Below are 57,501 nucleotides of genomic sequence, written 5' to 3'. Positions count from 1 at the left end.
ACTATGTGAACCTGTTGTCCAAGACCGCCCTGATGCAGGGCTTCAACGCGCTGGATCAGTGGGGCCGCTTCGACGAGGCGTTCGCCGCGCTGCGTGGCTGGGAGGCCGCGGGCCGACTTCACCACCGGCAGACCATTTTTGAGGGCATCGAGTCGTGTGTCGATGCCCTCAACGGCCTGTTCACCGGCGTCAACGTCGGCAAGACGCTGGTCAAAATCAGCGAACCCGGCGCGCGCTGAGGCAGAAGGATGCGGCGCACCCCCACCGCGTGGTTTTATAACACCGTTTGCGAGAGTTGCCTGGGGAGATCGCGCCGGGCTTGACGAGCCGGCTTTCAACGATGGGTGGTTTGTAGATGGATCGTCGCAGCATGATGTTGATGTCGGGGCTCGGCATGCTGGGGGCTGCGATGCGCTTGCCGGGCGCCTGGGCCACCCCGTCGGCGCCGCAGGCGCCACCGTCGGCCGGCGGCGGGCCCTACATCTTCGCCGACGAGTTCGACGGGCCCGCGGGCTCGGCGCCCGATCCGGGCAAGTGGACGGTCCAGACCTGGCAGGACGACGTGTTCCCGCCGGTGGAGGGGATCTACCGCGACGACCGCCGAAACGTGTTCCAGGATGGCAATTCCAACCTCGTCCTGTGCGCCACCCAGGAGATGGGCACCTACTACAGCGGCAAGCTGCGCGGCAACTTCCGCAGCATGATCAACCAGACCTGGGAGGCGCGGATCAAGCTGGACTGCTTGACCCCCGGCCTGTGGCCCTCGTTCTGGGGCGTCAACGAGGACCCACTGCCCGACGGCGAGGTCGACATCTTCGAGTGGTACGGCAACGGCAACTGGGCCCCCGGGACCACGGTGCACGCGGCGTCCAACGGGAAGACCTGGGAGGGCAGGTCGATTCCCGGCCTGGTCGACGGCAACTGGCACACCTGGCGAATGCACTGGGGCGAAGAGGGATTCGAGTTCTTCCGGGACGGGGCGCAGTACTACAAGGTGCCCAACAAGCCCATCCACGTCGCCGGCGGCGCCCCCGACGACTTCCGGTGGCCGTTCAACAACCCCGGCTACTGGATGACCCCGATGTTCACGCTCGCCGTCGGCGGGGTGGGCGCCGGCGACCCCGCCGCGGGTGTCTTCCCGGCGTCCATGCTCATCGACTACCTCCGCATCTGGTAGCCGTCACGTCAATTGTTCGAAGTGGCTTTGAGCACCTGAACCAGGTTGAACTGCCACCGCTCGACCAGCCGGAAGCCCAGGTCGTGCGGCACCGCGAACGCCGGGGTCGCCCCGTACCGCGGGCCCGGCGGCAGCGCCGCGCCCCGCTCGTGCGCCGGCTGCGACGGGTCGGCCTGGGTGATGATCCAGACGACGCCGCAGTGGCTCAACGGTTTGGCGACGACCTCGGGGATGAGGTTGGTGTCGAAGACGTCGCTGCGGTCGGTCGCGCGTTGCCACAGCGTCAGGTCGACCAGCGTGCGATAGGCATCCGGGCGCGCCGCCAGCAACGGACGCATGGGTGCCGGCATGAACGTCACCGTGTCGTTCACCAGCAGGCAATCACCCGGCGCCGCCTGCGCGGTGATCAGGTCGGCCACCTGACTGTAGTCCATGCCGTATTTGGCATACGGGTTGCGCTGCACCCGAACATAATTCGGCGCGGCAGCCACGGCGAAAAGACCGACGAGCGCCGCGGTCACCCACGGCCTGGCGGCCACCGCGCCCGCGCAGGCGCCCAGGACCAGCGCCATCGCCGGAGCGGTGAAGGACAGGTAGCGGGGCGTGTAGATCGGGTGAACCAGCGCCGAATAGGTCACGATCGCGGCGGTCGGGATGACCAGCCATCCCGCCGCGAGAACCAACAGCTCCCGTTCTGATTGCGCCAACCGCGCGGATCGGCTGAGCCACAACACGATCGCCGCGCACATCAGCAGCGCCGATAGTATGGCGAACGGCGGGCTTCGTTCGAAATACTGCTGGATCAGCACGTCTTCGATGGTGCGGTGACCGATCGGGGCGACCCAGCTGATCTGGTGTGCCTGCCCGGCGACCGTGAGCAGGAACGGCAGCACGGCTCCGACCGCCACGCCCGAGGCAATAACGAAGCCCGCCAACACCGTTCGGCTCCGGTGGAAGACGCCGACGAAAACGCCGTACGCCGCCAGCAGCAGCGCGAGGTATGCGTCGAGCACAATCGATAAGGCAAGCGCGACACCGTAAGTCAGCCACAGCCACCGGGTGTCGCGTCGCGCGGCATAGACGAGCAGGACGGTCAGCCACACGGCGGCCGTCATCGACATGGCATAGGGGCGGGCTTCGATGCCCGCCCAGGTGGTCCGCGGCAAGATCGCGCAGAACACGCCGGAGGCCACCGCGACGGTCCGTGACGAGAACTGCTTGCCCAACACGACGATGCCGGCGGCCGCGCCCCCCGCCGCCAGGCCACTGGGCGCGCGGGACCAGAACTCGGTGGGCGGAAAGATCTGAAACCACCCGTGCATGAGCAGGTAGTACAGGCCGTGGACGGCATCGACATTGCCCAGCATGTGGAACATCTGGGCCAGCGAACGGCTGTAGGAGGCCGAGATGGTCGCGGCCTCGTCGTACCAGAAGGAGGGCCGGGCGGCCCCGGCCATGCTCACCGCGACGGCCAGCACCGCGACGATCAACGGGTCCAGTGCGGCCACTGCGGCCGGTCGGCGGCCGCCAAGCACGCCGGGGCTGAACACACCGCTATGTTGCCAGAAGCGAACCGGGGCGATCGGCGGACTCAGTCCCTTTATTCGAACGTATGATCGATCAATGGGACCGCTCGCGTCGATCGGGTACAACGGGCAGCCGGTCCGTAGCCCGTTTCGGGTGCTCCGGCCGCCGCTCGCCGTGCTTGTCGACCTGACGGTGCTTTTCCCGCGTGAGCCGCACCGCTCGGGGCGCTATCAGCCCAACGGCCTGCAGCTGCACAAGGTCGTCGAGGGGTGGCTGAGCTGCTGGGCCCTGTGCGAGCAGGGCGATTGGTGGGGCCTGGTGACCTATCCCGTCGCCTACGGATCCCAGCGCCGGACCGTGACGCACTGGGTGCCGGCCTGGACGTTGCGCCGCAAAGGCTGACTGCGCGGGCGGCCCGCCAATGCGATGATTGCTGCCCGTGGAAGCAAGTTGGGCGTCGGTCCTGAGCAAGCTCATCGCGTTGGCGGCGGTCATTGCGCTGTCACCGATCACGGTCATCCCCGCGGTGCTGGTGCTGCACGCGCCCCGGCCGCGCCCGGCCAGCCTCGCCTTTCTCGGCGGCTGGCTGCTGGGGCTGGTCGGTTTCACCGCCGCGTTCGTCGCCGGCTCGGAACTGCTCAGTGGCTTTCATGCGACCCCGCCGAAATGGGCGTCGTGGGTGCGCCTGGTCTTCGGGGTGGCGCTCCTGGCGCTGGCGGCGTTTCATTGGTTCACCCGGCACCGCAATCGCAGCATGCCGCGCTGGATGCGTTCGTTTTCCACGCTCTCTCCGGTGCGCGCCGGTGTGGTGGGAGCGGCCCTGGTGCCGCTGCGGCCCGAGGTTCTCATCCTGTGCGCGGCGGCCGGTTTGGCCGTCGGCAACAGCAGCCTGAGCGCCGGCGCCGAGTTGGTCGCGGCCGCGATCTTCGTCGTCGTCGCCGCGTCGACGGTGGCCTTCCCGATCCTGGCCTACGTGGGCGCCGGTGACCGCCTCGAGGGAACCCTGGAACGTCTCAAAGCCTGGATGGAAGCCAACCACGACGCGATGCTGGCCGTGATCCTGTTCCTGATCGGGTTGATCGTGCTCTACAACGGGATTCGCGCGCTGGCCTGACCCGGGTTCGGCCGACTACGGCGCGTTTCGGCGTCACTTCGGCGCGGCGATGGGAGGATGCCGCCCATGGCAGGAAGCTGGGGCACCGTGTTGACCGGGCTGGTTCCGCTCGGTCTGGTCATCTCGCTGTCGCCGCTCACGGTCATCCCGGCGGTGCTGGTGCTTCAGGCGCCGCGGCCGCGGCCGAGCAGCCTTGCGTTTCTGGGCGGCTGGCTGCTCAGCCTGGCCGCGCTGACGGCACTGTCGGTCACGGCCTCCGGCCTGCTCGGCGGCTTGGACAAGGCGCCGCCGCGGTGGTCGTCGTGGCTGCGGGTGGTGCTGGGGGCGGCGCTGATCGTGTTCGGTGTTGTCCGGTGGCTCAAGCGGAACGGCCAGGCTGGGTCACCGGCGTGGATGCGATCGTTCGCCAACATCACCCCGGCCCGTGCCGGGACCACCGGGGCGGTGCTGGTCGTGGTGCGACCGGATGTGGCGCTCATCTGCATCCCGGCCGGATTGGGCATCGGCACCAGCGGGCTCGGCGCCGCCGGCGACTGGGTGGCCGCCGCGTTCTTCGTTGCCATCGCGGCGTCGAGCGTCGCGATCCCGATCCTGGCGTACGCGGTCGCCGGCAGCCGCCTCGACGACACGCTGGCACGCCTCAAGGAGTGGATGGACCGCAACAACGCCGCCCTGCTCGCCGCGGTCCTGGTGGTGATCGGCGCGATGGTGCTCTACCACGGGATTCACGCCCTGTAGCCACCGTCGGCCAGACCAGCGTCCTCTTCGAGCCTGTTGGTCGCGCCAAAGGCCAACTCGCGGAACAGTTCCCGACCGTAGCCGGCGAGCATGCCCAGATAGCCCCGAGCCGCCCATTGCGCGGCGTGCCGCTCTTCGTGGTGCAACACCCGGTCCAGCTCCAGGCGGCTGCAGCCCGGCGCGCCGTGCCCGTCGAGGCACCAGGCGTGCCCGGAGCGCACGATTCGGCGCAGTTGTTCTGCCGGGTCGGCAAGCCTGCCCAGGTTCACCAGGAAGATGTCACCCCAGGTGGTGCCGCCGCGCTGGGTATACAGCCGCTGGATCCAGTTGCCGCCCAGCCCCATCAGCATGCCGTTGGGCGTGGTGACCAGACGCCCGCCGTTGCGGTGCACGAACGGGACGTCGCGGGTGTAGCTCCAGCTGTTTGCCTGCTGCCGCAGGCGGATTCGCGTCACCTCGGTGGCGCAGTACGGGGTGGCCGGAAAGTCGGTCGGCCGCTTGCCCGCCGCGCCGTAGTCGGTGCCCGCGTTCAGGATGTAGGTCATCAGCGCCGCCGCGCGGGCGTCGTCCCCGCGGGTGCCCGGCGGCAGCAGGAAGAAGGATTGGCCGGCCGGGTCCTCGATCTCCACCATCCTCGTGAGGACCGCGAAGCTGGTGCGGGTGATGTCGTGTCGGCGGGTGATCTCGGCGACCGCGCGCGGGGGCACGCCGCGGCGTTCGGCGTTTTCCCGCCATCTCGTGGAATAGCCCTGTGCGTCCATATCTTTCCGGTCCATTGTTATCCATGGTTAGGGTGGAGCGAATGAAGAGGCGGCCCTGGCGACGCGCGCGCGGCATCAGACAGATCACCCGAGGACTGGGCACGCTGGATCGAGAACTGTTCGACGCGATCGCCGAGACGGACACTCCGCTGCTGGACGCGGTCATGCCGCCGCTGACGCGGGCGGCCGACCATTCCAAGCTGTGGTTGGCCATCGGCGCCGCCCTGCTCGCCACCGGCAGGCAAAGCGCGCAGCGCGGCGCCACCCGCGGGGTGGTGACGCTGGCCGCCACCAGCTTGGTCACCAACCAGTTCGCCAAGCGCATCCGGCGGCGCCCGCGCCCCGGCTACGACTTGGTGCCCTTGATCAGGCAGGTTCGCCGCCGGCCGACGTCGAATTCCCTGCCGTCGGGACACTCCGCCAGCGCCGCCGCGTTCGCCGTCGGGGTGGGTTTGGAGAACCCGCCGCTGGGCTTCGGGCTGGCGCTGCTGGCCGGGCTGGTGGGTCTGTCGCGGGTGGCGACCGGCGCGCACTACCCGGGCGACGTCATCGCCGGGTTCGGGATCGGCTCCGGCCTGGCGGTGCTGGGCGGCCGGCTGGTCCCGCCGATCGTCGAAACGGCCCTTCCGCGAACTGAACCGCTGCGCGTCGCGGCACCGCAGCGGCCCGACGGCGCCGGGGTGGTCCTGGTCATCAACCCGGAGTCGGGCAGCGGCACCGGAGCTCGCGTCGTCGACGAGGTGCGCGCCGAGCTGCCGAGGGTCGACATCCGCGAACTGGGTCCCGACGACGACCCGGTGGAGGTCTTGCGCGGCGCGGCCGCCGGCGCCGAGGTGCTGGCGGTGGGCGGCGGCGACGGCACCGTGGCGGCCGCCGCGGGGGTGGCCATCGACGCCGGGCTCCCGTTGGCGGTCTTTCCCGCCGGCACGTTCAACCACTTCGCCAAGGACATCGGCTGCGACACCGTGGCCAAGACGGTCGACGCGATCCGGAGCGGCAGCGTGGCGTACGTGGACCTGGTGTGCCTCAACGACGCTCAGATGGTCCTCAACACCGCCAGCATCGGCGCCTACCCGGCCTTCGTGCGGCGGCGCGAAAAACTCGAGAAACGCGTCGGCAAGCCCCTGGCCGGCCTCTACGCGATGCTGCGCACGCTGCGCAAAGAAGAGCCGGTGCGCATCCGCTACGACAACAAGACCCTGCTGACTTCGCTGTTCTTCCTTGGTAATTCGCTGTACCTGCCCACCGGCTTCGCGCCGTCGCGGCGGATCCGCATGGATGACGGGCTCATCGACGTCCGGATCCTGGAAGCGGGCCGGCCGTGGGCCAGGACCCGGATTCTGACCGCGCTGGCGCTGGGCCGGCTCGAACGCAGCCCGCTCTACCACGAGTTGCAGGTGCCCGAATTCAGCTTCAACGCCGTCGACGGCCCCACGGCCGTTGCCCGCGACGGCGAGGTCGGCAACCGCTACGACGACGCCAGCTTCATTACGAAATACCGGATTCTTCCGGTGTTTCGTCCGCTTGCCGGTGTGGGGCCCCCTCGGTGAGGTCGCGCACCTGCGCGTAGCGCGCCGCCACCTCGGGTGAGGGGGCGGCGGTGTATTCGTCCACCGGTGGCGGATTCCACGCGGGTGGTTGCGGCGAGCCGCTCAGCGCCCACGCCGCCTGCCGCGCCGCGCCCGCCGCGACGTACTGCGCCGGGGCGGGCGCCAGCACCGGCATGCCGAACACCGCGGGCGCTATCTCGCGCAGCGCCCTGGATTGCGCGCCGCCGCCGACCAGCAGGATGCGGCGCGCGACGACGCCGTGTGCGGCCAGATGTGCGACGCCGTCGGCGAGCGAGCACAGCAGTCCCTCCACCGCGGCCCTGGCCAGGTTGGCCGAGGTCGCGTTGGAGACCCGCAGGCCGTGCAAGGCTCCAGTTGCATTGGGCCGGTTAGGGCTTCGCTCGCCCTCGAGGTAAGGGACCATGACCAGTCCGTCGCTGCCCGGCGGTGCCGACAGCGCGAGCCGGGACAGCTCGTCGTGGCCGACTCGCAGCATGGCGGCGGCCGCGTCGAGTACCCGCGCGCCGTTGAGGGTGCACACCAGCGGCAGGTAGCGCCCGGTGCCGTCGGCGAATCCGGCGACGAACCCGGCGTCGTCGCGGACCGGATCGGCGGTGACGGCGGCCACCACCCCCGATGTGCCGATCGAGACGATCACGTCGCCCTCTTCGGCCCCCAGGCCCAGCGCCGCGGCGGCGTTGTCCCCGAGGCCCGCACCGAACGTCGTTGCGCCACTGGCGATGCCGCCCGACGGGCTCAGGACGGTAGGGAGGTGCGGGTGGCGTCCGCGCAGGGCCAGCTCCAGCAGATCGACGCGGTAGTCGCCTGCCGCGGCGTCGTAGTAGCCGGTGCCGCTGGCGTCGCTGCGATCGGTGGTCAACGCCGCGATGTCGGCGTCGCCGCGTAGCCGCCACGTCAGCCAGTCGTGGGGAAGGCAGACCGCCGCGGTGCGGTCCGCGTGGCGTGGCTCGTGGTCGGCGAGCCAGCGCAACTTCGCCACGGTGATCGCGGCCAGCGGCACCACGCCCACGGCGTGGGCCCACGCCCGCGCTCCACCCAGCTCGCGCACGAGTGCCTGCGCGGCGTCGGCCGAGCGCACGTCGTTCCACAGCAGCGCCGGGCGCACCACCCGACCGGTCCGGTCCAGGCACACCATGCCGTGCTGCTGCGCGCCGACGGCCAGAGCGTCGACGCCGTCCAGCCCACCCGCGGCCGCGATGGCGTCGTGTGTGGCAGATTCCCATGCGGTTGGGGAGATTTCGGTACCGGTCGGGTGGACGGCCTGGCCCTCGCGGACCACCTCTCCGGTGGCGGCGTCACACACCAGCACCTTGCAGGATTGGGTCGAGGAGTCGATCCCGGCGACCAACGTCATGGTTCGTCGGCTCCGATCAGCGCCCGCAAGGTGGCCTGCGCGCCGCGCCGGTGCAGGCAGTCCAGCGCCCACAGGTAGGCCTCGCGGAAGCGCGGCGCGTCGACGAGGTCACCGAATAGCGAACGGTTGGCCAGAAACGCGTCCGGCTTGTCGGATTGGGAGCGGGCGATGGGAACCAGCGTGTCCGCCAGCCGGTCCACCACCTCGATCGGTCGGCCCTGTTCGTCGACACCCTCGGCGTACCGGGCCCAGCTCGCGACGATCGCCGCGGACAGCCGCACCGGACCGCCGGTGCGCAGATTGTCATGCACGACGGGCAGCAGCCATTTCGGGATGCGGTCCGAGGAGTCGGCGCACAGCCGGGCGACTGTGTCGCGCACGTAGGCGTTGGCGAAGCGGGGGAGGAGTTCGCTGCGGAACTCGGCCAGGCCCGGGATGCGTATCAGTGTCGGCATGGCCTCCGAATCCAGGTAGCGGGCAAGGAATTCGGCGATCACCGGATCCTGGGCGGCCTGGTGCACCAGCCGATACCCGGCCAAATGCGCGAAATAGCACAGGCCCTGATGGCCGGCATTGAGCAGGCGCAGCTTCATCGCCTCGTACGGCGCGACGTCGTCGACGAGCTGGACGCCGGCCCGGTCCAGGGGTGGCCGCCCGGCGGCGAAGTCGTCCTCGATCGCCCACATGGCGAACGGTTCGGCCACCACGGGCCGGTCGTCGCGCACGCCGTATTCGGAGTCCAGCCGCTCCACCACGTCGGGTGTGGTCACCGGCGTGATCCGGTCCACCATCGAGTTGGGGAAGCTCGTCTTCTCGCGCATCCAGTGCGCGAGTTCGGGATTGATCTGCTCCGCGTAGGACGTAAAGGCGCGCCGCGCCACGTCTCCGTTCCCGATGATGTTGTCGCACGACACGATGGTCGGGGAGGCCAGGCCGCGCGCCCGGCGCCGGTCGCACGCCTGCGCCACCAGTCCGAACACGGCGCTCATGGGCGGCTGGTAACCGCCCTCGGTGATGGTGAGCGAGATGATCCGGGTGGCCGGATCGGCGAGCAGCTCGATGACCGATTCGGGATCCTCAGGCGCATAACGGAAGTCGACGATGGATCCGATGATTCGGGGTTCTCGGGTGCCGTCGGGGTGTTCGAGGATCAGCGTGTACAGGTGATCCTGGCCGCGCATCGCGTCGCGCATCTGCTGGTCACCCGGCAGCACGCCGACACCGCAGATACCCCAGTCCTGGGCGAGCCCGGCGTTGAGCAGGCGATCGATGTACATGGCCTGGTGGGCGCGGTGAAATCCACCCACACCGAAATGCGCTATGCCGATGCCGATTTGGCTGCGGTCATAGGTCGGGACGGGAATGTCGAGACCGCTCAGGTTCCGTGCGTTCAGCTTCACTCGAGTGTCACCTTAGCGCGGAGTCCGCCGCGGCTAGCTCAGCGCTAGGCGTTTGGACACAGATCGCGCAACGCGAAGATCACCACGTCGGCGGCCTGTCGACCGTTGATCCCGCCGGTGCCCTGGTCGGCGTCGGAGCGTTGCAGCGCCAGCGCCTCCAGCTGCTGGGGAGAAGCCCCCCAGGAAAGCTGCTGGCATACTTCCGCGCCCATCTGCAACAGCGCGTCGTCGCCGCCATCGACGGCGTGAATGCCGGCGTTGTGCAGGTCGTCGAGAAAGGCCGCCTCGTCGGCTCGCGCCGGTCCGGCCCAGATGACCCCGGCGAACAGAAGTGGACCAACCGTCAGCGCCGCGCCCATGAACCGGGCGTCCAGCCCGCGTGCCTCCATCCAACCTTCTCCCCGTGTCTGCCCCCGATGCAGATGATGCACCTTTACACACAAGCGCATCATCGGCCGTGCAGAAAATTCGGAGGATGGACGGTCGGCAAAGACTAGCCGACGCCGCCGCGCGGCGCGCGGGAACTCAGATCAGCGTGACTAGCTCGGGCACAGGTCACGGACGGCGTAGACGACGATGTCGCCGGCCTGTTGCGGACTGAGCCCACCATTGCCCTGCCGTTCGCTAGAACGCTGCAGCGCCAAGCCCTCGAGCTGCGCGGGCGGGGCACCCCACGATATTTGCTGGCAGATGTTCAGGCCCGCCTCCAACAGCGCCGCGTCGCCGCCGGTTACGGCGTGGATCCCATCCTTGTGCATGTCATTGAGAAAGCTGGCCGCGTCGGCCTGCGCGGGGCTGGCCCAGACGAGGCCGGCGAGAAGCGGGGCACCGAACAGCGCCGAGGCGATGAAACCGGCAGCTAGACGACGTCGTGACATAAGCCCTTCCCCTTCGTCTGTCATCGGTTGCTCTCACGGTGTTCACCTCTATGTAACCTCCTGGACAAGATTTGTGCACCCAATTTTCGCTGTGAATGACCTGCGGAAAAATAAAGTCCGCGGGATTTGAAGTCGGGCGCTGGCGCGACGGGGGACGCCGACGGGGCCGCCGACCCGGAGCCCGCTATCGCCCGGACGGCGTGCCGGCACGACCCGCCGCGCGGGGCGCTGCGCCCAGGACTATTGGCGCAGCTCAGGAATGTCTTCTGGCAAACTTCCGATCCGTGACACCGTTGTGACGTCACCATTTGGAAACGGCGCGGTGCGGCGTGGCTTGTGTCGCGTGTCGGCTGCTGACAATTGGCCCGGTCGTGAAAAGACGGCCTCGGTACGGCTAGGCGGGCCTGCTGCACTGATTGACTGCGGAAATAGCTGAGCGTGAATAAAGGAGAGTTGAAGCTGATGGCGATCGTCGATCGGTTCAACATGAAGGTAGTTGCCGGCGCTGGGTTGTGCGGAGCAGCTATAGCGTTGAGCCCCGGCGCGGCGGCCGCCCCGCTGATTACGGGCGGCCACGCGTGCATCCAGGGGCAAGCGGGCGATGCGGCGCCGGCCGCCGGAGGCCCCGTGGCCGCGGGCGCACCGGCGGACATGTGCGCGGCGCCGCTCACTGACATGTCCGGTGTGCCCATGGCCGTGCCCGGGCCGGTGCCGCTCGGTGCCCCGGTGCCCATCGTGCCTCCGCTGCCCCTTGCGCCGCCCGTGCCGATAGTGCCTCCGGTGCCGGTGGTGCCCGCTGGGGCGCCCCTGATTGCCCTGGGCGGGCCGGTGGCGGCTGGAGCTCCGCTGGAGGCCGCCGCCCCGATCATCGACATGTCTGGGGTGAAGGACGCGCCGACCGGTCCGGCGCCCGCCGGCGGGCCGGTCCCCGGTGAGCCGGTTCGGCCCGGACCGTCGAGCTGACGTCAACGCTCTTTCCGTGTCGGGCGGGCCCGCTGGTTTTCCTACCAGCGGGCCCATTCCGTTGCGCGAGTGGGCGAGCTCAAACGGCAGCGCGATGAAAAGCGTGTGCCCCAACACAATCGAAGCTCCGCACCCGTCCTGCATGTGGGTGCGGAGCTTCGAGCTTCGTGAAGATTGGCCGCTGCTAGTCCTGCACGATCACCGGGTCGCCGACGTTGACGTGGTTGTAGTACCACTCGGCGTCATCGGGGCTCAGGCTGATGCAGCCATGGCTGACGTTCTCGAGTCCCAGTGAGGGGACGGCCCAGGGGGCCGAATGCACGAACAGGCCGCGGCTGGTGATGCGGACGGCGTGATTGACCGTGAGCAGGTAGCCGTTGGGATCGTCGACGGGGATGCCGACGCTGCTCGAATCCATGGTCACCGCGGGCTCTTTGGAGAGCACGGTGTACGAGCCGACCGGTGTCGCGTATTCCGGCCTGCCCAGCGAAGCCGGCATCACGCCCTGCTCCCCGAAGTGCGGCCGATGGTGCGGCGCCGGGAGTTGAGTCGGCGGTCCCGCCTCGACTCCGTCGATGCTCACGGTGAACGTGTGCTGCGAGACGCTGGCCACCCCGATGACCGCGGGACCCGTTGTGATCTCCGAGGTCGCCTGGCCCACCGTCAGCGCAATGGTGCTGTGCGCCGGCCAGTATCGATCGGGCACCCACTGCACAACCTTGTTGTCGAGCCATTCGAACTTGCCGGTCATCGCGGGGGTCGACTTGACCTTGACGGCACGCTCGGCCGCGCGCCGGTCGGCTGAGGTGGTTACGGGCGCGCCGAACGTCACCACCACGGGGTGCGCCACACCCACCACCTCGCCGCGCGTCGGCGAAACCGACGCGATGGCAGGCCCCTGCGACAGGTGGGCCGACGCCAGGCTCACACCGGCCGGCGCCACGACCACACCGGCAGTAACCCCGACGACCGCAACAACACACCGAACACCTGTCCGCATGGCCTCAATTCCCTTTTAACTGACATCGTTGCAATAGGGATGATAAATGGCTGCTGACCTGCGGAAGCGCAACGGCACGTGGATATTTGGGCACGCCTCGGTCACGTTTTGGCTACGGCGGGTTTCGTTCAATGCTGATCGCCGCACCGTGTCTGCGAAGTTCTCCATGGTGGGCAACCAGCTAACGACCGTTCGCGGGGGCGGCGGCCTCGACAACCGTGCAAACCCATTGGACCAATCCAGGTTTGGTGCTCTCACAACCTCGCGATTCCGCGGAGGATCTTCATGAAGGGCAATGCGCTGGACAGCCCGCGGCTGAGTTTGGGCTGGATGGTGCTCATGTTGAGCAGTGTGGGATACCGGACACCATGATCGCGGTAGGTGGCGAGCTGATCGAGGACCTCGTCGGGTGTTCCGCTGAGTAGGCATCGGCGCATCAAAGCCCGCGGTACCGCATCGATGTGGGCGAGCGTCGTCGCCTCGTCGAGTAGCTGCGGCAGGATGTCCTGATAGCCGGTGCATCCCTCTCCCATCGGATGACGGGCGCCATGCTCGGCCCATTCCACATCCGGGAGAAGGAGGGCATACGTGCGGGCGGGCACTGACTCCAAGGCGTCGTCGACCTCGGCCGTACTGCGCCCGGTCACGACGAACTGCGTGATCGCGGCGACGATGGAGTACGGATCCCGGTTGGCGTCGTCGGCGGCCGCCCGAACCTGTTCCAACCCGATTGCGTACCGTTCGGGGTTAACGATCGCCACTGGGAACCACCCGTCGGCGTAGCGACCCGTCGCCCGCAACATCCGCGGTCCGTGCGAGGCCACCCAGATCTGCGGCCGTTTGCCTTTCACGGGAGGCAAGGTGAAAATCGCGTTGCGCAGGGGGAACCATTCCGAATCTCGATTCACCAACTGCCCGTTGGAGTTCCACAGCGCACGGATCGTCGCCAGCCCCTCCTCGAATCTGGCCACCGGCTTGGACCAGTCCACCCCGTATGGCTCGTTGCCTTCGCGTTCCCCGGTTCCGATCCCGAGGACCGCGCGGCCCCGGGTCATCAGGTGCAGCGTCGCCGCGGCCTGCGCCGTCACGGCCGGATTCCGGCGGCCGGTGTCGGTCACGCAGGTGCCCAGTCGCATCCGGTTGAAACGATGCCGGCCGGCGAGGTGCCCGAGCGTCGTCCACGGCTCCAGGAATGCGTCCGCATCGGGCGCCAGTCGGGCTATCCCGCTGTACTTCGGCGTCATCACCGCTCGCGGCAAAAAGGCATTGAGATGGTCGGGCAGCCAGTACGAATCAGCACCGGTCAGCTTCGCAGTCCGATAACCCATTTCGGCCGCCGCCGTCGGCCCGAACCGGCTATGCAGTGGCGCTTCGACGACACCGAACTTCACTGCCTCACCCCCCGGTTAACGCGACGGAAGACCGCATGGTTGCCAGCGTTGAGACTTAACAGCGGTCGTGGCCCTAGCGCCGGCATGGGCAGCCGCGCCGTGGGTGCCGTATCACGCCGCCAACGCTATGTAGGGCCGAGCAAACGGGACTAGCCATCGCGCGCGGTTCTGTGGCCAGACTGCGCATGACACGCCAATCGCCGTGGCGTCGCCTCGAGCAAGGAAGAGATTCGGTGCCCGGGCCGCGCTGCCCAGCATGTGGAAAGCGTTGCCGGTGGTGAGACGTGGAGCCGATGACGGGAATCGAACCCGCGTATTCAGCTTGGGAAGCTGATGTTCTGCCATTGAACTACATCGGCACGGTCGCCTCAGCAGGCTAGCATCCAGCGGCAGGCGCGCTCACCCGCGCGGGGGCCTGACCTCTGCCTACCTCCCGATTAAGAGCGCGCACGCGAAATCTAAGACGCCTATCTAACTATTCTCATAACGCTGATATTTATTATTTCGTTATCGCAACGTAATGTGCTCCGGGTGGGTCGGCACGAATTAGCCAGGAAGCGGCGTAAGCCATCAGTGGCCCTGGCAGCGGTGCTCGCCCCCGCGGCGGTGTTCTTCGCGGTCTCCGGAGACGTTCATCCATTGGCTGCCCAGCCGGCGCCAAAACCCGTTATCAGCGACGTCGCCCCCTGTTGCGTGCAAATCGTGACAGCCGCGGCGAAGCGGCCCGCTAAAGGACTCGATGACGGCCAGCCCACCGCCGCATCGCGCTACCACAGACAATCGCGTTTCTTGCCGGTCGGCCTTGCGGCGGAGCAGGGGCTACAGGTCCGGACGATCTTGGTCGAGCGCAGCATCAGCGCGGAGTTCCCCCAGATCCACGAGATCGGTGGGGTGCGGCCGGATCCGCTGCCCTGGCATCCCCGGGGGTTGGCGCTTGATGTCATGATTCCCGACCCCGGCAGCGCCGAGGGCATCGCTCTGGGCAACGCGATCGTCGCCTACGTGATGCAGAACGCCGCGCGGTTCGGGATCCAGGATGCGATCTGGCGGGGCGTCTACTACACGCCGGGCGGATCGCAAGCCAGCCGGCTCGGCCATTACGACCATGTCCACGTCACGACACTCGGGGGCGGATATCCGACCGGCGGGGAGGTCTATCTCCGCTGAGCCCGTTCAGCAGCAGATAGGCTCGTCGCGTGTTGCTCTCCGATCGCGACCTCAGGGCTGAAATCACCGCCGGCCGGTTGGGCATCGACCCGTTCGACGACGCCCTGGTGCAGCCGTCCAGCATCGACGTTCGCCTTGACTGCATGTTCCGGGTGTTCAACAACACCCGCTACACCCACATCGACCCGGCGAAGCAACAGGACGAGCTGACCACCTTGGTCGAACCCGCCGAGGGGGAGCCGTTCGTGCTGCATCCCGGCGAGTTCGTGCTGGGCTCGACGCTGGAGCTCATCACCTTGCCCGAGGACCTCGCGGGACGGCTGGAGGGCAAGTCGTCGCTGGGCCGCCTCGGCCTGCTGACGCACTCGACCGCCGGGTTCATCGATCCCGGGTTCAGCGGTCACATCACCCTCGAGCTGTCCAACGTCGCGAACCTGCCGATCACGCTGTGGCCGGGCATGAAGATCGGTCAGCTGTGTATCCTGCGGCTGACCAGCCCGGCCGAACATCCTTACGGCAGTTCGCGAGTGGGGTCGAAGTACCAGGGCCAGCGAGGGCCCACACCCTCGCGCTCCTATCAGAACTTCATATCGTCTACATAGGTTCTGTGGGGCCCGCTCGCCCCCGTTCTGCGCGATACTTAGGTAGCCGTAGTTTTTACCTCCGCCTGGCCGTGGTTTAGCGTGCAATGCCTTTGGAGGGGTTGTATTGGATATCGTGCTCGGGGTGTCGATGGCACCGTCGTCGATCCAAATGGTTGTCGTGCAAGGCGAATACGCCGACGGCGCCACGGTGGAAGAGGACGCGATCGACGTCACCGCCGCCGATGGCGCAGCGACCGCGAGCGCGCCCGACCGCGTGATCTCGGCGATTTTGGGCACCCGCGAGGGCGCGGCCGATGCCGGCCTCGAGTTGTCATCCATCGGGGTGACGTGGACCGATCAACTCGAAGCGGCCGCCTTGCGCGACGCGCTGACCGCTCACCGGCTCGACAATGTGATGCTGGTCTCGGCGTTTCTTGCGGCGGCGGCGCTGGCGCAAAACGTCGGCGGCGCAATGGGGTACGAACGCACCGCCGTGCTGTTGGTGGAGCCCGACACCGCGACGTTGGCCGTCGTCGAGACCTCCGACGGTTCCATCCCGGATGTTTACAAGCAGCAGATCCGCGCCGAATCCTACGGCGCCGCCGCCGAGCAACTCGGCGCGATGGTCGCCGGGCTGCAGAAGCTGGAATCACTACCGGGCGGGCTGTTCGTCGTCGGCTCGGGCATCGATGTCGCGCCGTTGACGTCGGTCTTGCAGTCGACGACATGCCTCGACGTGAGTGTGGCCGAGGAGCCGGACATGGCGCTGGCCCGCGGGGCCGCACTGGCGTCGGCGAACGCCCCGCTGTTTGCCTCCTCAACCGCTGCGCTGGCCTATGCGCAAGACCCCGGTACCGGCGCGGTCGACCAGCACTCCCTGCCCGAATACCTCTATGTTCCCTTCGGTCCGCAGGCCGCCGGTGACGACGAGCTCGCCTACAGCGCGGTGGGGGATGAGGATGCCGACTCGCCGACCGTTGTCATCGAACGGCTGTTCCTTCCCGAAGCGAGTCAGCCGCAGCGGCGGCCGGCCTTGCTGGTCGGTAGCGGGTTGGCGGTAGCCGGCATCAGCGCGGTGCTGGCGCTCGAGATCGCGTTGGCGATCGGCATCCGCACGACGGGAACCGTCGCTTTGCAGCCGACCCCGAACCAACACCTGATCGTTCCCACCGAGCAGGCCCCGGTACCGGTGCAGGCGTCCGTACCGGAGCCGAAGATCAGCCTGCCGGCCCCGGTGGCCGCGCCGAAACCGTTGAACCCCCCGGTCGCCGCGCCGCTGCCGGCGGTTCCGCCGCCGGCGGCCCCTCCCCTTCCCGCGGCCCCGCCGGTGATTCCGGTTCCCGTTGTCGTTCCCCCGGTTCCGGTTCCGGTGCCGGTCCGCATCCCGATCCCGAATCCCGTTGTGAGGCCGCCGCTGTTCGAGGCCCCGCCGCGAGTTCCGGTCCCTCAACCGGTGCTGCCCCAACCGCCGGCACACATTCCTCAGCCGCCGACGCCCCCGAAGGTGGGCGGCACGGTTCCGCAGTCGCCGCCGCACCAAACGTCTCCCGGTGAAGGCACCCCGCCCAAGCCGAGCGCTCCGGGCAACTCCGGCGGCGGCCACGTTCCCACTCCCGGTTCCGGTGGCACGGGTGGCTCAGGTGGTGGGCATGTTCCGACGCCTGGCTCGGGTGGCTCTGGTGGTGGGCATGTTCCGACGCCTGGCTCGGGTGGCTCTGGTGGTGGCCACGTTCCGACTCCCGGTTCTGGTGGCTCTGGTGGTGGCCACGTGCCCACGCCGGGTTCCGGTGGCTCGGGTGGTGGCCACGTGCCCACGCCGGGTTCCGGTGGCTCGGGTGGCGGCCACGTTCCGACGCCGGGTTCGGGTGGTGGGCACGTTCCGACACCGGGTTCGGGTGGCGGTCATGTACCGAAGCCTGGTGGGGGCGGTCCGGGCGGACTTGGCGGCGGGCACGCTTCTGCCCCCGGCGGCGGGCTTGGCGGTGGCCACGCTCCTGCTCCCGGAGGCGGCTTCGGCGGCGGTCATAGTGGCGGCGGATTTGGCGGCGGCCACGCTCCGGCACCTAGCGGCGGCGGAGGCTTCGGCGGCGGGCACAGCGGCGGTGGCTTGGGCGGCTTTGGCGGCGGCCACAGCGGTGGTGGCTTTGGCGGCGGCCACACCGGCGGAGGCTTCGGCGGCGGCCACGGCGGCGGCGGCTTTGGCGGCGGCCACGGCGGCGGCGGCGGCCACAAATAGTCTCGATTTGCCGAACCTCCCTGCAGCAAGCGGCCACGGGCACCGGCAACGCAGCACGCTAGGGTGGCGTCGCGAAGCCCCCATGCGGTGCCAGCGCAGCTGTCCTGGCACAGCACGGCAACCACGCGTTGGACATTTGGAGGAGCGGTGGAAGTCGTACTCGGCGTGTCGATGGCACCTGAGACAGTCCGCATGGTGCTGGTCGAAGGTGCGGCCGCCGGCGGGGTGACCGTCGATCAGGACGGCTTCGACGTCGTCGGCAACCCGACCCCGGCTGCCGCCGCCAATCACATCGTCGCGGCCATTCTCGGCACCCGCGACAGCGCGGCACAGGGCGGCTACCAGCTCAAGTCGAGCGGGGTGAGCTGGACCGACCCAGCCAAGGCGGCGGCCCTGCGAGATGTGTTGGCGGCCCGCAGAATTGAGAACGTGATGCTGGTCTCGGCGGTGATGGCCGCCGCGGCGCTGGCGCAGGCGATGGGCAGCGCGACCAATTGGGCCCGCACCGCGTTGCTGCTCGTCGAGCCCACCAGCGCGACCCTGGCGATCGTCGACACGTCCGACGGGACGGTCACCGACGTGCATCGGCACCCACTGCCCGGCCGCGACGACGTCGCGCTGGCGAAGCTGACCGCGATGGTCTCGGGCGCCGAATCGATGAGGGCGCAACCCGAGGGAGTGGTCCTGGTCGGCCCGGACGTGGACATCCCGTTGATCATGCCAACGCTCGAGGCTGCGACGTCGCTCTCGGTGACCACTCCCGAGGAACCCGAGATGGCGCTGGCCCGAGGCGCCTCGCTGGCCGCGGCGAACGCGCGGTTGGGTGCGCCGCGGACGATCACGATGCCTTCCGCGCGGATTTCCTCGACCGCGGCGGCCGGGTACGCCCACGACCCCGAAGCGCGCAGCACCCCGTCGCGCGACCGGCACAGCCGAAAGTCGGTGGCCACGGTCGTCGGCGTGATGGCCATTTTTGTCACCGGCTTCGTGGCGTTGTCGCTGGCACTGGTCTTCGGCAGCCGCCCGCACGTGGACCAGCCACCGGACGTCAGCACCAACGTCGTCGCTCCGGAGAATCCGCCGCCCCCGAACGCCGGCCCGCCGGGGCCGCCGCCGCCCTCGGCCTCCGCGGCGGAGACGCCCGCAGCACCGCCGTCGCCTGCTGCGCCGTCACCGCAATCCGGCGACCACGAACACTGGGACGACTGGCTGCAACGCCACTTGGACCCCGGAATCCCGGCCCCTTAGCCCGGTCCCGGCCCACCCCCCGACCGCCGATCACGCGTAAAATCGGGGCACTAGGGGAATAACGGTGGGGACTCAGCGATGTCGCACGCCATCATTTCTAGCGACGACGACGCCCTCACCGTGAATGGCTAGCAACCGACTATTGGAGGAGCTTTGGACACCGTACTTGGTGTGTCGATGGCCCCGACCGCAGTCCGGATGGTGCTGGTCGAGGGGGAAAACGGCGACGGTGCCACTGTCGATGAAGACAATTTCGACGTCACGACGGCCGCTGATGCAGCAACTGTCACCGCCTCCGACCAGGTAGTCTCTGCCATCTTGGGGACGCGTCAGGGCGCAGCAGAGGGCGGCTACCAACTGGCGTCGACCGGAGTCACGTTCACCGACCCGGTCGAGGCGGCCGCGCTGCGCGACAAGCTCGCCGCCCACAAGGTCGAAAATGTGATGCTGGTCTCGGCCTTCCTGGCCGCGGCCGCGCTGGCCCAGGCCGTCGGCCACCGGACCAACTACGCGCAGACCGCGCTGCTGTACATCGAGCCCGACACCGCGACGCTCGCGATCGTCGACAGCGCCGACGGATCCATCGCCGACGTCCGGCGCCAAGTCCTCCCCGACGATGACGAGGCGGCGGTGGCCGAGCTGACTCGGATGGTCTCCGGCGCGGAGAATATGGAAAGCCGGCCGGACGCGGTGTTCGTCGTCGGCTCCGGCATCGACGTCCCGCTGATCAAGCCCGCGCTGGAGGCGGCGACGACCCTTCCGTTGACGGCGGCCGAGGAGCCGGAGACGGCGCTGGCCCGCGGCGCGGCCCTGGCGTCGGCGCATGCCCCGCTGTTCGCGTCGTCCACCGCCGCGCTGGCGTACGCGCAGGACCCGGGCACCGGGGCGATCAACCCGCTCGCCGTGGCACCCGGCTACTTCGATGCTCCCGAGGACGCCGGCGCGGATGCCCTGGCGTACAGCGCCGTGCCCGACGACCCCGACGAGTTCTATACGGGAACGCAGACCGCCGCCACCGAGCTCGTCGGCGCGGACTATCGCGGCCGCAGCTCGTTCAAGTTGGTGGGCAGCGCGGTGGCGGCCGTCTTCGTCATCGGCGTGGTGGCGCTGGTCGTGTCACTGGCCATCGCCATCCGTCCGACGGCCAACGTGCGGCCCAGTCCGAACGAGAACGTCGTCGTCGCGCCCACCCGGCCCGCTCCGGCGCCCGCGGCTCCGGCTCCCGTGCAGGCCCCCGCGGCTCCCGCGCCCGCGCCGAAGGCACCGGCCCCGGCGCCCGCTCCAGAGGCTCCCGCCCCAGCGGCCCCGGCGCCGGCGCCGATCCCGGTTCCGGCGGCCCCGCCACCCGCACCGCCGCAGGTGGCACCCGTCCCGGTGCCGATCCCGCTGCCGATACCCGGCATCGGTGGACCGCCCGGCATCGGTGGACCGCCCGGCGGCGGCTGGGGACCCGGCCGCGGTGGAGGCCACGGGGACCACGACGGCGGCGGCTTCCCCGGCGGGCCGCGCGGCGGCTTCGGCGGCGGCCATGGCCGCGGCGGATTCGGCGGCGGTGGCCCGCACATCAACATTCCGGGCATCCCCGGGATTTAATACGCGGGGGCAGCGGCGGCCACCCGTCATCTGCCGTTTGCCTCCCGCTTAGCCCGGCGATGCAGTCAGCTCATCGGGGCCGCTTACACCAGTGGTATGCGATGCACCGTGTTCGGCACGGGATACCTCGGCGCCACCCACGCGGTGGGGATGGCGGCACTGGGACACGACGTCCTCGGGATCGACATCGACCCGGGCAAGGTGGCCAAGCTCGCCGGGGGTGACATCCCTTTTTACGAGCCTGGCCTGCGAAAGCTGTTGAACGAGAACCTGTCTGGGGGGCGCCTGCGGTTCACCACCGACTACGACGCGGCCGCTGACTTCGCCGACCTGCACTTCCTGGGCGTGGGCACACCGCAGAAGAAGGGCGAATACGGCGCCGATCTACGCCACGTCTACGCCGTCATCGACGAGTTGGTGCCGCGGCTGACGACGTCGGCGGTGCTGGTCGGCAAATCGACGGTTCCGGTGGGCACCGCGGCCGAGTTGACCCAGCGCGCCGCCGCGCTGGCGCCGCGGGGCGTCGACGTCGAAATCGCCTGGAATCCGGAGTTTCTGCGTGAAGGCTACGCCGTGCAGGACACACTGTGTCCGGACCGCATTGTGCTTGGGGTCCAGCAGGATTCGGTGCGCGCCGAGGCCGCGGTGCGTGAGCTGTACGGGCCGCTGCTGGACGCGCGGGTGCCGTTCCTCGTGACAGATCTGCAAACCGCGGAGCTGGTCAAGGTTTCCGCCAATGCCTTTCTGGCGACCAAGATTTCGTTCATCAACGCCATTTCCGAGGTATGCGAGGCCGCCGGGGCCGACGTCAGCCTGCTGGCCGATGCGCTCGGATACGATTCCCGGATCGGGCGCCAATTCCTCAACGCCGGCTTGGGTTTCGGCGGCGGCTGCCTGCCCAAGGACATCCGCGCGTTCATGGCGCGCGCCGGGGAGCTGGGAGCCGACCAAGCGCTGACGTTCCTGCGCGAGGTGGACAGCATCAACATGCGCCGCCGCACCAGGATGGTGGAACTGGCCAGCGCGGCATGCGGCGGTTCACTGCTGGGCGCCAACGTCGCGGTGCTCGGCGCGGCGTTCAAACCCGAATCCGACGATGTCCGCGACTCACCCGCGCTCAACGTCGCGGGGCAGCTACAGCTCAACGGCGCCGCGGTCAACGTCTATGACCCCAAGGCCCTGGACAACGCGCAGCGGCTGTTCCCGACGCTGAACTATGCGGTCTCGGTCGAAGAGGCCTGCGAGCGCGCCGATGCCGTGCTGGTGCTCACCGAGTGGCGGCAATTCGTCGAGCTCGACCCCGACGATCTGGCCGGCGGGGTGCGGGCCCGCGTCATCGTCGACGGCCGCAACTGCCTGGACGTCGCCCGCTGGCAGCGGGCCGGCTGGCGGGTGTATCGGCTCGGCGCGCCGCGACCGTAGTGACGGCGGGCGGGCCCAAAACCCCGGCGAGTAGCCTGACCGGCGTGGACTATGCCGGCGCATTCCTCGACGAGAACCGGGCTTTCGCGGAGCTGTTCGACGGGGTCGACGAGTCCACGCCGGTGCCCACCTGCCCGGAGTGGACGCTGCGGCAACTGTTCCGCCACGTCGGCCGGGGGGACCGCTGGGCGGCCCAGATCGTGCGCGATCGGCTCGAGGACTACGTCGACCCCCGCACGGTGGACGGCGGCAAGCCGCCGCCCGATCCCGCCGACGCGATCTCCTGGCTCCAGGGCGGCGCTCGGCGGCTGGTCGACGCCGTGGAGCTCACCGGGGTCGAGACGCCGGTCTGGACGTTCCTCGGGCCGCGCCCGGCGAACTGGTGGATCCGGCGCCGGCTGCACGAGGTGACCGTGCATCGGGCCGACGCCGCGATCGCGCTGGGCGTCGATTTCACCCTCGAACCCGACGTCGCGGCCGACGGCATCAGCGAATGGCTGGAGTGGATCGCGATCCAGGCGGGCAGCCGGGATGCGCCGCTGCCGCTCGAGGACGGCACCACCCTGCACCTGCACGCCACCGATCCCGGCCTCGGCGACGCCGGCGAGTGGACGGCCGCCGTCGACCAGAGGCGGATCACCTGGTCGCACGAGCACGGCAAGGGCAGCGCCGCGTTGCGGGGTGGCGCCACGGAGCTGCTGCTGGCAATGCTGCGCAGGCGGCCGCTCGCCGACACGGGCGTCGCACTGTTCGGCGACGAAGCCGTGTGGGAACGCTGGTTGGACCGTACGCCCCTCTAGCCGCGGGGCCGCACGGTAATTTGCACACCATGACCACATCGGAGATCGCCACCGTTCTGGCATGGCACGACGCCCTCAACGCCGCGGACATCGATACCTTGGCGTCCTTGTCCAGCGACGACATCGAGATGGGTGACGCGCACGGAGCAGCGCAGGGCCACGAGGCGCTGCGCACCTGGGCCGCCTCGCACCGGTCGGCCACCGAGCTCGGCCGAATGTATGTGCACGACGGCGTCGTGGCCGTCGAACAAAAGCCCAGCGGCTCCGGCGATCCGGCGGCCGCCACCAACCCCGCGCTGACGTTCCGGGTGGTCCACGACCACGTCACCTCCGTATTCCGGCACGACAGCCTGGCGTCGGCGCTGGCGGCCACCGAGCTCACCGAATCCGACGCCGTCGACTAGGACCCAGGCAGTAGGAGCTATTCATGCGCGGAATCATCTTGGCCGGCGGGTCGGGCACCCGCCTGCATCCGATCACCACGGGCATCAGCAAGCAGTTGTTGCCGGTCTACGACAAGCCGATGGTCTACTACCCGCTGTCCACCCTGATGATGGCCGGAATTCGCGACATCCTGGTGATCACCACCCCCCATGACGCGCCCGGATTTCAGCGACTCCTGGGCGACGGCTCGCAGTTCGGCGTCAACATCACCTACGTGACGCAGGACCGGCCCGACGGTCTGGCCCAGGCGTTCGTCCTCGGTGCCGACCACATCGGCAACGAGTCGGTGGCTCTGGTGTTGGGAGACAACATCTTCTACGGCCCCGGGCTGGGCACCAGCTTGAGCCGATTCCAAACCATCACCGGGGGAGCGGTTTTCGCCTACTGGGTGGCCAACCCGTCGGCGTACGGTGTGGTCGAATTCAGCGACGACGGCCGGGCGCTGTCCCTGGAAGAGAAACCCCAGACACCGAAATCCAACTACGCGGTTCCGGGACTGTACTTCTATGACAACGACGTGATCGAAATCGCCAAGGGCCTCAAGAAATCGGCGCGCGGCGAATACGAGATCACCGAGGTCAACCAGATCTATCTCAACCGGGGCCGGCTCTCGGTGGAGGTGATGGCCCGCGGAACGGCCTGGCTGGACACCGGCACCTTCGACTCGCTGCTGGACGCCAGCGACTTCGTCCGCACGCTGGAACGGCGGCAAGGCCTCAAGGTCAGCGTGCCCGAGGAGGTGGCGTGGCAGCGGGGCTGGATCACCGACCAGCAGCTGGCTGACCGGGCGCACAGCCTGCTCAAGTCCGGGTATGGCTCCTATTTGCTGAATCTGTTGGAGCGGAGCCGGTTTCACTAGGCTTGGCCAGCGCCGCCGCGATCGCCGTCGTCAGCGGAACCGACAGCGCCAACGCCATCCCACCCACCGCCGAGCGGGCGATCTCGATGGCCACGCTCTCGCCGGTCAGCACGTCCGTCAACGAGCGGTTGGCGACGCTGAACAGCAATAGCAGCGGCAGCGAACTCCCGGCATAGGCCAGCACCAGCGTGTAGACCGTGCTGGCGATGTGATCGCGACCCACCCGGATGGCGCCCAAAAAGATCGCCCGCCGCGAGCCGCCGAGGCGGGCCAGCTCGAACACCGTCGAGGATTGGGTCACCGTGACATCGTTGAGCACGCCCAGCGACCCGATGATGAAGCCGGCCAGCAGCAGTCCGCCGATCGACACATTGCCCAGGTACGCGCTGACGGTGGTGTTCTGTTCATCCGATAGTCCGGTCAGGTGCGCGAGTTCTATTGCCGCCCAAGATAATCCGGCGGCAAGCAGCAGTGCCGACAGGGTGCCCAGCAGCGCGGCGCTGGTCCGCAGGCTGACCCCATGGGCCAGGTAGATGACCGCGTAGAGGATCGCCGCCGACGCCACCAGCGCCACCGGGACCGCGGGCGCCCCGTCGCGCAACGCCGGCAGCAGGAACAGGACCAGCACCACGAAGGCGACCACGATGCCCACCAGCGCGAGCAGCCCGCGCCAGCGCGCCACGGCCACGATCACCACCGCGAACGCGATCGCCAAACCGCCCAGCGCCCAGCCCCGTTCGAAGTCGTAGAACGCGTAGCTGGTGGCGCCCTGATCGTCGACCTGGCGCACGACCCGAATGTGGTCGCCCACCGCGAATTTCGGCTGGCCGGGGCCGGGGGAGGACTCCAGCAGCGTGTTGGCCCCCGCGTTCGGCCCCGAATCGATGGCGACCTGGGTCAACACGCAGCGTCCGGCGCCCGGTGCGGCGGGCTCCGGGGGGCCGGTGAGGACCTGACTGACCGACGGGCTGCCGCAGTCGCCCAGCCCGCTGGAAAGCACGTGCCCGGCCTGCGTGCTCACGGCGCCGCCGGACGCGCTCTGCAGTGGCATCGGAATGTCGACGCGCTGCCGACTGGGCCACAGCAGTATCGCGCCGACGGCCACGGCCACGCCGATCGCGACCAGCAGCCCGACAACGATCCTGGCGGGCAACGGATCAACGCCCGACGGACCCGGCGGCATGCTGTGCGAGTGGGAGTGCGTCACCCGCTCCACCGTAGAGGCGGTTTCCTGGACGCTTACTGGCGATAGCCGACGAGGAAGTTGCCCAGCCGCTCGATCGCGGCCGCCAGATCGCGGGCCCACGGTAGGGTCACGATGCGCAGGTGATCCGGTGCGGGCCAATTGAAGCCGGTGCCCTGGGTGACCAGAATCTTCTCCTGCAGCAGCAGGTCGAGGACGAGCTGCTCGTCGTCGTCGATGTCGTAGACCTCGGGGTCCAGTCGCGGGAAGGCGTAGAGCGCACCGTCCGGCTTGACGCAGGACACCCCCGGAATCTCGTTGAGCTTGGTCCAGGCGACGTCGCGCTGCTCGAGCAGCCGGCCGCCGGGCAGGACCAGGTCGTCGATGCTCTGGTAGCCGCCCAGGGCGACCTGGATCGCATGCTGTGCCGGGACATTGGGGCACAGCCGCATGTTGGCCAGCAGGTTGATCCCCTCGATGAAGCTGCTGGCGTGGTCCTTGGGCCCGGTGATCGCCAGCCAGCCGGCCCGATAACCGGCCACCCGGTAGGCCTTCGACAGGCCGTTGAAGGTCAGGCACAGCATGTCCGGCGCCAGCGAGGCCAGGTTGATGTGGGTGGCGTCGCCGTACAGGATCTTGTCGTAGATCTCGTCGGCGAGCAGCAGCAGCTCGTGCTTGCGCGCCAGTTCGACGATCTGGGTGAGGACTTCGCTGGTGTAGACCGCGCCGGTCGGATTGTTCGGGTTGATCACGACCAGTGCCTTGGTGCGGTCGGTGATCTTCGACTCCAGGTCGGCGATGTCGGGCTGCCAGCCCTGCGTCTCGTCGCACAGGTAATGCACCGGGGTGCCGCCCGCCAGTGAGGTCGACGCCGTCCACAGCGGGTAGTCGGGCGACGGGATCAGCACCTCGTCGCCGTTGTCGAGCAGGGCCTGCAGCGTCATCGTGATCAGCTCGGAGCACCCGTTGCCCAGGTAGACGTCGTCGACGTCGAAGCGGGGGAATCCGTCGACCAACTCGTAGCGGGTGACCACGGCCCGCCGCGCGGGCAGGATGCCCTGCGAGTCGGAGTAGCCCTGGGCGTACGGCAGGGCCTGGATCATGTCGCGCATGATCACGTCGGGCGCCTCGAAGCCGAACGGCGCCGGGTTGCCGATGTTGAGCTTGAGGATGCGGTGTCCTTCGGCCTCCAGCCGCGCGGCCTGCTGATGCACCGGTCCGCGGATCTCGTACAGGACGTCCTGAAGCTTCGACGACTGCGCGAAACTACGCTGCTGCCGGTGATGCGCCGGCGGGTGTGGTGGCACCTGGTGAGGCAGCTGGTGGGTGGTCACATCACCAATGGTGCCATCACTGTCCACTGAAATTTGCTGACGGCGTCAAACTGTGATCAACGTTTGCCCGGTGGGCGCGCGCCACGAGCGATGCCCAGACCTTTAACGGGTGGTGTGGGCTTTGCTGCGTCGCCCTCGGCTGCCTTTGCCGGCTCGGCTTCGGGAGCCGGCTCGACCTGTGCCTGGTCGGCGGGCTGAGCCTCGGCATCGGCCTTCGGGGCCTCGGCTGCCGGGGCGGCCTTCTTGGCGCCGGGACGCTTGGCGCCCGCCGCGATGCCCAGGCCCTTCACCGGCGCGGCGGGCGCCTTGGCCTCGGGGGCGGCTTCGGGGGTTGCGTCGGCCGGCTGAGCCTCGGCATCGGCCTTCGGGGCCTCGGCGGCCGGGGCGGCCTTCTTGGCGCCGGGACGCTTGGCGCCCCCGGCGATGCCCAGGCCCTTCACCGGCGCGGCGGGCGCCTTGGCCTCGGTCTCGGTCTCGGTCTCGGCCTTGCCTTCTGCGGCCGGGGCGGCCTTCTTGGCCCCGGGACGCTTGGCGCCGCCGGCGATGCCCAGCCCCTTCACGGGCGCGGCAGGTGCGGCGGCCTCGGCCTTGCCTTCTGCGGCCGGGGCGGCCTTCTTGGCCCCGGGACGCTTGGCGCCCCCGGCGATGCCCAGCCCCTTCACGGGCGCGGCCGCGGCCTCAGACTTCGGGGCCGTCTCGGCGGGTGCCTCCTCGGCCTCCTCGGCGGGCGCGGTCACCGTCGCCGTGGCAGCCGCGGCCTTGGGCGCCTGAGCCGCCCGCTTCTCGGCTTCCTTGGCGGCCGTGCCCTTTTCGGGCAGTGTCGCCTTGTCGTACTCGAGAGACGCGAGCAGGATCTGGGCGACGTCCAGCACTTCGACGCCCGTGCGCCCGGCCTCTTCCTGCCGGTCGTTGACACCGTCGGTGATCATCACCCGGCAGAACGGGCACGCGGTGGCGATCGTGGTGGCCCCGGTGGCCAGCGCCTCGTCGACGCGCTCGTGGTTGATCCGCTTGCCGATGTGTTCTTCCATCCACATCCGCGCGCCGCCGGCGCCACAGCAGAAGCTGCGCTCGCCGTGTCGCGGCATCTCGGTGAGGTTCGCGCCGGAGGACTCGATCAGCTCCCGCGGCGGTTCGTAGACCTTGTTGTGCCGGCCCAGGTAGCAGGGGTCGTGGTAGGTGATGTTCTGGGACACCGGGGTCACCGGCACCAGCTTGTTGTCCCGGGTCAGCCGGTTCAGCAGCTGGGTGTGGTGCAGCACGCTGTAGTTGGCGCCCAGCTGCCGGTATTCCTTGCCCAGGGTGTTGAAGCAGTGCGGGCAGGTCACCACGATCTTGCGATCGACGGTCTCGGTGCCCTCGAACAGCCCGTCCAGGGTCTCGACGGCCTGGGCGGCCAGTTGCTGGAACAAAAACTCGTTGCCCGAGCGGCGCGCGGAGTCGCCGTTGCAGGACTCGCCGGTACCCAGCACCAGGTACTTCACCCCGGCGATGGCCAGCAGTTCGGCGACGGCCTTGGTGGTCTTCTTGGCCTTGTCGTCGTAGGCGCCGGCGCAGCCCACCCAGAACAGGTATTCGTAGCCGTCGAAGCTGTCGACGTCCTCGCCGTAGACCGGCACGTCGAAGTCGACCTCGTTGATCCAGTTGGTGCGGTCGGAGGCGTTCTGGCCCCACGGGTTGCCCTTGGTTTCCAGGTTCTTGAACAGCACCGAGAGCTCCGAGGGAAATTCGGACTCCATCATCACCTGGTAGCGGCGCATGTCGATGATGTGATCGACGTGCTCGATGTCCACCGGGCACTGCTCGACGCAGGCGCCGCAGGACACGCAGGACCACAGCACGTCGGGGTCGATGACGCCGCCCTGTTCCTCGGTGCCGACCAGCGGCCGGGTGGCCTGCTCGGGGCCTGAGCCCATGACGCGGCCGAAGCCTGACTCGGGAACGTGGTGGGCCTCGGCGTGCTTCTCGCCGGCCAGCTTGTCACCGAGTCCACCCTCCGGCGTGTTCTCGGCGGGACTCTCCTTGTCGCCCAGGATGTAGGGCGCCTTGGCCATCCAGTGGTCGCGCAGGTCCATGATGACGAGCTTGGGTGAGAGCGGCTTGCCGGTGTTCCACGCCGGGCACTGCGACTGGCAGCGCCCACACTCGGTACAGGTGGCGAAGTCCAGCATGGCCTTCCAGCTGAAGTCCTCGACCTTGCCGCGCCCGAATGTTGCGTCGTCGGGCGGGTTTTCGAAGTCGATCGGCTTGCCGTCGTACTCCAGCGGCAGCAGCGGCCCGAGCCCGTCGGGCAGCCGCTTGAAGATCACGTTGATCGGCGCCGTGAAGATGTGCAGGTGCTTGGAGTGCAGCACGATGATCAGGAACGCCAGCATGACCGCGATGTGCAGCAGCAGGGCCGTCGTCTCGATGATCTCGTTGGCGGGCTGGCCCAGCGGACGCAGGATGACGCCGAACAGTTGCGACAGGAAGGCGCCGTTGCCGTAGGGCAGCGTGCCGTTGTTGACCGCGGCTCCGCGCACGAACACGTAGGTGAAGACGACGTTGAAGATCATGAACAGCACCAGCCAGGCGCCGCCGGTGTGGGAGCCGTAGAACCGTGACGAGCGGCCGATCTCTCGCGGGCTGCGCATCCAACGGATGATGGCGAAGGTGACGATGCCCAGGAAGACGGCGGTCGCGAAGAAGTCCTGCAGGAAGCCCAGCGCGTCCCAGCGCCCGATGAACGGGATGTGGAAGTCATCCTGGAAGAGCAGCCCGTAGGCCTCGATGTAGACCGTGAGGAGGATGAAGAAGCCCCACATCGTGAAGAAGTGCGCCAGGCCGGGGATCGACCATTTGAGCAGGCGGCGCTGCCCGAAGACTTCGGAGACCTCGGCCCAGATTCGCTTGCCGGGTTCGTCGGTGTGCCCCGGGGCCGGCCTGCCGGCCGTGATCAGCTTGAACAGCCACAGGACCCGTCGCGCGGCGAGCGCGGCCACGACCAGCGTCATGCCCATGCCCACGACCAGCCTGATGAGCATCTGCGTTGTCACAGAAGGTCTCCCCAATGCATCGATAATTCGGCCTGTGCTTATTTGCCTGCTTAAGCCCCGCTCATAGTTACATCTTCGCGGCTTTGGGCGCGAGAAAGGCTGCCCTAACTTGGGAGTTCGTCGGTATCTCTGGCCTGCTGATTGATACCCCTCGCCGGATGTGACGTTTGTCGGAGTGATCAGCGCCACCAAATTTCGCTGAGTGACCCTTTTCTGGGGCCCTTTTTCGCGCGTAGCCGCAATCGTTCGCGTCAGCGCCCGAATGGGGGTTGGAAGATCGGCGGCAACAGACGCGCGCGCGTCGTCGTCGGCGCCACGGTCGTGGTGGTCGCCTGCGATGTGGTGGTGGGTGGCGCGCTGGTGGTCGTCGTGGTGCTCGGCGGAGGCGTCGTCGTTGTCGTGGTCGACGGCTCCGGGGCCGCGGTCGTGGTGGTCGTGGTGGCCGGCGCCTCGCTGGACGGCGGTGGCGGGGCCGGAACCACGGTGACGGTGGTGCTGTCATTGGGCCCGGTGATGGTCACGGTCTGCGGCGGTGCCGATGGGCGGGGCGGCGACGACGGAGGGGCCGGAGTGGACTTCGTCATCAGCAGGCCGATCGCCAGCGCCACGGCCACCAGCACCGCCACCCCCGCCCCGGCCACGGTCAACACCAGCGCCGTGCGCTTGTACCAGGGCAACCCACCCTGCGCGGGATACTCGGATTCGCGTGCCTCGCTGGCGTATTCGCCGGTGGCGTCGCGGCCGGTGTAGGGCACCGGCTCGTCGGCGTCGGCGTCTTGTGACCACGCCAGCGCATCGTCCACGTCGGTGGCCTGGGCGGCCCACGCGGCCTGGGTCGCGCCGACACCCGCGGTGCCGACCATTTCAGTCGGTGTCTCCACGGCGGCGGCCGCGGCGGTTTCAGCGCCCCCCGACGCGTACTGCGCACCGAGCGCCGCCGCGCCCAGGGCGGCCAGCGACGCCGGCCGCGCCGTGCTGCGGATCGGCACGCCGAAGCGCTGCGACAACCGGGCGGCGATCAGCGGAATGCTCGCGCCGCCGCCGACGATCGCCACGCCGCGCAGGTTGGCGTTCGGAATCCCATTGCTCCGCAACGTTTCTTCGAGAGAGGTGACAAACCGGTCCAGCGACGGGGAGATCAGTTGCTCGAAGTCGGTGCGGGTCAGTTGGGCGGCCTCACCGGAAGCGCCCGCGACGGTGCTCACCGGGGCCGTCGAGAGCTGCTCCTTGGCGCGCCGGCAGGCGTCGAGCAGGCGGGTTTGCGACCCCATCCGCGCGCTGCCCCCCAGGACGGCGGTGCTGACATCGGAGGCCAGCAGGTGATCGACGATGAGCTGATCGATCGCGTCGCCGGAGAAATCGGTGTGCCGCACGGCCGGGCCGGCGGGCGCAAAGCCGGCGCGGGCGTCCATCAGCGTGACGGTGGTGCCGCCGGCGCCGAAGTCGCACAGCGCGATGACGCCGTCGGCGGGGAATCCCGGTGTGTCGCGCAGCGCCGCGAGCGCGGCCGTGGCGTCGGACACCAGCATCGGAGCGACCCCGCCGCGCGCGAGGTCGGATTGGGCGAAGAACTCCTCACGCAGCGCCGCGAACTGGTCGTCGGACCAGTAGGCGGGCACCGCGATGGTGATCGGCGTCCCGTAGCCGACCGTGCGGGCCATCGCCTCGATCGCCTCGACCGTCAGCGCCGCGCCCAGGTATTTGGTGCCGTCGGCGGCCACCAACGGGGCCCGGTCGCCGACCCGCTCGACGAACCCGCGCAACACCAGGCCGGGTGCGGTCAGGTTCGGATTCTCTTCCGGCAGGCCAACTTCAGTGGGCCGCTGCTCGAACAGGGTCAGCACCGAGCTGCGGGTGACCGGAGCGCTGCCGGCGCGGGCTGCCACCAGGTTGGCCACCCCGATCGATAGCCCCAGCGCCTCGCTCATGTCCGTACCCCTGTGTCGGTTGTCCGTGGATTGCAGCGAGTCTAGGGCGCCGCAGGCGCCGCGTCGCCGAGCGTGACCGGCCTGGCGCCGACTCGCTAACGCAGGCCCGGCGGCACCGTGATGACCGTCGGCACCTGCGGAATGGTGATCACCGGCGGCAGCTGCGGCAGATGGTGGCGATGCGTGGGCTGCTGCGTTTGTTGTCCGGTGGGCCGCTGCTGCGTCGGCTGCTGGGCCGGGGGCTGTTCTTCGGCGCTACTGCTGGGTCCGGTGGTGGTGGTCGTCGTCGTGCTTGTTGTTGTTGTCGTGGTGGTGCTCGTCGTCGACTTGGGCACGTGGTTGACGGACTGGTTGTCGTGAATGAGCTCGATGATGCCGAACACGATCAGGGCGATCAGGATGACGACGGAGATCAGCCAGGCGATGAGCATCGCGGGCTTGCGATACCAGGGTGTCGGCTCGGGTTCCTGGTCGAACGGGTCGACGCCGTGGGGCTGCTCGAACCCGTGGGGCGGCTGGGGCGGGAAGTTCGGGGGCGGGACTTCACCGGTCGGCGGCTCGCTCATGCCGAAGTCGGCATGCTGCGTCGGCCGGTTGTGGAAGTCATCGCGTGGACCGTTGGATGCCACGGGACTGATGGTACTGACCGCACCTGCCAGTCTGCTGATGCCAACCCCTGAGCGGGTCGGTCGCGTGGCTCAGAAGGACGGGCGCGCTGGGTGCGTACCGCTCATCAGGGTTGATCTCGTTGGTCGCAGAACGGTGCCAATCGCGGACCGGAACCCACTCGCTGGATTGTGGCGCTTAACACACCCGCTTGACCCTTCGGCCGAATAGTGCTCTTCTACAATGGAATTCGATAGGCACGTCAGCTTTGACCAATAGAAAATTCGTGACAGGCTCGTTTTTCCGCATCGATATGGAAGTCGAACGGCGGTCCCGCACCGAGCGCCGCGCCTGGGTAGATCAGCGACCAAGCCGAGCAGAATCGCGCGATACGCGAATACCTTGACCGTGCCAGGACGACACGCACCTGCCGTGACAGCAGGGGCGCCGGTTATGACATCGGGCCCTGAGACGCGGCGAGCGACCATGAAAGCCGAGCACAGGGTAGGGGGACGATCACGATGTCCGGCCGGCTCGCCGATCAGCCCCGGGTTCGTCATCTCCGCTACAACGTTCGGCTCTGCTAGTGGCCACCGACGATTCGGCATACCGCGAATGGTGGCCAGCGGCCAGCGATGACGCTCTGACGGTGGCGAGCCAGCGGCGTCGCATGGCGGAATTGCGCGATGAGACCGACCCGGCGAAGTGCACAGATGCGGCTGACGAGGAAGCGTCGCAGAGTGCAGTTGGCGCCGGCGCGGAGGCGGGAAAGCAACTGACGAGCGCCGTGGTCGTCATCGCGCTCGTCTCGGCGATCTCGGGCATGCTCTACGGCTACAACACCGGTGTCATCTCCTGGGCCCTATTGCAGCTGACCGAGGAGTTCAACATCACCGCGGTCTGGAAGCAGGTGGTCGCCGCCAGCATCCTGTTCGGCGCCATCGTCGGGGCACTGGCGTGCAGCTGGCTTTCCGATCGGTTCGGCCGGCGCGGCACACTGTTGATGCTGGCGGTGGTGTTCATCGTCGGCGCGCTGTGGTGCGCCGACGCGCCGGATGTCGTTGTGCTGTCGCTGGGAAGGCTGGTCCTGGGCTTCGCGGTCGGCGGGGCGACGCAGACGGCACCGATGTATGTCGCCGAGCTCTCGCCGTCCGCCTACCGGGGGCGGTTGGTGCTGTGCTTCCAAATTGCCATCGGGGTGGGCATCCTCGCCGCTAACCTCGTCGGGGTCTTCGACTCGGTCTCCTGGCGGGGCCCGACCGGAGTCGCGTGCGTACCCGCCGCGATCATGCTGTGGCTGTTGCTGCGGCTCCCGGAGAGTCCGCGCTGGCTGGTCAAGCAAGATGATCGAGACGCCGCACGAGCCGTGTTGGAGCGGGTCCGGCCCGACGGGTACGACGTGGGTGCCGAGCTGGACGAAGCGACCGAACTCGCGCGCATGGAACGCAAGGCCAGCACCCGCGGCTGGAGTGGGCTGCGCGACGCGTGGGTGCGGCCGGCCCTGGTCCTGGGCTGCGGCATCGCAGTATTCACCCAGCTCAGCGGCATCGAGATGATCATCTATTACGCGCCGACCATCTTGACCGACGACGGCGTGTACCGGTCCGTGGCTCTGCTGGTGTCGGTGATGTTGGGTGCGACCTACGTGATCGCCCAACTGGTCGGGTTGGCCATTATCGACCGAGTCGGTCGGCGCCGGCTCACCCTCATCATGGTGCCGGGCGCGGCGATCAGCCTGTTCGCGCTCGGCCTGATCTTCGTCACCGCCGACAGCGGTCACGATGTGATCACCTACATCATGATCTGCCTGATCGCCTTCATGGTGTTCAATGCCGGCGGCCTGCAGCTGATGGGATGGCTGACCGGCTCGGAGACCTATCCGCTGGCGGTGCGACCGGAGGGCACCGCCGTGCATTCGGCGACGCTGTGGGGGACCAACCTACTCATCACGCTGACGCTGCTGTCGCTCATCGATGCGATCGGGGTCGGACCCTCGATGTGGCTCTACGCGTTGTTCAACGTGGCGGCGTGGATCTTCGTCTTCTTCCGCATGCCCGACCTCACCGGTAAAAGCCTGGAGGAAATCGAAAAGAACCTGGCCGAGGGGAAATTTCGACCTTCAGACTTCACACGCTGACGAATGCGCTTGCGCGGCAGCGCCGGCCCCACGTGCTGTGATAGCGAGGGCTGATAGGCGACGAGGGAGGGCGTTGTGGGGTTATCGGACTACGAGTTGCGACAACTGGGGAAGGCGCGCGAGCACAAGGAGCGCGAGTTGCGCCGGTCCCCGCGGAGTCTGGTCCCGGCGTCGGTCAAGGACAAGGGACGCGCCTGGTACGACACTGCGCTCAAGGCACCTGGTGCGGGCAAGGTCAAAGACAGCGGAGCCGCCGTGCTCAAGGCGACGGCCGAGGGCGCGGGGAAGTTCATGACCCGCACCGGTCAACTGACGACGTCGGAGGCCCGCGTGGTTCGGGCCTACGCCAAGAAGGGCCACCCGGTCGAGCATCTGGACGATATCCGCAGGCTGGATCTCAGTGCCGTTGACAAGGTGGCCTCCTTCACGCGGCTGCATTACACCTATGCGGTATCCGCCGCCGCCGAGGGCGCCGCGGCCGGACTGGCGGTCGGCGGCGGACAAGCGATAGTCGCGGTCGGCGCCGTCGCGGGCGCGGGGGCCGGGGCCGCGCCCGGATTGGGAGCGATCGCGGGTGCCCTAGGTGCGGATGTCGCCACTCTCCTGATCGCGTGCAGTCGAATCGTTGCTCATAGCGCCCTCTATTACGGCTACGATCCCCGCGACCCGGCCGAAGAAGTCTTCATGATGCAGATCATCGGGCTCGGTATGGCCGCAACGCCGTCAGCGAAAGCTGTTGCTTACCAACAGCTTGCCGTTTTGACTCGCAGCCTGGCCACGAACATGACGTGGCGGCAGCTCAATCAGCAGGCGTTCGTCAAGGTCGCTCAAAAATTCGCTGCCAAGTTCGGGCAAAGGCTCACTAAGAGGAAGCTCGGGCAGTTCGTACCGATCGCAGGTGTCGGTATTGGGGCTGCCTTGAACTGGAAGATGGTCGATGACGTGTCGAAGGCCGCTTACTGGGCCTACCGCGAGCGATTTCTTTACGAGAAGGGCGGCGACCTGGCGCCGGTCGTCATCGATGCCGAGGTCGGCGAAGCCATGGTTGAGGACGACGGCGAGGACTCCATCGATGTCATCGGCATCCTCGAATCCGAAGGCATCGTTCTCGATGATGATGATGACGATGGGGGACACGGTGTATCCGAATGCCGAGATTCCCAGTAGTTCTCGTGCAGGCGATGCCGGAGAAACGCGGCATCGCATCCGTAAGGCCCGGTCCCTGGCTGCCTGGATGGGGCCATCGCATCTGTGATGGCGCCACTGGCGCCGGTACCCACCCCCACTGGACTACCGATGACTTGAGCAAGGTGATCGGGGTCCAAACTATCGGCACGTCGTGTGCCGGATTCCGGCCCTACGCAATGGCGATATCGCCTGACGACTACTTGGTCGCGTGCTTTCCCGCCGACGCTGGCACTGGTCAGCTCGCCGGGCCAGGATCGACGTGGAAGGTCTACCATCCATGACCCTTTGGCGGTCCTTCAGGCCCTGGAACGTGTCGACCTTGTCGATCCTGACGAACCTATCTTGGCGTTTGCTGCTCAGAGCCGCGTGCGCGGTCACACACCAGCCGTTGACTGGCCTCGCAGAATAAGTTCGATCCGGTCCAACAGTTCGCTCGGGCCGTCGTGGGCGCCGTCTTTCCAGGCCACGAGTGCGTTGAGCAGGTTGACCGGCTGAACGGTGAGTCGCAGACCGAGTAGCACCGTCTTGGTGGTGTCCGCGACGGCATCTACGGGCCGGTACGTGATAGCGACTTGCAACGATTGAGCACCCGCGGGCTGGGCGATGAGCTTGGGCTCGATTGACTCAACCAGGTCACGCCGGATTTCGGTGAGCTCGCTCCCACGGTCGACCAACCGCACGGTCAACGCCGACGGGGTGATGCAGAGAAGGCAACGTCGCCACATGCGAACGACGCCCCACACGGTCAGTGTGGTCACACCTAGTAGGAGGAAGCCGCCGTACCGCAGCCACGCCGGATTGCCGGGTCTGAAGCCCAAATCGACCATGGCGAGTCCCATCAGCGGGAGCAGCAGCGTCGCGCTGTAGGCGTTGCCCTCGTACCAGGGAATGTAGCGGCAGACAATCTCATCACGCGTCCGGCTGACCCCGGCACGAAAGATCCGACGCTGACCGATGAGGATGACACCGCCGGCCACAGCCACGCCGACAGCGAGAGACCAACTAGTTCCGACCAGCACGCCGATGACCGCCAATAGGCACAACGCGCCGCCGAAGCAGTAGCGCAGCACCCGCCACCGGAGCTTTGCCTTTCCACCGGCCATCAGTGCCCCTCTCGCGTTCCGCTCACTGGGCCTGGCGGTGACCGGCGGGCGCCGGATTCGCCGCCGGACCAGGCCGGGTGGTCAGCCAGATATGGGCCCGATCCACCGGCGAATCGTCCAGCGCGGTTACTGTCAGCTGGGCAATCAGCGTCTCCCGTTCGGCCGCGATGATCCGAGACTGTGACGCGCTGTCGATGGTGCCGAGCTCATGTGCGATCTGCATCGTGAGCGTCCCCACCATACCGACGCCCTCGTTGGCTGCGGCGAATTCCCGATGCAGTTCATGACATTTCGGCGCCGACTGCAACTGCTGCTCGGACAGCATGGCGAACACTTCAGCGGGATCCAGTGGCGCCTGAACCCGATGCATCGTCAATACCGCGTTGGCACAGAACACGTCGATGCGCGGGTCGTCGCGCCAAGCCCACACCCGTATGCCGACAGCGGAATCGAACGGTTCCCACCGCGGCGGCACCCCCACCTCAACGACGAACCCGGCGAACCGATCGACCGAAGACACAGCGAGGCCGCGTTCGTCTGTGAACTCATCGAATCGCATCGTCGTTCTACCCGAAACCGAAGATGGATTCCACGCCATGCACCACACTCCCGACAGCATCGGCGGCGGGCTCCCAGGCCACTTCAACCGTTTTGGACGCCGCGAAGGCGAAGCCCGCTCCCACCACGGCGCCTGCCACCAAGCCAACCGCAGTCCCCGCTCCCGGAACGATCGAACCGACTGCTGCGCCAAACTCCGCGCCCGCCCATAGCCCGGCGGCGACACCCGCAGTCTCCCGGGTGATCGCCTCCGGCACGGAGTTGCCGTCTTTGATGTCGGACATGACGGCCGGTATCGCGCTGGCCGCGCCGACCACACCACCGATCCGCGAGAACCCGGGCATTTCGACCCCGCCGATTTTCGCGTCTTCCAACCACCTCAACAGGCCCGGATCGGCCTTACCGGGACCCGTACCCGGGGACGCGGCGATCAACGTGGTCGTCGCCCCACGCACACCATCGGCGGTACCACCTGCGATGGCGCCCGAAGCCCCCGTCAGCACCTCCCCCTTCGTCGGGGCCAACGCGGGCCCCCCGCCGGGCTGCTCGGCCGGTCCCTGGTCGGGTCCGGCCTGAGGGGCTGTGAGGTCGTATCCGTCCGCGTGCAAGGTCCCCATCGCGTTCTGAAACGAGTTCGAGTAACCGTTGCGGGTTGATTGCAGCTGGCCCAGCGCGGCTTTGGTGTCGCGGATCGCGTCGTCTTCGCGGCCGCCGATAAACGCATCAAGAGCGTGTCGGTCTTCCGCGGTGAGTGTGGGATCTTTTTCCATCTCCACCGCTTGGCCGATGAAGCCGTCCAGCTGTTGCAACCGACTTTCCAAGGCCGCGATCTGTCCGGCTGGGGTCTTCTGCGCCTCGGCCAGGGTGGCAGCGATGTTCTCCAGATCTGCACCGATCTTGGGTAGCTGCAAGGACTGCGCCCCAAGGGATTTCGTCACCCGCTGCACTTCGGCGGAGCCGTTGATCGGATGATCTCCATTCTGATGGTTCCACGCAGCGTCAAAGCGGCTACGGGCTTGGTCGAACGCATCGGTGGCCTCAGCGGTGCATCGCCCCGCCTTGAGAAAGGCCTCCGCCAGCTGAGCGATCTGAAAGGGGCTACCGGCCTGCAGGCTGTGGTTGATCGCCCACGGGTCGCCACCGGCTTCGGCGATCAGCGCCGCGACGCTGATGTAGCGGAGTTGCATGGAATCGTCAGGGCTTCTTGAGTAGGCCGGGTCTGAGCGAGGTCAGCAGCACCGGCAATTGGTCAACGACGTCACGCGGCAGACCGATACCCACCCCGCCGCGCTGCCGAAAAGGTTAGCGCCTAGAACGTGTTGACCTTGTCGATGCTGACGAACATGCCGTGCTTGGTCTGGTCGTTGGTGAAGCGGGTGCCGTCGACGTTTGCGATGATCGTCCAGCCCTGGGCGGCATAGGTCTGGTAGTCGATCTTGACGGTCGGGATGGCGCCGAGGTTGCCCAGCACCCACTGCACCTTGCCGCCGGTGGTGATGCTGACGCCGTTGGCGTGCTCACCGTCCTGCAGCGGGGAGTTGGTGAAGGGCGCCTCGCAGCCGACGGTGTCCTTGTTGATCTGGCAGCGGGTCACCCCGGATTTGGTCTCGATGAAGACGTAGCCGTTCTGGTCGGGCGGCAACGGGATGGCGCCGGCCGGATTCGTGGGACCCGTCGGCGCGGCCGGAGCCGTCGGCGCCGGGGCGGCGGTGACCGACGGCGAAGGCGTCGTGGATCGGGGCGTGGGGAAGGACGGTTCGCCTGCGCCCGCCCCGCGCGAGGCCACCGGTCGCCCGCCGATGACGGGGCTGCAGCCGGAGACCAGCCCGGAACCGGCGCATAGGGCCACGAGCAGCAGCGAACCAGCGGCCAGCCTTCGCCGCGCCTTATCCGATAACCGCACCCGCTGCTCCCCAGACGATTCGAATAGCGGCACTCAGGTTACTCACCCACCGACGACAGTCGCTGCACTCGAGCGCCTATCGATGCGGCGCCGATGGTGAAGTTTTATCGCCGCGTGACCCACGCGCGGGGAGTGTATGCGCCGCCGTCGCCGCGTTGGTCGTCGCCGCCGCGGCGGATATCCGGTCCCCGGGAACAACACACGACCGCGGGCCGTTAACATGATCGACAAGTTGAGTGAACCAGACTCAAGACTAGGTTGACAGCCGACTGCCCCGACGGGCAGGCTTGAGCGGGGTTCACTCAGCATAGTGGCACTAAACAGGCTCTACACAATCAGGAGGAATCACTATGGCTCGTGCGGTCGGTATCGACCTCGGGACCACCAACTCCGTCGTCGCAGTCCTCGAGGGCGGTGACCCCGTCGTCGTCGCCAACTCCGAGGGCTCGCGGACCACGCCGTCCGTCGTCGCGTTCGCGCGCAACGGCGAGGTGCTCGTCGGCCAGCCCGCCAAGAACCAGGCGGTCACCAACGTCGACCGCACCATCCGTTCGGTGAAGCGGCACATGGGCACCGACTGGTCCATCGAGATCGATGACAAGAAATACACCGCCCAGGAGATCAGCGCCCGTGTGCTGATGAAGCTGAAGCGTGACGCCGAGGCATACCTGGGTGAGGACGTCACCGACGCGGTCGTCACCGTGCCGGCGTACTTCAACGACGCCCAGCGTCAGGCGACCAAGGAAGCCGGTCAGATCGCCGGCCTGAACGTGCTGCGCATCGTCAACGAGCCGACCGCCGCCGCGCTGGCCTACGGACTGGACAAGGGCGAGAAGGAACAGACCATCCTGGTCTTCGACCTCGGTGGCGGCACCTTCGACGTCTCGCTGCTCGAGATCGGTGAGGGCGTGGTCGAGGTCCGCGCCACCAGTGGTGACAACCACCTCGGTGGGGACGACTGGGATGACCGCGTCGTCGAGTGGCTGGTCGACAAGTTCAAGGGCACCAGCGGAATTGACCTGACCAAGGACAAGATGGCGATGCAGCGGCTGCGTGAGGCCGCGGAGAAGGCCAAGATCGAGCTCTCGAGTTCGCAGAGCACCTCGATCAACCTGCCTTACATCACCGTCGACGCGGACAAGAACCCGCTGTTCCTCGACGAGCAGCTCACCCGTGCCGAATTCCAGCGCATCACACAGGATCTGCTGGACCGCACCCGGCAGCCCTTCCAGTCCGTGATCAAGGACGCCGGTATCTCGGTCTCCGAGATCGACCACGTGGTCCTGGTGGGTGGTTCCACCCGGATGCCCGCGGTGTCGGAACTGGTCAAGGAGATGACCGGTGGCAAGGAACCCAACAAGGGCGTCAACCCCGACGAGGTGGTCGCCGTGGGTGCCGCACTGCAGGCGGGCGTACTCAAGGGCGAGGTGAAAGACGTTCTGCTGCTTGACGTCACGCCGCTGAGCTTGGGTATCGAGACCAAGGGTGGCGTGATGACCAAGCTCATCGAGCGCAACACCACGATCCCCACCAAGCGGTCGGAGACCTTCACCACGGCCGATGACAACCAGCCGTCGGTGCAGATCCAGGTGTACCAGGGTGAGCGCGAAATCGCTTCGCACAACAAGCTGCTCGGGTCCTTCGAGCTGACCGGAATCCCGCCGGCGCCGCGCGGTGTCCCGCAGATCGAGGTCACCTTCGACATCGACGCCAACGGCATCGTGCACGTCACGGCCAAGGACAAGGGCACCGGCAAGGAGAACACGATCAAAATCCAGGAGGGCTCCGGCCTGTCCAAGGAGGAGATCGACCGGATGATCAAGGACGCCGAGGCGCACGCCGAGGAGGACCGCCAGCGTCGCGAGGAAGCCGACGTCCGCAACCAGGCGGAATCGCTGGTCTACCAGACGGAGAAGTTCGTCACGGAACAACGCGAAGCCGAGGGCGGCTCGAAGGTTCCCGAGGACACGCTGTCCAAGGTCGACGCGGCGATCGCCGAGGCCAAGACGGCCCTGGGCGGCACCGACATCACCGCGATCAAGTCGGCGATGGAGAAGCTGGGCCAGGAGTCGCAGGCCCTCGGGCAGGCGATCTACGAGGCCACCCAGGCCGGCGGCGAGCAGGCCGACGCGACCGACGGGGCGGCGGGGTCCGCTGACGACGTCGTGGACGCGGAGGTGGTCGACGATGACCGGGAGTCCAAGTGACAGAAGGAAATCCACAGGAGCAGGTGACCGTCACCGACAAGCGGCGAATCGATCCTGAGACCGGTGAAGTACGGCAGGTCCCTCCCGGCTCCGCGCCGGGAGGGGCTGCGCCGGCCGAGGAGCCGGCGGTGCAGGGCGAGGGCAAACTCGCCGAGCTGACCGCCGATCTGCAACGCGTGCAGGCCGACTTCGCCAACTACCGCAAGCGGGCTTTGCGTGACCAGCAGGCCGCGGCGGACCGGGCCAAGGCCGCCGTCGTGAACCAATTACTGGGCGTGCTCGACGATCTCGACCGGGCACGCAAGCACGGCGACCTGGAGTCGGGCCCGCTGAAGGCGGTGGCCGACAAGCTGGAAGGCGCGCTGACCGGGCTCGGCCTGACGGCATTCGGCGAGGAGGGCGAAGACTTCGACCCGGTGCTGCACGAAGCCGTGCAGCACGAGGGCGATGGCTCCCGCCCGGTGATCGGGACCGTCATGCGGCAGGGCTACAAGCTCGGTGATCAGATACTGCGCCACGCCATGGTCGGCGTCGTCGACACCGTCGCCGACGGCGACCACGAACCGGATGCGACCGGTGAGGGCGAAGAAACCGGACCGGTCGGATCGGGCGATAACGCCGGCACCTCCGGTGACTAGACCACACAATCAGCACAACACAACACCAAAGGTGAGGGGGTGACGCGACATGGCCCAGCGTGAATGGGTCGAAAAAGACTTCTACAAGGAGCTGGGCGTCTCCTCCGACGCCAGTCCCGAAGAGATCAAACGCGCCTACCGCAAGTTGGCGCGCGATCTGCATCCGGACGCCAACCCCGACAATCCCGCCGCCGGTGAACGATTCAAGGCCGTGTCGGAGGCGCACAACGTGTTGTCCGATCCGGCCAAGCGCAAGGAATACGACGAAACCCGGAGGCTGTTCGCCGGCGGTGGTTTTGGCGGGCGCCGGTTCGATACCGGCGGGTTCGGGGGCTTCAACGTCGGTGGGGACGGGGCGGAGTTCAATCTCAACGATTTGTTCGATGCCGCCGGCCGTAGCGGCGGCACCAACATCGGCGACCTGTTCGGCGGGTTGTTCGGGCGCGGTGCCAGCGGCCGTCCCAGCCGGCCACGCCGCGGCAACGACCTCGAGACCGAAACCCAGCTGAATTTCGTCGAGGCCGCCAAGGGCGTGGCGATGCCGCTGCGGCTGACCAGCCCCGCGCCGTGCACCAACTGTCATGGCAGCGGTGCGCGGCCGGGCACCAGCCCCAAGGTGTGTCCCACCTGCAACGGCTCCGGGGTGATCAACCGCAACCAGGGCGCGTTCGGTTTCTCCGAACCCTGCACCGATTGCCGGGGCAGCGGCTCGATCATCGAGCACCCCTGCGACGAGTGCAAGGGCACCGGGGTCACCACCCGCACCCGCACCATCAACGTGCGGATCCCGCCCGGCGTCGAGGACGGACAGCGTATCCGGCTGCCCGGCCAGGGTGAAGCCGGGCTGCGCGGCGCGCCGTCTGGTGATCTGTACGTGACGGTGCATGTGCGGCCGGACAAGGTGTTCGGGCGCGACGGCGACGACCTGACCGTGACCGTCCCCGTCAGCTTCACCGAATTGGCCTTGGGCTCAACCATTTCGGTTCCCACCCTGGACGGCAAGGTCGGTGTTCGAGTGCCCAAGGGCACCTCCGACGGCCGCATCCTGCGGGTGCGCGGACGCGGTGTGCCCAAGCGCAGCGGCGGCAACGGCGACCTGCTGGTCACCGTAAAGGTCGCCGTGCCACCGAATTTGGAAGGCGCCGCTCAGGAGGCGCTGGAAGCGTACGCGGCCGCCGAACGATCCAGCGGTTTTGACCCACGGGCCGGATGGGCGGGTAATCGCTGATGGCCAAGGCCTCGAGAAATTCAAGAAATGAGGATGCGCGAACCTTCCTGATCTCGGTCGCCGCCGAACTTGCCGGGATGCACGCCCAGACACTGCGCACCTACGACCGCCTCGGCCTGGTCAGCCCCCGCCGCACTTCCGGTGGGGGGCGCCGCTATTCGGAGCACGACGTGGACCTGCTGCGCGAGGTGCAGAGGCTCTCGCAGGACGAGGGGGTCAACCTCGCCGGGATCAAGCGAATCATCGAGCTGACCAACCAGGTCGAGGCCCTGCAGGCACGGATCAACGAGTTGAGCGAGGAGTTGGCGCGGACGCGCGTCAGCCAGCGCCGCGATGTGGCGGTGGTGCCCAAGAGCACCGCGCTGGTGGTGTGGCAGCCGCGTCGGGGACGCTAATTCCCGCTCGGTCCCACTTGCGCCCCAAGGGTTCACCAGACAGCGACCGCAGCGACCCAAGTGGTCACTGTCATCACACCCGGATCGAAAACTGCGTCACCGCCGGTTCGCCCGGCCGCGCACAGCGGTAGCCGCCGCGGCGCAGCGCGTCGGTCGGCGCGGTCATCGGCTCAAAGCACACGATGGCCGTGGCGGGATCCTCGACCGGCGGCGCGAAGATCTGCGCCGCCGGATAGCCTCGTTCGAAATGCACCTCGATGCGGCGTCCGCCGCCGGACACCGCGAACACCGCGCCGTTGGCCACCTGGTCGTAGGCGTCGTCGAAAGTCTTGTCGCGCAACGCCTCTTCTCGTGCCGGCTGTGGCTCGGCCTGGCCGGTGGGCAGCCCCCTGTCGTCGAGACCCAGGTGGCGCAGCGCCGGCGTCTCGATGATCCAATCGCCGCGGGCCACGTCCGGCAGCTGCAGGTAGGGGTGAAAGCCGAAGCACAGCGGGACCGCCGAGTCGCCGGTGGCGGCGACGGTGGTCCGCACCGTCAGGGTCCGGTCGGCCAGCCGCACGGTAATGGTCAGCACATGCGGGTACGGGAAGCTGGCCAGCAACTGCGGATCGGCACCGAAATCCAGCTGCGCGGTCAACTCGTTGTCGGTCTCGGGAGTCACCCGCCAGCCGGGATAGGCGGCCAAGACACCGTGGATGGGCAGCCCGTTGGGGTCGGCACGCACCCCGTTTTCGCCCGGGGTCAGGGTGACCGTCGCGCCCTGTGCGGCATAGGTGTTCTCGCCCAACCGGTTTGCCCATGGATACAGGATCGGGATCCCCATCGTCTTGCCGTCGCTGATGTAGGCGTCCAGGCCGCGGCGCTGGCCGAGCAGCTCCGCGCCGTCGTCGCGTAACGACGTGCCGATCATGCCCGCGTCGGGAACGAACTGGGCAACCAGTGGCGACGAAGGATCGCGCAGGGTGACGACGTGCATGGCTACCTCCAGAGCGGATCGTGCTGAATGCGTTCGGGCACAGCGCCTTTGGCGATCAGGGCGGACTTGGTGGCGCTGACCATCGCCGGCCCGCCGCAGATCAGGATTTGCCGGTCCCCCCAGCCGCCGTACTTGGTCACCACATCGGGCAGCCGGCCGGTCTGGTGCACGTGCAGGCCGCGCGGCGGGGTGACGTCGGGATAGTCGGCGGCCCAGGCCGGGTCGGCGCGGTACTCCGAGACCGGCGAGACCGACAACCACGGATTGTGCGACGCGACCTGCCACAAGGTCGGCAGATCGTAGAGTTCGCAGCGGTAGCGCGCGCCGAAGAACAGATGTATCCGCGGGTTCACCGCATACCGGCACAGGTCCATGATCAGCGCCCGCAGCGGCGCCAGCCCCGTGCTGCCGGCGACCATCAGCACGTCGCCGCCCTCCCGGTCGACGCCCAGGCCGCCGTGCGGGCTGGACAGCCGCCACCGGTCGCCGGGCCGGGTTTCATTGACGATCGCGGTGCTGACCAAGCCGCCGGGCACCAGGCGGACGTGGAATTCGATCCCGCCGCCGGGATCGGCCGGAATGGCGGGGCTCAGATACCGCCAGCGGCGCGGGCATTGCGGCACATGGGCGTTGACGTATTGCCCGGGGTGGTAGCGCATCGGCTGATCGAGCTGCAGGCGAACGACCGCCAGATCGCGGGACACCCGCAGGTGCTCGATGACGGTGCCGTCCCACCAGGCGGGTCCCTCCTCGGCGTCCGCGGCGCCGCTCATCACCCCGGTGATCAGGTTCAGCGACTGTCTGGCCGCGTCGTCGACGGCGGAGGTCCAGGCCGCGCCCAGCTGGGAGCGCAGCGTCGCCAACAGCGCGCGACCCAGGGTTTCGTAATGATGCGGCAGCACACCGTATTTGCGATGGTCCCGCCCGAGCTGGGCCAAAAACGCCACCGGCTCCTGCGCGCGGCGCGCGACGAGTTCCCCGTACACCCAGTGCAAGGCATGGCCGAAAGCCACACGCTGCGCGCTCATTTCGGGCGGGAACAGATCGCGCACCGAGCCGTCGAGGGCGAACCAATGGGTGTAGAAGCGGTGCACGAGGTCACCGGAATCACCGTGGGAGCCCGAGGAGCTCGCGCCGTCCGGTTCGAAGGCGTCGCGCAGGACGCTCAGCGCTTGGACGTCCTCGAGGCTCACGGGCCCCGATTCTAGGCTCGGATTCCGTGGATTCAGCCTTGCCGGACGATGTTGGTGGTCCCGGAGTTCACGATCTTGGGTGAACCCCAGTGGTAGAGAACGACGTTGCCGGTTCCGGATGCGCTCGCCGCGTCCGTGCTGTCGACCGCGACGCGATTGCCGTCGCCGGAGACGGTGACGCTGGTGCAGTGGCCGGTAAGGGTGATCGTGTTGTTTTTGCCGCTCACCGACAGGTAGCCGGCGTGGCAGGGCAGCGTCTTCGTCGTGCCGGCGCCGCTGACCTGCAGCGTCCCGGCGTCCGGCACCTCAGTCGACGGGCTGCCGTTGGCGAGGTCGGTATGCAACCCGACTGAGATGAGGCCGGCGAGCGCCAATCCCGCGGCGAGGGCGGCCAGCCATAAGCCGGTGCCTCGGCGCGGGGTTCTGGCGAGCTCGGCGTCGGCCTGGTCGGGGTGCTGCATCGTCTGTGTCATCGCTTCGGGGGTACCCCGTACGGCGTATGGCCCAAAACTCGGTAGAGTTGAGCGGAACAGACTCAACCTTGACGACGTTGCACAACCAGACAAGCATTTTTGCCAGCTCCTTTTCGACCCGAACGGAGGCGTCGTGGACTCTTTCAACCCGACCACCAAGACCCAGGCGGCGCTGACCTCGGCGCTGCAGGCGGCCTCGGCCGCCGGCAACCCCGAGATACGGCCGGCCCACCTGCTGATGGCGTTGCTGACCCAGGCGGACGGCATCGCCGCGCCGCTGCTGGAGGCCGTGGGGGTCTTGCCCGCCACCATTCGCGCCGAAGCCGAGCGCCTGCTCGAGCAGCTGCCGCAGGCCAGCGGCGCCAGCTCGCAACCGCAGCTGTCGCGCGAGTCGCTGGCCGCCATCACCACCGCCCAGCAACTGGCCACCGAGATGGACGACGAGTACGTCTCCACCGAACACCTGATGGTGGGCCTGGCCACCGGCGACTCGGAGGTCGCCAAGCTGCTCACCGGGCACGGCGCGTCACCGCAGGCCCTGCGGGAGGCGTTCGTCAAGGTCCGCGGCAGCGCCCGGGTCACCAGCGCCGACCCCGAGGCCACCTACCAGGCGCTGGAGAAGTACTCCACCGACCTGACCGCGCGCGCCCGCGAGGGCAAACTGGACCCGGTCATCGGCCGCGACAACGAGATTCGCCGCGTCGTGCAGGTGCTGAGCCGGCGCACCAAGAACAACCCGGTGCTGATCGGTGAGCCCGGCGTCGGCAAGACCGCGATCGTGGAGGGCCTGGCCCAGCGCATCGTCGCCGGCGACGTGCCGGAGAGCCTGCGCGACAAGACCGTCATCAGCCTGGACCTCGGCTCGATGGTGGCCGGCGCGAAATATCGCGGCGAGTTCGAGGAGCGCCTCAAGGCCGTCCTCGACGACATCAAGAACTCCGCCGGGCAGATCATCACCTTCATCGACGAGGTGCACACCATCGTCGGTGCCGGCGCGACCGGCGAGGGCGCGATGGACGCCGGCAACATGATCAAGCCGATGCTGGCCCGCGGCGAGCTGCGCCTGGTCGGTGCCACCACGCTCGACGAGTACCGCAAGTACATCGAGAAGGACGCCGCGCTGGAGCGCCGCTTCCAGCAGGTGCTGGTCGGGGAGCCGTCGGTGGAGGACACCGTCGGCATCCTGCGCGGGCTGAAGGACCGCTACGAGGTGCACCACGGGGTGCGCATCACCGACTCGGCCCTGGTGGCCGCGGCGACGCTGTCCGACCGCTACATCACCGCGCGCTTCCTGCCGGACAAGGCCATCGATCTGGTCGACGAGGCCGCCAGCCGGCTGAAGATGGAGATCGACTCGCGGCCCGTCGAGATCGACGAGGTCGAGCGCCTGGTGCGCCGCCTGGAGATCGAGGAGATGGCGCTGGCCAAGGAGGAGGACGAGGCGTCCAAGGAGCGGCTGGAGAAGTTGCGCTCCGAGCTGGCCGATCAGAAGGAGAAGCTGGCCGAGCTCACCACCCGCTGGCAGAACGAGAAGAACGCGATCGACATCGTGCGCGAGCTCAAGGAACAGCTGGAAGCGCTGCGCGGGGAGTCCGAGCGCGCCGAACGCGACGGCGACCTGGCCAAGGCCGCCGAGCTGCGCTACGGGCGCATCCCCGAGGTCGAGAAGAAGCTCGACGCCGCGCTCCCGCAGGCCGAGGCCCGCGAGAACGTGATGCTCAAGGAGGAGGTCGGCCCCGACGACATCGCCGACGTGGTGTCGGCGTGGACCGGCATCCCGGCCGGGCGGATGCTCGAAGGCGAGACCGCCAAACTGCTGCGCATGGAGGACGAGCTGGGCAAGCGCGTCATCGGGCAGCGCAAGGCGGTGACGGCCGTGTCCGACGCCGTGCGCCGTGCCCGGGCGGGTGTCGCCGACCCCAACCGGCCGACCGGATCGTTCATGTTCCTCGGGCCGACCGGCGTCGGTAAGACCGAGCTGGCCAAGGCGCTGGCGGAGTTCCTGTTCGACGACGAGCGCGCGATGGTCCGCATCGACATGAGCGAGTACGGCGAGAAGCACTCGGTCGCCCGCCTCGTCGGTGCCCCTCCCGGGTACATCGGCTACGACCAGGGCGGTCAGCTGACGGAGGCGGTGCGCCGGCGTCCCTACACGGTGATCCTGTTCGACGAGATCGAGAAGGCGCACCCGGATGTGTTCGACGTGCTGTTGCAGGTGCTCGACGAGGGCCGGCTCACCGACGGGCAGGGCCGCACGGTCGACTTCCGCAACACGATCCTGATCCTGACGTCCAACCTGGGATCGGGTGGCACCGAGGAGCAGGTGATGGCCGCGGTGCGCTCGGCGTTCAAGCCGGAGTTCATCAACAGGCTCGACGACGTGATCATCTTCCACGGGCTCGAACCCGGCGAACTGGTGTCGATCGTCGACATCCAGCTGGCCCAGCTGCAAAAGCGGCTGGCGCAGCGTCGCCTCACGCTGGAGGTGTCGCTGCCCGCCAAGCAGTGGCTCGCACACCGCGGATTCGACCCGGTGTACGGCGCGCGGCCGCTGCGCCGGCTGGTGCAGAAGGCCATCGGTGACCAGCTGGCCAAGCTGTTGTTGGCCGGCGACGTGCACGACGGCGACACCGTTCCGGTCAACGTGAGCCCCGACGGCGACACCCTGATCCTCGGGTAAGTTGCGCCCCTCGGTGGGCGCAGCAAACCTTGATTGGGTTGTGACCTGGTCGCCTTCTGTGTTCCGGGCCAATAGCAGATACCCTGTTTTGGATGGTCCCCCTCTGGTTCACGCTGTCCGCGCTGTGCTTTGTCGGCGCGGGGGTGCTGCTGTATGTCGATGTCGATCGTCGGCGTGGGCGCAGCAGACGCCGTAAGTCGTGGGCGCGGTCGCACGGATTCGACTACGAGCGTGAATCGACCGACATCCTCAAGCGCTGGAAGCGCGGCGTGATGTCGACGGTGGGCGACGTGGCCGCCCAGAACGTGGTGCTGGGCCAGATCCGCGGCGAGGCGGTGTACATCTTCGACCTCGAGGAAGTCGCCACGGTGATCGCGCTGCACCGCAAGGTGGGCACCAACGTCGTGGTGGACCTGCGGCTCAAGGGGCTCAAAGAGCCACGGGAGAGCGACATTTGGCTGCTGGGCGCGATCGGGCCGCGGATGGTGTACTCCACCAACCTGGACGCCGCCCGCCGCGCCTGCGACCGCCGCATGGTCACCTTCGCCCACACCGCGCCGGACTCCGCCGAGATCATGTGGAACGAGCAGAACTGGACGCTGGTCGCCATGCCGATCACCAGCACCCGCACCCAGTGGGACGAGGGCCTGCGCACCGTGCGGCAGTTCAACGACCTGCTGCGGGTGCTGCCGCCGCTGCCGGAGGAAACCCCGCAGGAGGCCGGAGCGCCGGCGGGACTGCGCAACGCGTCGCCGAGCCGTCCGCTGGCGCCCGCGGGCCGCGCCGAGCTGCCGCCCAAGCGCGCCCAGCAGGATGTGGCCGGCTTGATCGGCCCCGACGTCCAGCCCGGTCGCCGCGCGCAAGAGCCGGTGCGTCGCGACCAGCCACGGCCGGAGGGGCGTCCGGATACGCTGCGCCGCCCCCCACCGACCGGGCGCAACGGCCACCAGGCCAGCAACTATCAGCGCTGACGGGTAGCCAAGGGCCCGGTGGGCCGCCGTCATTAAGATGTCGCTCATGCCCCGCCCCGTAGCCCTGATCACCGGGCCCACCTCAGGGATCGGCGCCGGGTACGCGCGACGCTTCGCCCGCGACGGCTACGACCTGGTGCTGGTCGCCCGCGACGCCGAGCGCTTGGCGAGGCTCGCCGACGAATTGAAAGACCCGGCCGGCAACATCGAGGTTCTTCCCGCCGACCTGGGCGATCCGGCTGACCGGCAACGGGTTTGCGATCGGCTCACTGCCGGAGTGCGTGTCCTGGTGAACAACGCCGGCTTCGCCACGTCTGGCGACTTCTGGTCCACCGACCCCGCGCTGCTGCAGTCCCAGCTCGACGTCAACGTCACCGCCGTCATGCACCTCACCCGGGCGGCCCTGCCGGCCATGCTCGACGCCGGCGCAGGCACCGTCATCAACATCGCCAGCGTCGCCGGGCTGGTGCCGGGGCGGGGATCGACCTATTCGGCGTCCAAGGCGTGGGTGATCTCTTTCAGCGAGGGCCTATCCGTCGGACTTCAGGGCACCGGGGTTTCCGTGCACGCCGTCTGCCCGGGCTACGTGCGCACCGAATTTCACACCCGCGCCGGGATCGACATGTCCACGTCGCCGTCGTTCATGTGGCTCGAGGTCGACGACGTGGTGAGCCAAAGCCTCGCCGACATCGCCCGCGGCAAGGTGATCAGCATTCCCGGTCTGCAGTACAAGGCGATCATCGCCGGCGAGCGCATGATCCCGCGGACCCTGATGCGGGCGGTCACCAAACGAATCGGTGGTGGCCGTGGCCGAACCTGAGCTCGAGGAGTTGGCCGAACTGGTGCGCCGGCTGGCGGTGGTGCACGGCCGGGTCACGCTGTCGTCCGGCAAGGAGGCCGACTACTACGTCGACCTGCGCCGGGCGACCCTGCACCACCGGGCCTCGGCACTTATCGGCAAGCTGATGCGCGACCTGACCAGCGACTGGGACTACGCGGTCGTCGGCGGCCTCACCCTGGGCGCCGACCCGGTGGCCACAGCCATCATGCACGCGCCGGGACGCCCGATCGACGCGTTCGTGGTGCGCAAGTCGGCCAAAGCCCATGGCCTGCAACGACTTATCGAGGGCTCCGAGGTCTCCGGCAGGCGGGTGCTGGTGGTCGAAGACACCAGCACGACGGGCAATTCGGCGCTGACCGCGGTGCGTGCCGTCCAGGACGCCGGTGGCGAGGTGCTGGGGGTGGCCACCGTGGTGGATCGCGCCACCGGTGCCGCCGAGGCCATCGAGGCCGAGGGCCTTGCCTACCGCAGCGTGCTGGGTCTGGCCGAGCTGGGGCTGGGGTAGTCAAGTCTCACCATGCGCACCGTCCTTGCGATCGCCGCGTGCCTGGCGCTCTGTCTGGCCGGCTGCTCATCGACCAACCACGCCGCGCGGCCCTACGGGGCCCAGGGAGCGCGACTCGGCGAGTCGCTGACGCTGCTGGGGTGGAACATGTCGGTGTCGAACCTGCGCTGGGACGGCGACTACGTGCTCGTCGACGTCGATGCGAGTCCGGCCTCGGCCAACGATCCGCACGCCAAACCCGAGGACATCCGCTTCGGGCTGTACGGCGCCCTGGCTCATCCGATGGAGGCCGACGGTCTGGGCAGCTGCGACAACGCGAAGACCAGCGTGCGCGACATTCCCGCGCCGCTGTCGGCGCCACGCGACCGGCTCACCGGCACGGTTTGCCTTGGGCCGCTGAAGGATCGGAGTCAGGTCCGCGGCATCTACGGCTACTCGCCGCGCGACCGGATCCCGAACAGCTCGTCTGCCTACCCGGTCGCCTTCCCGGTGGGCCTGTTGCCGACCAACCCCAACGACAGCGGGGGCCTGGCCGTCAAGACCGCCAGCCTGACCGCGTGGCGGGCGGACGGCAAGCCGGTGACCAAAGCGCAACTGGGTGATCCGGGGGCGTTCACCGGCAACGGCTACATGCTGCTCGGGTTGGAAGCCGACGCCGTCGCGGCCCGCTACCGCGACGAGTCCGCCAAGCGGGGCGGCCCGATGATGCTGCTGGCCTCGCCGACGCTGCCCGCCCCGGGGCTGAATCCGGCCTGCGCGACGTACGGGTCGTCGGTGCTGATCCTGCCCGAGGCGTCCCTGGACGCCGTGCACGTCAACGCGTCGCTGTGCACCCAGGGCGGGATCAACGACGCGCTGTTCTACGCGACGCTGGCCGTCGACGGCACGCACGCCGGGGTATGGACGCAGCGATGAGCGGACCCGGGCCCACCGAATGGTCCGCGACCCCGCCCGCCGGCGTCGGGCCGTGGCCGGGCGAACCACCCGACGACCCGCGGTATGACCCAATCCTGTTGCGCGAGGGCGACACTCGCAATGTCGTCGACGCCTACCGGTACTGGACGCGGGAAGCGATCATCGCCGACATCGACCGGCGCCGGCATCCGCTGCACGTGGCGATCGAGAACTTCGGTCACGACGCCAACATCGGTTCGGTGGTGCGCACCGCCAACGCCTTCGCGGTGCACACCGTGCACATCGTGGGGCGGCGACGGTGGAATCGCCGCGGCGCCATGGTGACCGACCGCTATCAGCGGTTATGCCACCACGACGACACCGCCGAGCTGCTCGCCTTCGCGGCGGACGCCGGTCTGACCGTCGTCGCCGTCGACAACGTCCCGGGGGCGGCGCGTCTCGAGGAGACCGCGCTGCCGCGCGAGTGCCTGCTGGTGTTCGGTCAGGAGGGCCCCGGCATCACCGACGACACCCGAACCGGCGCGACGCTGACGGTGTCGATCGCGCAGTTCGGCTCGACGCGCAGCATCAACGCGGGGGTCGCCGCGGGAATCGCCATGCACGCCTGGGTCGAGCAGCACGCCGACCTGTCCCGCGCCTGGTAGCGCACCGACCTCGAGTGTGAGTCCACGGCCTTGAGAGTGAACGGGCGGCGGTCCCGCCCGGCGTGTCGCCGCCGCACAGTCACACCGAAAGCCCGGTGTTCACACTCCACGCCGTGACGACGCGCGGAAAGCCGATGGGGCAGGATCGGCAGGTATGGATCAGCTATGGGCCAACCTCGCGGCCAGCTGCGAAGCCGCTGTCACCCAGCGACACCTGAAGCGGCTGTGGGGACTGCCCGCAACCCAGCTCGGGGTGGTGGCCTGGCCGGCGCAGCGCAAAGACCGGTGGTTCGGCACCTGGCACTACTGGTGGCAGGCGCATCTGCTGGACTGCCTCGTCGACGCCGAGGCGCGCGATCCGCAGCCGCACCGGCACGCCGAGATCAACCGGCAGGTCCGGTCGCATCGGCTGCGCAACAACCTCTCGTGGATCAACAGCTACTACGACGACATGGCCTGGCTGGCGCTGGCGCTCGAACGTGCCGCCCGCATCGCCGGCGTCGAGCGCCGAAAAGCGTTGCCCAAGCTCGCCGCCCAATTCGTCAAGGCCTGGTCGCCCGAGGACGGCGGCGGCATCCCCTGGCGCAAGCAGGACAAGTTCTTCAACGCCCCGGCCAACGGCCCCGCGGGGATCTTCCTCGCCCGGTACGGGAATCACCTGAAACTTGCCGAGCAGATCGCGAATTGGATCGACCAGACGCTGATCGACCCCGAGACGCACCTGGTGTTCGACGGCATCAAGGCCGGGTCGCTGGTGCGCGCCCAGTACACCTACTGCCAGGGCGTGGTGCTGGGGCTCGAGACCGAGCTGGCCGCCCGCACCGGGGCGGAGGTCCGGGCGCGGCACGCGGCGCGGGTGCATCGACTGGTCGCGGCCGTGCACGACCACATGGCACCGGCGGGTGTGCTGGCCGGCGCCGGCGGCGGCGACGGGGGGCTGTTCGCCGGTGTGACCGCGCGGTACCTGGCGCTGGTGGCGACCACGCTGCCGGGGGAGTCGCCGGAGGACGTGGTGGCCCGCGACACCGCCCGGCGGATCGTGCTGGCCAGCGCGAAGTCTGCCTGGGACTATCGGCAGACGGTGAACGGGCTGCCGGTGTTCGGCGCCTTCTGGGACCGCGACGCGCAGGTGCCCACGGCGGGCGGCAAACAGGCGGAGTTCGTCGAGGGCGCGGTGATGGCTTCCGAGGTCCCCGAACGGGATCTGTCGGTGCAGCTGTCGGGGTGGATGCTCATGGAGGCCGCCTGTAACGTCTCCGCCGAATCGTCGCACAAGGACAGGAGTGCCCTGTGAAGAAAGTCCACCCCGACGCGGAGTCGGCGTTGCACGGCCTGCTGCAGGACGGCATCACCATCGCCGCCGGCGGCTTCGGCCTGTGCGGCATCCCGGAGAAGCTGATCCGGGCTCTGGTGGACAGCGGCATCAAGGACCTCACCATCGTCGGAAACAACGCCGGCGTAGACGATTTCGGCATGGGCCTGCTGCTCAAGGGCAGGCAGGTGAAGAAGGTGATCGCCTCCTATGTCGGCGAGAACAAGGAGTTCGAGCGCCAGGTGCTGGCCGGCGAGCTGGATCTCACGCTCACGCCGCAGGGCACGCTGGCGGAGAAGCTGCGCGCCGGCGGCGCGGGGATTCCCGGGTTCTACACGCGGACGGCCTACGGCACCAATCTCGCCGACGGCAAGGACACCCGGGTCTTCGATGGCACGGAATACGTTCTGGAAGAAGGCATCCGGGCGGATGTGGCGCTCGTCAAGGCGTGGAAGGGCGACACGGCGGGCAATCTCGTCTACCGCAAGACCGCGCGTAACTTCAACCCGATGATCGCCACCTGCGCCGCGGTGACGGTGGCCGAGGTCGAAGAGCTGGTCGAGGTCGGGGAGCTGGATCCGGACCTGGTCCACACCCCCGGCATCTATGTGGACCGCATCATCGTGGGAAGCGGCTACGAGAAGCGCATCGAGTTCCGCACCACGAGCGGTGGCGCCGCGCTGAAGAACGACAGCCCCATTCGCGAGCTCATGGCCCAGCGCGCGGCCCGGGAATTGCGCGACGGCTACTACGTGAACCTGGGCATCGGCATCCCGACGTTGGTGGCCAACTTCATTCCCGACAACATCAACGTCACGCTGCAGTCGGAGAACGGCTTGCTCGGCATCGGGGCCTACCCGAGCGAGGACTCCGTGGATCCCGATCTCATCAACGCGGGCAAGCAGACCATCACGAGCCTGCCCGGCTCCAGCTTTTTCAGCAGCGCCGATTCCTTCGCGATGATCCGCGGTGGCCACATCGACCTGTCCATCCTGGGCGGGCTCGAGGTGGCCGAGAACGGCGACCTGGCCAACTGGATGGTGCCGGGCAAGATGGTCAAGGGTCCAGGCGGCGCAATGGATCTCGTGTCGGGCATCAAGCGGGTGATAGTCGTCATGGATCACACCGCGAAAGACGGCAGCCCGAAGATCCTCAAGCAATGCACGCTGCCCCTGACCGGCAAGGGCGTCGTCGACATGATCATCACCAACCTGTGCGTCTTCGACGTCGAGCCGGGCCAGGGGCTGGTGCTCACGGAATTGCATCCCGGCGTGACGGTCGAGGACGTCCGCGCCAAGACCGGCTGCGATTTCAAAGTCGCGGTCTGACCCGCGCGTGGCCGGCTACTCGGAGGCCGGCTGCCGTTCGGGTTCGCGGCTGGCCGTGTCCGTCGGGCGGCGTCGCCCCCGATAACCGCGCCAGGCCGCGATGAACGCCGGGATCATGGACACGAACAGGATCCCCAGGATGATCTTTTCCAGGTTGTGGTGCACGAACGGCACGTTGCCCAGGAAGTAGCCCGCGAGCGTCGCACCGCCGCCCCAGGCGATGCCGCCGACGATGTCGAACCCCAGGAACAGCGGATAACGCATGTAGGACACCCCGGCGATCACCGGCACGAACGTCCGCACGAACGGCGCGAACCGGGCCAGGATGATCGCCCAGGCCCCGTACTTCTCGAAGAAGGCATGCGACTCGGTCACGTAGTGCTTCTTGAAGAACCGGGAATCTTCCTTTTTGAACAGCGCGGGCCCGATCCGCCGCCCGATGAAATATCCGGTTTGATCGCCCAGCACCGCGACCGTAGCCACGCAGGGCGCCAGCACCCAGATGCTGACCGGTGGATGCGGGTGCGCGGCCAGCAGTCCGCCGGTGAACAGCAGCGACTCGCCGGGCAGCAGCGGAAACAGCAGCCCGGTCTCGATGAAGACGATGACCAGGATCCCGGGCAGCACCGCCGACCCGAAGACGCCGTCGGCGCCCAACCAGTACATCGGGTCGAGGATGGCGGGCAGGGCCGTCACGGCGGTGCTCATGATCCATCAACATACCGGCCCGGGGCGAGCCGCCGACCGACCTGGACGATACTGGGTGGACCCGGCCGCAGAAGGGGGTTCTGATGCCCATCGCCACGCCCGAGGTTTACGCCGAGATGCTGCGACGCGCCAAGGAGCACTCGTATGCCTTCCCCGCGATCAACTGCACCTCCTCGGAGACGGTGAACGCGACCCTCAAGGGCTTCGCTGACGCGGGCAGTGACGGAATCATCCAATTCTCCACCGGCGGTGCGGAATTCGCGTCCGGTCTGGGGGTCAGGGACATGGTGGCCGGTGCGGTGGCGCTGGCCGAGTTCACCCGGTCCATTGCGGCCAGGTACCCGATCAACGTCGCGCTGCACACCGATCACTGCCCCATGGACAAGCTGGACGCCTATGTCCGCCCGTTGCTGGCGATCTCGGCCGAGCGGGTGAGCGCGGCCGGCGAACCGTTGTTTCAGTCGCACATGTGGGACGGTTCGGCGGTGCCGATCGACGAGAACCTGGTGATCGCGAAGGAACTGCTCACCGAGGCGGCGGCCGCCAAGGTCATCCTCGAGATCGAGATCGGCGTGGTGGGCGGGGAAGAGGACGGCGTCGCCAACGAGATCAACGACAAGCTCTACACCACGCCGGAGGACTTCGAGAAGACCGTCGATGCGCTGGGCCACGGCGAGCACGGCAGGTACCTGCTGGCCGCCACGTTCGGCAACGTCCACGGCGTCTACAAGCCCGGCAACGTCAAGCTGCGCCCCGACATCCTGGCCCAGGGGCAGAAGGTGGCGGCGGCCAAGCTGGGACTGCCCGACGGCGCCCGGCCGTTCGACTTCGTCTTCCACGGCGGCTCGGGCTCGCAGAAGTCGGAGATCGAGGAGGCGCTGCGCTACGGCGTGGTGAAGATGAACGTCGACACCGACACCCAGTACGCGTTCACCCGCCCGATCGCCGGTCACATGTTCAGCAACTACGACGGCGTGCTCAAGGTCGACGGGGAGGTCGGTGACAAGAAGGCCTACGACCCCCGCAGTTACCTCAAGAAGGCCGAGGCGTCGATGTCCGAGCGCGTGGTTCAGGCGTGCACCGACCTGCACTGCGCCGGAAAGTCCCTCTCGGGCTAACCGTCCGCGTCGCTATCCCCGAACGTGCGGCTGGCCGCGCGCGCGCTACCGAACGTGCGGCCGGCCGCACACTCGGCCACAAGCTAGCCGCTGGGGGACTGGCAGATCTTCCACTGGTCGTCGCGGTACTGCAGGTCCAGGCTGCGGGTGGAGCGCACCAGCGGGTC

Annotated in this window: 53 protein-coding genes and 1 tRNA gene (1 of these 54 only partly in view); 31 read left to right on the top strand and 23 right to left on the bottom strand. The window is 68.3% G+C overall.

The annotated features are described in order from the left end of the window. Together A5775_RS21045 and A5775_RS21040 are read left to right on the top strand one after the other, a co-directional pair. Positions 1-239 carry the 3' portion of an NADP-dependent oxidoreductase gene (locus A5775_RS21045; protein ID WP_197512796.1) on the top strand. Its footprint begins 781 nt before the window's first position, so the window shows 239 of its 1,020 coding nt (coding positions 782-1,020); the start codon falls outside the window, past its left edge; the stop codon is at positions 237-239. 116 nt (positions 240-355) lie between these two features. Beyond that, positions 356-1,177 (top strand): family 16 glycosylhydrolase, encoded by an 822-nt coding sequence (locus A5775_RS21040; protein ID WP_067256661.1) that lies wholly within the window; start codon positions 356-358, stop codon positions 1,175-1,177. An 8-nt stretch (positions 1,178-1,185) separates the two neighbouring features. On the opposite strand, the gene A5775_RS21035 is transcribed toward A5775_RS21040, so the two are convergent. Next, on the bottom strand, positions 1,186-2,727 hold the full coding sequence (locus tag A5775_RS21035) for a glycosyltransferase family 39 protein (protein WP_067256659.1): 1,542 nt from the start codon (positions 2,725-2,727) through the stop codon (positions 1,186-1,188). 73 nt (positions 2,728-2,800) lie between these two features. Between A5775_RS21035 and A5775_RS21030 the strand changes: the two genes are divergently transcribed. The 3 genes from A5775_RS21030 (at position 2,801) to A5775_RS21020 (ending at position 4,556) form a co-directional block, all read left to right on the top strand. Continuing rightward, complete coding sequence (locus A5775_RS21030; protein WP_067256656.1) at positions 2,801-3,106, top strand: hypothetical protein; 306 nt, start codon at positions 2,801-2,803, stop codon at positions 3,104-3,106. 37 nt (positions 3,107-3,143) lie between these two features. Then, positions 3,144-3,818 carry a GAP family protein gene (locus tag A5775_RS21025; protein WP_067256654.1) on the top strand — a complete coding sequence of 225 codons (675 nt, stop codon included), beginning with the start codon at positions 3,144-3,146 and terminating at the stop codon, positions 3,816-3,818. A 66-nt stretch (positions 3,819-3,884) separates the two neighbouring features. Then, positions 3,885-4,556: a GAP family protein gene (locus A5775_RS21020; protein ID WP_067256652.1), complete on the top strand. Its 672-nt coding sequence runs from the start codon at positions 3,885-3,887 to the stop codon at positions 4,554-4,556. On the opposite strand, the gene A5775_RS21015 is transcribed toward A5775_RS21020, so the two are convergent. Next, positions 4,544-5,317, bottom strand: a complete 774-nt coding sequence (locus tag A5775_RS21015; protein ID WP_067256688.1) for a hypothetical protein — start codon at positions 5,315-5,317, stop codon at positions 4,544-4,546. The two genes, A5775_RS21020 and A5775_RS21015, sit on opposite strands and share 13 nt — an antisense overlap. A gap of 41 nt (positions 5,318-5,358) precedes the next feature. Between A5775_RS21015 and A5775_RS21010 the strand changes: the two genes are divergently transcribed. Then, on the top strand, positions 5,359-6,867 hold the full coding sequence (locus A5775_RS21010) for a bifunctional phosphatase PAP2/diacylglycerol kinase family protein (protein WP_067256650.1): 1,509 nt from the start codon (positions 5,359-5,361) through the stop codon (positions 6,865-6,867). Here A5775_RS21010 and A5775_RS21005 read toward each other — a convergent pair. The 4 genes from A5775_RS21005 to A5775_RS20990 all read right to left on the bottom strand — a co-directional run bounded on the left by A5775_RS21005 (position 6,806) and on the right by A5775_RS20990 (position 10,520). Beyond that, positions 6,806-8,242: an FGGY family carbohydrate kinase gene (locus A5775_RS21005; protein ID WP_067256648.1), complete on the bottom strand. Its 1,437-nt coding sequence runs from the start codon at positions 8,240-8,242 to the stop codon at positions 6,806-6,808. The two genes, A5775_RS21010 and A5775_RS21005, sit on opposite strands and share 62 nt — an antisense overlap. After that, the gene (locus A5775_RS21000; RefSeq protein WP_067256646.1) at positions 8,239-9,642 is read right to left on the bottom strand and encodes a mannitol dehydrogenase family protein; all 1,404 of its coding nucleotides are present in this window, start codon (positions 9,640-9,642) and stop codon (positions 8,239-8,241) included. Before A5775_RS21000 ends, A5775_RS21005 begins: the two co-directional genes overlap by 4 nt. A gap of 44 nt (positions 9,643-9,686) precedes the next feature. Continuing rightward, positions 9,687-10,001 carry a DUF732 domain-containing protein gene (locus A5775_RS20995; protein WP_197512802.1) on the bottom strand — a complete coding sequence of 105 codons (315 nt, stop codon included), beginning with the start codon at positions 9,999-10,001 and terminating at the stop codon, positions 9,687-9,689. Positions 10,002-10,181: 180 nt separating this feature from the next. Next, positions 10,182-10,520: a DUF732 domain-containing protein gene (locus A5775_RS20990; protein WP_067256642.1), complete on the bottom strand. Its 339-nt coding sequence runs from the start codon at positions 10,518-10,520 to the stop codon at positions 10,182-10,184. A gap of 462 nt (positions 10,521-10,982) precedes the next feature. On the opposite strand from A5775_RS20990, the gene A5775_RS20985 reads away from it, so the two are divergent. Next, positions 10,983-11,483, top strand: a complete 501-nt coding sequence (locus A5775_RS20985; RefSeq protein WP_197512795.1) for a hypothetical protein — start codon at positions 10,983-10,985, stop codon at positions 11,481-11,483. A gap of 184 nt (positions 11,484-11,667) precedes the next feature. Here A5775_RS20985 and A5775_RS20980 read toward each other — a convergent pair whose 3' ends face one another. The 3 genes from A5775_RS20980 to A5775_RS20970 all read right to left on the bottom strand — a co-directional run bounded on the left by A5775_RS20980 (position 11,668) and on the right by A5775_RS20970 (position 14,233). Further along, on the bottom strand, positions 11,668-12,483 hold the full coding sequence (locus A5775_RS20980; protein WP_067256640.1) for a L,D-transpeptidase: 816 nt from the start codon (positions 12,481-12,483) through the stop codon (positions 11,668-11,670). A gap of 254 nt (positions 12,484-12,737) precedes the next feature. Further along, entirely contained in the window at positions 12,738-13,874 is a 1,137-nt protein-coding gene (locus tag A5775_RS20975) for an LLM class flavin-dependent oxidoreductase (protein ID WP_067256639.1), read from the bottom strand. Between the two features lie 285 nt (positions 13,875-14,159). Next, positions 14,160-14,233 (bottom strand) — tRNA-Gly (locus A5775_RS20970). Between the two features lie 172 nt (positions 14,234-14,405). Between A5775_RS20970 and A5775_RS20965 the strand changes: the two genes are divergently transcribed. From A5775_RS20965 to rfbA, 9 genes are all read left to right on the top strand, one after another. After that, positions 14,406-15,041 (top strand): hypothetical protein, encoded by a 636-nt coding sequence (locus A5775_RS20965; protein WP_197512793.1) that lies wholly within the window; start codon positions 14,406-14,408, stop codon positions 15,039-15,041. A gap of 29 nt (positions 15,042-15,070) precedes the next feature. Further along, entirely contained in the window at positions 15,071-15,643 is a 573-nt protein-coding gene (dcd, locus tag A5775_RS20960; RefSeq protein ID WP_067256633.1) for a dCTP deaminase, read from the top strand. A gap of 106 nt (positions 15,644-15,749) precedes the next feature. After that, on the top strand, positions 15,750-17,861 hold the full coding sequence (locus A5775_RS25740) for a hypothetical protein (protein ID WP_067256631.1): 2,112 nt from the start codon (positions 15,750-15,752) through the stop codon (positions 17,859-17,861). 147 nt (positions 17,862-18,008) lie between these two features. Then, positions 18,009-19,109 carry a hypothetical protein gene (locus A5775_RS20950; protein ID WP_067256629.1) on the top strand — a complete coding sequence of 367 codons (1,101 nt, stop codon included), beginning with the start codon at positions 18,009-18,011 and terminating at the stop codon, positions 19,107-19,109. Between the two features lie 177 nt (positions 19,110-19,286). Then, on the top strand, positions 19,287-20,702 hold the full coding sequence (locus A5775_RS20945; protein WP_231995235.1) for a hypothetical protein: 1,416 nt from the start codon (positions 19,287-19,289) through the stop codon (positions 20,700-20,702). A 96-nt stretch (positions 20,703-20,798) separates the two neighbouring features. Next, complete coding sequence (locus A5775_RS20940; protein WP_067256624.1) at positions 20,799-22,124, top strand: UDP-glucose/GDP-mannose dehydrogenase family protein; 1,326 nt, start codon at positions 20,799-20,801, stop codon at positions 22,122-22,124. 44 nt (positions 22,125-22,168) lie between these two features. Continuing rightward, positions 22,169-22,924, top strand: a complete 756-nt coding sequence (locus tag A5775_RS20935) for a maleylpyruvate isomerase family mycothiol-dependent enzyme (RefSeq protein WP_067256684.1) — start codon at positions 22,169-22,171, stop codon at positions 22,922-22,924. Positions 22,925-22,953: 29 nt separating this feature from the next. After that, on the top strand, positions 22,954-23,328 hold the full coding sequence (locus A5775_RS20930) for a nuclear transport factor 2 family protein (protein ID WP_067256621.1): 375 nt from the start codon (positions 22,954-22,956) through the stop codon (positions 23,326-23,328). Positions 23,329-23,351: 23 nt separating this feature from the next. Next, positions 23,352-24,227 (top strand): glucose-1-phosphate thymidylyltransferase RfbA, encoded by an 876-nt coding sequence (gene rfbA / locus A5775_RS20925; protein ID WP_067256619.1) that lies wholly within the window; start codon positions 23,352-23,354, stop codon positions 24,225-24,227. On the opposite strand, the gene A5775_RS20920 is transcribed toward rfbA, so the two are convergent. From A5775_RS20920 to A5775_RS20900, 5 genes are all read right to left on the bottom strand, one after another. Further along, positions 24,169-25,434: a YibE/F family protein gene (locus A5775_RS20920; RefSeq protein ID WP_067256682.1), complete on the bottom strand. Its 1,266-nt coding sequence runs from the start codon at positions 25,432-25,434 to the stop codon at positions 24,169-24,171. The genes rfbA and A5775_RS20920 overlap by 59 nt on opposite strands. Positions 25,435-25,466: 32 nt before the next feature. Then, on the bottom strand, positions 25,467-26,771 hold the full coding sequence (locus tag A5775_RS20915; RefSeq protein ID WP_067256617.1) for a pyridoxal phosphate-dependent aminotransferase: 1,305 nt from the start codon (positions 26,769-26,771) through the stop codon (positions 25,467-25,469). A gap of 29 nt (positions 26,772-26,800) precedes the next feature. Beyond that, positions 26,801-29,779 (bottom strand): (Fe-S)-binding protein, encoded by a 2,979-nt coding sequence (locus A5775_RS20910; RefSeq protein ID WP_082953103.1) that lies wholly within the window; start codon positions 29,777-29,779, stop codon positions 26,801-26,803. 251 nt (positions 29,780-30,030) lie between these two features. Continuing rightward, positions 30,031-31,707: an Hsp70 family protein gene (locus A5775_RS20905; protein WP_067256613.1), complete on the bottom strand. Its 1,677-nt coding sequence runs from the start codon at positions 31,705-31,707 to the stop codon at positions 30,031-30,033. 95 nt (positions 31,708-31,802) lie between these two features. Next, the gene (locus A5775_RS20900; protein WP_067256611.1) at positions 31,803-32,336 is read right to left on the bottom strand and encodes a hypothetical protein; all 534 of its coding nucleotides are present in this window, start codon (positions 32,334-32,336) and stop codon (positions 31,803-31,805) included. Positions 32,337-32,899: 563 nt separating this feature from the next. On the opposite strand from A5775_RS20900, the gene A5775_RS20895 reads away from it, so the two are divergent. Together A5775_RS20895 and A5775_RS20890 are read left to right on the top strand one after the other, a co-directional pair. Next, positions 32,900-34,450 carry a sugar porter family MFS transporter gene (locus tag A5775_RS20895; RefSeq protein WP_082953102.1) on the top strand — a complete coding sequence of 517 codons (1,551 nt, stop codon included), beginning with the start codon at positions 32,900-32,902 and terminating at the stop codon, positions 34,448-34,450. A 75-nt stretch (positions 34,451-34,525) separates the two neighbouring features. After that, positions 34,526-35,617: an EcsC family protein gene (locus A5775_RS20890; protein WP_067256609.1), complete on the top strand. Its 1,092-nt coding sequence runs from the start codon at positions 34,526-34,528 to the stop codon at positions 35,615-35,617. A gap of 395 nt (positions 35,618-36,012) precedes the next feature. On the opposite strand, the gene A5775_RS20885 is transcribed toward A5775_RS20890, so the two are convergent. From A5775_RS20885 to A5775_RS20870, 4 genes are all read right to left on the bottom strand, one after another. Then, positions 36,013-36,741: a hypothetical protein gene (locus A5775_RS20885; protein ID WP_067256607.1), complete on the bottom strand. Its 729-nt coding sequence runs from the start codon at positions 36,739-36,741 to the stop codon at positions 36,013-36,015. 22 nt (positions 36,742-36,763) lie between these two features. Continuing rightward, a complete protein-coding gene (locus A5775_RS20880; RefSeq protein WP_231995234.1) occupies positions 36,764-37,261 on the bottom strand; it encodes a hypothetical protein in 498 nt (165 codons plus the stop codon). 46 nt (positions 37,262-37,307) lie between these two features. Continuing rightward, complete coding sequence (locus A5775_RS20875; RefSeq protein ID WP_067256602.1) at positions 37,308-38,486, bottom strand: hypothetical protein; 1,179 nt, start codon at positions 38,484-38,486, stop codon at positions 37,308-37,310. 122 nt (positions 38,487-38,608) lie between these two features. Further along, a complete protein-coding gene (locus tag A5775_RS20870) occupies positions 38,609-39,202 on the bottom strand; it encodes a hypothetical protein (protein WP_067256600.1) in 594 nt (197 codons plus the stop codon). A gap of 350 nt (positions 39,203-39,552) precedes the next feature. On the opposite strand from A5775_RS20870, the gene dnaK reads away from it, so the two are divergent. The 4 genes from dnaK to A5775_RS20850 are packed head-to-tail and all read left to right on the top strand — an operon-like array spanning position 39,553 to position 43,670. Continuing rightward, the gene (gene dnaK / locus A5775_RS20865; protein ID WP_067256597.1) at positions 39,553-41,409 is read left to right on the top strand and encodes a molecular chaperone DnaK; all 1,857 of its coding nucleotides are present in this window, start codon (positions 39,553-39,555) and stop codon (positions 41,407-41,409) included. Further along, positions 41,406-42,047, top strand: coding sequence for a nucleotide exchange factor GrpE (gene grpE, locus A5775_RS20860; protein WP_067256595.1), 642 nt, complete (start codon positions 41,406-41,408; stop codon positions 42,045-42,047). The genes dnaK and grpE overlap by 4 nt, the downstream gene beginning before the upstream one ends. A gap of 49 nt (positions 42,048-42,096) precedes the next feature. Further along, positions 42,097-43,275: a molecular chaperone DnaJ gene (gene dnaJ / locus A5775_RS20855; protein WP_067256593.1), complete on the top strand. Its 1,179-nt coding sequence runs from the start codon at positions 42,097-42,099 to the stop codon at positions 43,273-43,275. After that, entirely contained in the window at positions 43,275-43,670 is a 396-nt protein-coding gene (locus tag A5775_RS20850) for a heat shock protein transcriptional repressor HspR (protein ID WP_067256591.1), read from the top strand. The genes dnaJ and A5775_RS20850 overlap by 1 nt, the downstream gene beginning before the upstream one ends. A 73-nt stretch (positions 43,671-43,743) precedes the next feature. Here the strand turns inward: A5775_RS20850 and A5775_RS20845 are convergent, their stop codons facing one another. Genes A5775_RS20845 through A5775_RS20835 form a run of 3 tightly spaced genes read right to left on the bottom strand, consistent with a single transcriptional unit; the run spans position 43,744 to position 46,312 of the window. Continuing rightward, positions 43,744-44,646, bottom strand: coding sequence for an aldose 1-epimerase (locus A5775_RS20845; protein ID WP_067256588.1), 903 nt, complete (start codon positions 44,644-44,646; stop codon positions 43,744-43,746). A gap of 2 nt (positions 44,647-44,648) precedes the next feature. Continuing rightward, positions 44,649-45,839, bottom strand: coding sequence for an FAD-binding oxidoreductase (locus tag A5775_RS20840; RefSeq protein WP_067256586.1), 1,191 nt, complete (start codon positions 45,837-45,839; stop codon positions 44,649-44,651). 32 nt (positions 45,840-45,871) lie between these two features. Beyond that, entirely contained in the window at positions 45,872-46,312 is a 441-nt protein-coding gene (locus tag A5775_RS20835) for a DUF3060 domain-containing protein (RefSeq protein ID WP_231995233.1), read from the bottom strand. A 133-nt stretch (positions 46,313-46,445) separates the two neighbouring features. Here A5775_RS20835 and clpB point away from each other — a divergent pair, with 133 nt between their 5' ends. From clpB to A5775_RS26140, 8 genes are all read left to right on the top strand, one after another. After that, positions 46,446-48,992, top strand: coding sequence for an ATP-dependent chaperone ClpB (clpB, locus tag A5775_RS20830; protein ID WP_067256583.1), 2,547 nt, complete (start codon positions 46,446-46,448; stop codon positions 48,990-48,992). A 92-nt stretch (positions 48,993-49,084) separates the two neighbouring features. Then, on the top strand, positions 49,085-49,963 hold the full coding sequence (gene ttfA, locus A5775_RS20825; RefSeq protein ID WP_067256581.1) for a trehalose monomycolate transport factor TtfA: 879 nt from the start codon (positions 49,085-49,087) through the stop codon (positions 49,961-49,963). A gap of 46 nt (positions 49,964-50,009) precedes the next feature. Beyond that, the gene (locus A5775_RS20820) at positions 50,010-50,783 is read left to right on the top strand and encodes an SDR family oxidoreductase (RefSeq protein WP_067256674.1); all 774 of its coding nucleotides are present in this window, start codon (positions 50,010-50,012) and stop codon (positions 50,781-50,783) included. Beyond that, positions 50,770-51,309, top strand: a complete 540-nt coding sequence (pyrE, locus tag A5775_RS20815; protein WP_067256676.1) for an orotate phosphoribosyltransferase — start codon at positions 50,770-50,772, stop codon at positions 51,307-51,309. The genes A5775_RS20820 and pyrE overlap by 14 nt, the downstream gene beginning before the upstream one ends. 12 nt (positions 51,310-51,321) lie before the next feature. Further along, positions 51,322-52,224 carry a hypothetical protein gene (locus A5775_RS20810; protein WP_067256579.1) on the top strand — a complete coding sequence of 301 codons (903 nt, stop codon included), beginning with the start codon at positions 51,322-51,324 and terminating at the stop codon, positions 52,222-52,224. Beyond that, a complete protein-coding gene (locus A5775_RS20805; RefSeq protein ID WP_067256671.1) occupies positions 52,221-52,868 on the top strand; it encodes an RNA methyltransferase in 648 nt (215 codons plus the stop codon). The genes A5775_RS20810 and A5775_RS20805 overlap by 4 nt, the downstream gene beginning before the upstream one ends. Positions 52,869-53,022: 154 nt before the next feature. Further along, complete coding sequence (locus A5775_RS20800; RefSeq protein ID WP_067256576.1) at positions 53,023-54,162, top strand: glycoside hydrolase family 76 protein; 1,140 nt, start codon at positions 53,023-53,025, stop codon at positions 54,160-54,162. Further along, positions 54,159-55,508 (top strand): 3-oxoacid CoA-transferase, encoded by a 1,350-nt coding sequence (locus tag A5775_RS26140; RefSeq protein WP_067256574.1) that lies wholly within the window; start codon positions 54,159-54,161, stop codon positions 55,506-55,508. Before A5775_RS20800 ends, A5775_RS26140 begins: the two co-directional genes overlap by 4 nt. A gap of 15 nt (positions 55,509-55,523) precedes the next feature. On the opposite strand, the gene A5775_RS20790 is transcribed toward A5775_RS26140, so the two are convergent. Next, entirely contained in the window at positions 55,524-56,216 is a 693-nt protein-coding gene (locus A5775_RS20790) for a DedA family protein (protein WP_067256572.1), read from the bottom strand. 83 nt (positions 56,217-56,299) lie between these two features. Between A5775_RS20790 and fbaA the strand changes: the two genes are divergently transcribed. After that, positions 56,300-57,334: a class II fructose-bisphosphate aldolase gene (fbaA, locus tag A5775_RS20785; protein ID WP_067256570.1), complete on the top strand. Its 1,035-nt coding sequence runs from the start codon at positions 56,300-56,302 to the stop codon at positions 57,332-57,334. 83 nt (positions 57,335-57,417) lie between these two features. On the opposite strand, the gene A5775_RS25930 is transcribed toward fbaA, so the two are convergent. Further along, positions 57,418-57,501, bottom strand: an 84-nt coding sequence (locus A5775_RS25930; protein WP_231995237.1) for a hypothetical protein, incomplete at its 5' end; no start/stop codon positions are given.

This window comes from Mycobacterium sp. 852002-10029_SCH5224772 (genome assembly GCF_001667315.1).
Taxonomy (GTDB): domain Bacteria; phylum Actinomycetota; class Actinomycetes; order Mycobacteriales; family Mycobacteriaceae; genus Mycobacterium.
This window is presented reverse-complemented; position numbering and strand designations above follow the sequence as displayed.

Excerpts from the sequence above, each read along its gene's own strand:
- A5775_RS21040 (WP_067256661.1), top strand. The coding sequence starts at position 356 with ATGGATCGTCGCAGCATGATGTTGATGTCGGGGCTCGGCATGCTGGGG.
- A5775_RS21030 (WP_067256656.1), top strand. The coding sequence starts at position 2,801 with ATGGGACCGCTCGCGTCGATCGGGTACAACGGGCAGCCGGTCCGTAGC.
- A5775_RS21020 (WP_067256652.1), top strand. The coding sequence starts at position 3,885 with ATGGCAGGAAGCTGGGGCACCGTGTTGACCGGGCTGGTTCCGCTCGGT.
- A5775_RS21015 (WP_067256688.1), bottom strand. The coding sequence starts at position 5,317 with ATGGACGCACAGGGCTATTCCACGAGATGGCGGGAAAACGCCGAACGC.
- A5775_RS21010 (WP_067256650.1), top strand. The coding sequence starts at position 5,359 with ATGAAGAGGCGGCCCTGGCGACGCGCGCGCGGCATCAGACAGATCACC.
- A5775_RS21005 (WP_067256648.1), bottom strand. The coding sequence starts at position 8,242 with ATGACGTTGGTCGCCGGGATCGACTCCTCGACCCAATCCTGCAAGGTG.
- A5775_RS20995 (WP_197512802.1), bottom strand. The coding sequence starts at position 10,001 with ATGGGCGCGGCGCTGACGGTTGGTCCACTTCTGTTCGCCGGGGTCATC.
- A5775_RS20990 (WP_067256642.1), bottom strand. The coding sequence starts at position 10,520 with ATGTCACGACGTCGTCTAGCTGCCGGTTTCATCGCCTCGGCGCTGTTC.
- A5775_RS20985 (WP_197512795.1), top strand. The coding sequence starts at position 10,983 with ATGGCGATCGTCGATCGGTTCAACATGAAGGTAGTTGCCGGCGCTGGG.
- A5775_RS20980 (WP_067256640.1), bottom strand. The coding sequence starts at position 12,483 with ATGCGGACAGGTGTTCGGTGTGTTGTTGCGGTCGTCGGGGTTACTGCC.
- A5775_RS20945 (WP_231995235.1), top strand. The coding sequence starts at position 19,287 with ATGGCCCCGACCGCAGTCCGGATGGTGCTGGTCGAGGGGGAAAACGGC.
- A5775_RS20940 (WP_067256624.1), top strand. The coding sequence starts at position 20,799 with ATGCGATGCACCGTGTTCGGCACGGGATACCTCGGCGCCACCCACGCG.
- A5775_RS20930 (WP_067256621.1), top strand. The coding sequence starts at position 22,954 with ATGACCACATCGGAGATCGCCACCGTTCTGGCATGGCACGACGCCCTC.
- rfbA (WP_067256619.1), top strand. The coding sequence starts at position 23,352 with ATGCGCGGAATCATCTTGGCCGGCGGGTCGGGCACCCGCCTGCATCCG.
- A5775_RS20905 (WP_067256613.1), bottom strand. The coding sequence starts at position 31,707 with ATGAGCGAGGCGCTGGGGCTATCGATCGGGGTGGCCAACCTGGTGGCA.
- A5775_RS20885 (WP_067256607.1), bottom strand. The coding sequence starts at position 36,741 with ATGGCCGGTGGAAAGGCAAAGCTCCGGTGGCGGGTGCTGCGCTACTGC.
- A5775_RS20875 (WP_067256602.1), bottom strand. The coding sequence starts at position 38,486 with ATGCAACTCCGCTACATCAGCGTCGCGGCGCTGATCGCCGAAGCCGGT.
- dnaK (WP_067256597.1), top strand. The coding sequence starts at position 39,553 with ATGGCTCGTGCGGTCGGTATCGACCTCGGGACCACCAACTCCGTCGTC.
- dnaJ (WP_067256593.1), top strand. The coding sequence starts at position 42,097 with ATGGCCCAGCGTGAATGGGTCGAAAAAGACTTCTACAAGGAGCTGGGC.
- A5775_RS20850 (WP_067256591.1), top strand. The coding sequence starts at position 43,275 with ATGGCCAAGGCCTCGAGAAATTCAAGAAATGAGGATGCGCGAACCTTC.
- A5775_RS20845 (WP_067256588.1), bottom strand. The coding sequence starts at position 44,646 with ATGCACGTCGTCACCCTGCGCGATCCTTCGTCGCCACTGGTTGCCCAG.
- A5775_RS20835 (WP_231995233.1), bottom strand. The coding sequence starts at position 46,312 with ATGACACAGACGATGCAGCACCCCGACCAGGCCGACGCCGAGCTCGCC.
- ttfA (WP_067256581.1), top strand. The coding sequence starts at position 49,085 with ATGGTCCCCCTCTGGTTCACGCTGTCCGCGCTGTGCTTTGTCGGCGCG.
- A5775_RS20820 (WP_067256674.1), top strand. The coding sequence starts at position 50,010 with ATGCCCCGCCCCGTAGCCCTGATCACCGGGCCCACCTCAGGGATCGGC.
- A5775_RS20810 (WP_067256579.1), top strand. The coding sequence starts at position 51,322 with ATGCGCACCGTCCTTGCGATCGCCGCGTGCCTGGCGCTCTGTCTGGCC.
- A5775_RS20805 (WP_067256671.1), top strand. The coding sequence starts at position 52,221 with ATGAGCGGACCCGGGCCCACCGAATGGTCCGCGACCCCGCCCGCCGGC.
- A5775_RS20800 (WP_067256576.1), top strand. The coding sequence starts at position 53,023 with ATGGATCAGCTATGGGCCAACCTCGCGGCCAGCTGCGAAGCCGCTGTC.
- A5775_RS20790 (WP_067256572.1), bottom strand. The coding sequence starts at position 56,216 with ATGAGCACCGCCGTGACGGCCCTGCCCGCCATCCTCGACCCGATGTAC.
- fbaA (WP_067256570.1), top strand. The coding sequence starts at position 56,300 with ATGCCCATCGCCACGCCCGAGGTTTACGCCGAGATGCTGCGACGCGCC.